This window comes from Kitasatospora sp. NPDC056076, from assembly GCF_042266305.1.
Taxonomy (GTDB): Bacteria; Actinomycetota; Actinomycetes; order Streptomycetales; family Streptomycetaceae; genus Kitasatospora.
In genome coordinates this window covers 223,178-264,766 of record NZ_JBHJWG010000002.1, presented here as the reverse complement: position 1 = coordinate 264,766, position 41,589 = coordinate 223,178, and the positions used below count along the sequence as shown (strand labels likewise).

Genomic DNA, 41,589 nt, shown 5'->3' with positions numbered 1-41,589 from the left:
ACCCGCGCGATCGCGCCCCGCCGCCCCTTTGTTTAAACCCCCCCCCGCGCTTTTCGGCGGGGCCCCGCGGGGGGGCGGCCCCCCCCGCCGGGCCCCCCCCCCCCGCCGTCCGGTCGGTGGACCGGGAGAGTGACCGGGAGGCCTAGAACAGGCCGTCCAGCTCGCGCAGCAGCGCGGCCTTCGGACGGGCACCGGTGATCTGCTTCACCGGCTGGCCGTCCTTGAAGAGGATCAGGGTCGGGATCGAGATCACGTTGTACTCGGCGGCGGTCACCTGGTTGGCGTCCACGTCGAGCTTGGCGATGGTCAGCTTGTCGCCGTTCTCGGCCGCGATGTCCTCCAGGACCGGGGCGACCTGGCGGCACGGGCCGCACCAGGTGGCCCAGAAGTCGACCAGTACGGGCTTGTCGCTCTCCAGGACGTCGGACTTGAAGGTCGCGTCGGTGACGGTGGTGGTGGCGCCGGCCACGGGGACTCCTCGGGTTAGGACGGAGGGGGCTGCTGCCAGGTGAACAACGGGCGGGCCCGTTCTGTTTCTGCCTGGCCGGGGCGGGGGTGTTTCACGTGGAACACCCCCGCGGGGTTCGGTCGGTGGCGGGGAGGTCAGACCGCGACGGCGGTCTTGTTCTCCGCGTCGTCCAGCGCGGCCAGGTAGCGCTCGGCGTCCAGCGCGGCGGAGCAGCCGGTGCCGGAGGCGGTGATGGCCTGGCGGTAGGTGTGGTCCACGACGTCGCCGGCGCCGAACACGCCCTCGACGTTGGTCCGGGTCGAGGGGGCGTCGACCTTGAGGTAGCCCTCGCCGTCGAGGTCCAGCTGGCCCTTGAAGAGGTCGGTGCGCGGGTCGTGGCCGATCGCGATGAACAGGCCGGTGACGGGCAGCTCGCGCAGCTCGCCCGTGGCGGTGTCGCGCAGGGTGACGCCGGTCAGCTTCGGGTCGCCGTGGATGGCCTCGACCGCGCTGTTCCACTCGAAGCGGATCTTCGGGTCGGCGAAGGCGCGCTCCTGCATCGCCTTGGAGGCGCGCAGGCTGTCACGGCGGTGGATGATCGTGACGCTCTTGGCGAAGCGGGAGAGGAAGGTCGCCTCCTCCAGGGCCGTGTCGCCGCCGCCGACCACCGCGATGTCCTGGTCGCGGAAGAAGAAGCCGTCGCAGGTCGCGCACCAGGAGACGCCGCGGCCGGAGAGCTTGTCCTCGTTGGGCAGGCCGAGCTTGCGGTGCTGGGAGCCGGTGGTGACGATCACGGCGCGGGCCCGGTGGACGTTGCCCTCGGAGTCGGTGACGGTCTTGATCTCACCGGTGAGGTCCACCGCGACGATGTCGTCCGGGATCAGCTCGGCGCCGAAGCGCTCCGCCTGCGCCCGCATGTTGTCCATCAGCTCGGGGCCCATGATGCCGTCCCGGAAGCCCGGGAAGTTCTCGACCTCGGTGGTGTTCATGAGCGCACCACCGGCGGTGACGGCTCCCTCGAAGACCAGCGGCTTGAGGGAGGCGCGGGCCGTGTAGAGCGCGGCCGTGTAGCCTGCCGGGCCGGAACCGATGATGATCACGTTACGGACGTCGCTCACTGCTTCTCCTGGTTCGCATCGCGACCCGCGTTTGCTGCGGGGAGGGCGGTCCTGCTCCGCCGCCCGGGACAACGACTGACCAGTCTCTCGCATTCCCAGGCGGATCAGTACCAGGCGCCCGAACTCCGGAAGCGGCGTGCCGCCCTGGTCGTCGATCGCATGGGAACGGCCGTCCGGTGGCTGCGAAGGGCCGTTCAGTGGCCGGGGACGGTCCGTTGCAGGACGACCGGGCCGCAGTCGGGGGAGCGCAGGAAGACGTCCACGAAACCGGGCCGACCGGCGGCGGGGTAGACCAGGACGTCCACCGGGGAGCCCTGGTAGCTGCCCCGGTCGGTGGCCAGCGGGGTGCCCGGGGCGGGGGCGCGGCAGGCCGCGGGGGAGACCGGTGCGGCGGGTGAGGCGGGGCCGGAGAGCTCCGGCCCGGAGCCGTCGGCGGGCGCGGCGCCGGACTTGGCGGGCCCGGTGGCGCGCAGCCCGGGCTGGGAGCCGGAACGGTCCAGCAGCTGCTGCACCTGGGCGGCGAGCTGGTCCTCCCGGTAGACGGTGCCGGGGCCCGCCAGGTGCGGGGTGCGGGCGCTCTGCTCGCCGGGGGAACCCGCGGTGCCCGCCGAGGCCGCGGAGACGGCGGAGGTGCGGGTGGCGGAGTCGTCCTGGTGCAGCAGCAGGGCCCCGCCCAGCCCGACGGCCGCCAGCGCGGCGGCCGCCCCGAGCAGCAGGGCGAACCGGCGGCGGCGCGGGCGGGGGCGGCCGGGGCCGGTGGCCGAGGCCGGGCGCGAGGGGGGCGCGGAGGGCGCCGCGGCGGCCCGTACGGGCGCGGCGGGGAGCTCCGTCCGGCGGGCGGTGGCGGGGGCGGGGGCCCGCTCGGGGCCTGCGGTGGGCCGGGCAGGGGAGGGGCGGTCGGCGCGGGCCGCCTCGGCGAGGGCGGCGTCCAGCCGGGCGGCGACGTCGGCGGGCATCGGTTCGGGCTCGACGGTGCCGAGCAGCGCCTGCACCTCGGCCAGCGCCTCGACGGTCCCGCGGCACTCGGCGCAGCCGTCCAGGTGCCGCTGCAGGGCCTCGGCGGCCCCGGCGGGCTCGACCAGGCCCTCGGCGAGGTCGGCCAGCTCGTCGACCGAGGGGTGGGCGGCGGGTCCGGGGGAGGAGAGGGGGGCGTTCATCGGGTGCTCGCGTCTCCTTCCAGCATCGTGCGGCCGGTGCTCGTGCCTGTCCCTGTGACGGTGCGGGGGCCCGTCGGGTTCCCCCTGGTCCGGTCCGGCGGGGGCGGGGCGGTGCCGGACGGGTCGGGGGCGGTGCGTCCCGGGGGCCGGCCGGCCGGTGTTTCACGTGAAACGTTCCGTCCGCCGCCGTTGCTGTCGCCGTTGCTGTCGCCGTCCTCGCGGTCCCCGCCGTCGCTCTCGCGCAGGTGCCGGACCAGCGGGAGCAGCCGGGCCCGGCCGCGGGCGCAACGGCTCTTCACGGTGCCGACCGGGACGCCCAGCAGCTCGGCGGCCTCGGCGACCGGGTAGCCCTGCATGTCGACCAGGACCAGCGCGGCCCGCTGCTCGGGGGGCAGCTCGGCGAGCGCGGCGGTCAGCTCGCGCTGCACCTCGGCCCGGACCACCGGGGAGTCGGCCGGCTCGGCGGAGCCGACCAGGCGGTCCAGCCGCTGCGGGTCCTCGTCCAGCGGGGTGGTGCGCCGGGTGGCGCTGCGCCGGGCGCGGTCCAGACAGGCGTTGACCACGATCCGGTGCAGCCAGGTGGTGACGGCCGAGCGGCCCTGGAAGCCGGCGGCGGCCCGGAAGGCGGAGACCAGGGCGTCCTGGAGGGCGTCCGCGGCCTCCTCGCGGTCGCCCAGGGTGCGCAGGGCGACCGCCCAGAGGCGGTCCCGGTGGCGGTTCACCAGCAGGCCGAAGGCCTCCTGGTCGCCGGCGACGTGCCGGGCGAGCAGCGTCGCGTCGTCGTCCGCCACTGTCACCCCTTGTCGCTGCGGGTCGTTCCGGGTCTGGACCGTGCGGTCAGCCGGAGACCTTTACCTCGGCGACGTGGCCGCGGTACCTGCCGTCGGAATCCTTGTTCAGAGAGGTCAGCCAGATCAAGAGGTAACGCGTGGTGACCGGCGATTCGAGGGCGTAGTCGACGTTGAGGCCGGCCTTCCTGGCCGCGACGACCGAGAAGCTCTCCGGCCTGGCCGCGGTCGGGTTGGCTGCGGCGGACGCGTTGGGCACGCGCACCTCCGCGGCCTGCTCGCCGTCCTTGAACTGGACGGTCACCGAGGACACCGACTGCGGTGAGCCGAGGTCGATCAGCAGTCCGGTGCCCACCTTGAGGGCGGGCGGCTTGGGGCCGAGCTGGTCGACGTACCAGCCGGTGGTCCAGGCGGTGTTCGGGTCGCCGTCGATGGCGTTCTTGACGCTGTCGGTGCCTTCGGGACCGTCGCCCAGCGGGTTGTACGACTCCGCGCCCTTGATCTGGATCGGCACCGGCGTGTGGGCCGTCGGGCGGGCGCTCGCGGCGGTGCTGCTGATCGAGGTCTGCGGGGTGGCGACGGCCTGGTTGCTGTTGCGCAGGCTGCCGACGAACTGCCAGGAGGCGACGCCGATCGCGCCCAGGGCGACCGTCCAGGCGGTGGCCTTGACCACCCGGCGCAGCCGGCGCCTGGTGCGCCGGGCGGCGGTGGGCCGGGAGGAGGCCGGCAGCGGGGCGACCGTCGTGTCGGCCACCCGGGTGGGGATGGGCGCGGTCGGGAGGGCGTGGCCGTGGTGCCGGGGCGGGGCCGGGAAGGCCGGCAGCTCGGGCTCGGGCTGCCGGATCCGGGGCAGCTTGGCGATCGCCCGGACCAGTTCCTCCGGGGTGGTGATCGGCTCGGCGTGGTGCGGCGGGTGGTCGAACAGGGCGCGCGCCGCGAGCTCGGACAGGCCCTTGTGGACGCCCGCGCGGACCTGGTCCGGCGCGGCGTTCTGCAGGTCCTTGGGCAGTCCCTTGAGGTCGTAGCGGTCCTCGGGGTACGGCCAGCGGTGGGTGAGCGCGGCGAAGAGCAGGGCGCCGATCGCCCGGGTGTCGGTGCGCTGGGCGTCCTCGGCGGCGTCCCCGGTGGAGTCCTCGGCGGGCAGCCCGCGCAGGGCGGCGTCCACCGCGATGCCGTTGATCCGGTACTGGCCGCTGTCGGTGCGCAGCACGCAGCGCGGGGTGAGCCGCAGGTGCGCCTTGCCGCGGCGGTGCGCGGCGGCGACGGCGTCGGCGACCTGGCGGACCATCTGGTACGCCTCGTGCGGCTCCATCGGGCCGTCGGCGAGCAGCTTGGCGAGGTCGGAGGCGTGCGGCAGCCACTCCCGCACGATGTAGACCAGCTCGTTCTCCTGCACGGCGTCCAGCACCTGGACGAAGCGCGGGTCGCCGAGCAGGGCCGCGGACTTGGCGGCGGCCAGCACCTTGCGGGCGCGCTGGTGGCCGGAGGCCATCAGGTGGACGCCGACGGCCCGGCGCAGCTTCTCGTCGACGGCGCGCCAGCTGCTGAAGGTCTCGGTCTGGGAGATGCACTCTTCCAGCAGGTACCGGTGGCCGATCTTGTCGCCGCTGTGCCGCATCGGCGCGGGCAGGGTCCGCGGGAGGGTGGCGGTGTCGCGCGGGTCGAGGGTGGGCTGGGGGTCGGTCGGACGGCGCTTGTCGGAGGCGGGCTGCGGTGCGGGAGCGGGCTTCTTCCGCGGGGGGCCGGCCGCCAGTTCGGCGGCGATCTCGTGGACGGAGAGCGGGGCGGTGATCTCCGAGGTCTCCTCGCTCACCGCGGCCGCCGGGGCCTCAGTGGCCTCAGGGGTCGGACCGTCCTCGTCGCCGTCCTTGCTGTCGTCCTCGCCGTCGTCCTTGCTCTCGGCGCCGGCCGTGTCAGGGGTCTCCACGGAGTCCGCGGAGGAGTTCCCGGGGGCGTCCGTGGAGGAGGCGTCGGCGGAGCCCGCCGGGGCGGAGTTCCCGCTCCCGAGCTCGTCGATCGCCGCAGCCAGCGCGGCCTCGTCCGCCGCCGCGTCAGCTGTTGACGTGTCGACGACCGCCTTGGTGCCATCAGCCACCGTGGTCCTGCCTCCCCTTGTGTCGCCCCGGCCTGAGAGAGTCGCTGGAGCCCGCGGATTGGCCGCCCTGTGCTCCAGGACAATTGTGCCCACTCTTCACCACCGGGTACGACCGCTGAAGGGTCCGCTCGGTTGCATACCGGTGGAGAGATGTGGTGCAGATCCGACACCGGGCCGCCACGTGGCGGCCCGGGCGTGTCCGGTCATGGAGGGCGGCCCGTGCTGCGGCCGGACGGGCGGGGGCGGTGTCAGCCCTGGTCGACGCCCGGTCAGGGCGCCCGCTCGTCCGGCCGGTTGTGCTCGGACTCAGCGGCCCAGTCGGCCGCGGACCATGCCCAGCATGGCGTTCATCTCCTCGATCCGCAGGCGCTTCGCGATGAACACGAACACCAGCAGCTGGAGGCCGCCGCCCAGCAGGACCGACAGCACGCTGCCCGGCCAGCCGCCGAGCACCTGCTGGACCGCCAGGCTGACGCCGAGGCCGACCACCGCGGCCGGGACGCAGGCGGTGGCCAGCCGGCTGTAGGTCTTGCCGATCCGCTTGGTGTCCAGCCCGCCGATCTTCTTCTTGAGCTTGGGCACCGCGACCATCACTCCGACGGCGTAGGCGAGGCCGTAGCCGAGGGCCATGCCGGTCACCGTCCACTGCGCGGGCAGCGCGACCCAGCAGACCAGCGAGAAGCCGGCCTGGCAGACCGCCACCCAGACGGTGTTGGAGAACGGCGTCCGGGTGTCCTCGTAGGCGTAGAAGCCGCGCAGCATCACGTACTGGGCGGAGTACGGGATCAGCCCGAGGGCGAAGGCCGAGAGCATCAGACCGACGTTGGTCGCGTTGTCCAGGGCCGTCCCGCCGCCGCCGACCGCGTAGATCGAGCGGCCGATCGCCGGGCCGAGCGCCAGGAACAGGAAGGCCGCCGGGACGACCGCCACCGCCGTGGTGCGCAGCCCGTACGACAGGTCGTCCCGGACGGCGCCGGCGTCCTCGTCGGCGGCCGCGCGGGAGAGCCGGGGGAGCACCGCGCTCATGATCGAGACGGTGATGACGGCCTGCGGGAGCTGCCAGATCAGCAGGGCGTTGGAGAAGGCCGAGAGGCCGACACCGCCGTGCCCGCCCTGTTCGGCGGCGCTGCCGGCGGCGGTCGCCAGCTGGGTGATGACCAGGTAGCCGGCCTGGTTGGCGAGCACGAAGAAGAAGGTCCACTTGGCCAGCCGGGCGGCCTTGCCCAGGCCGTGGCCGCGCCAGTCGAAGCGCGGCCGGAAGCGGAAGTCGGCCGCCCGCAGGTACGGGATCATCGCCAGCGACTGGACCACCAGGCCGAGCAGGGTGCCCAGGCCGAGCAGTCGGACGCCCTCCGGGGTGATGTTCTCCGGGGTGATCTGGGTGCCGTTGAAGCCGCCGTAGACCCAGATGTAGGCGCCGAAGGTGAAGATCACCACGATGTTGTTGAGGACCGGGGTCCACATCATCGCGCCGAACCGGCCCCGGGCGTTGAGGATCTGGCCCATCACCACGTGGACGCCCATGAAGAAGATGGTCGGCAGGCAGTAGCGGGCCAGGGCGACCGTGGTCTCGGCACGGGCCGGGTTGGTCATCATCGGATGGGCGATCAGCTGGACCAGCAGGGGCGCCCCGAGCACGGCCAGGAAGACCACGCCGCCGAGTCCGACCATCACCAGGGTGAGCAGCCGGTTGGCGTAGGCCGTCCCGCCGTCCTCGTCGTTCTTCATGCTGCGCACCAGCTGCGGCACGAAGACCGCGTTCAGCGCGCCGCCGCCGATCAGGATGTACAGCAGGGTCGGCAGGGTGTTCGCTGCGTTGTACGAGTCACCCATGACCGCGATGCCGATCGCGCCGGCGATCACCATCGTCCGCAGGAAGCCGGTGCCGCGGGAGACCAGGGTGCCGGCCGCCATGATCGCGCTGGAGCTCAGCAGGCCGGCGACCTTGCCGCCACCGCCGTCGGAGGCCGGGGCGGGCTCGGCCGCGGGCCGGGCGGCCTGCTCCTCGGCGAGGTCCGCCAGCGGCTCGACCGCCGGGGGCACCGCCACGGCGGCCACCTGCATGGTGGCCTCCTCCTCGGAGAGCGGCGGGTCGAACTCGATCGGCGGGACGAACGGCCGCTGCCCGTCGTGGCCGCCGTGCTGCGGCTGCCCCGGGTAGCCGCCCATCGGCGGGTACGGCGCGGGCGCGCCCGGCGGTACCGCCGAGGCCGGGGGCACGGGGGCGGCCTGCGGGGCCGGGGCGGGCTGGGGGACCGGCGGCTGGGCCGCGGCGTCGGCCCGGCCGCTGCCGAAGAGCGCGTCCACCCCGACGTACTCGGTGGTCTCGGTGTCCCAGGCGGAGTGCGCCGGGCCCGGCTCCCACTGCGGCTGCGGCTGGCTCCACGCTCCGGGGGCCGGGGTGGAGACCGGTGCCGCCGGGGCGGCCTGCTGCGGCCAGTCGGCCTGCATCGGGGTGTCCCAGCCGGGCTGCACGGGGGGGACCGGGGGCGAGAACGGTGTCGTCGGCACCGGCGTCGGGTAGCCGCCGCCCTGCGGCGGCAGTTGCGGCGGCACGTCGTACGCGGTGACCGGCGGCGGCGCCGCGGCGGGCCGTCCGGCCTGGAGGCCGTACGGGTCCTGACCGTCCTGCGCCGTCCCGTACGCCTGCGCGGCGTAGGGGTCCTGGGCGTAGGTGTCGGCCACGTACCAGTCGCCGGACGGCGACTCGGCGCCCGGCCGGCTCTCACCGCGGCCCGGCGGCCGCTCCTCGCTGCGCCCGGTCATGTCACCTCTTCGCTGTTGTGGGGGGAGACCGGCCCGGGGTTGCGGGGGGTCGGCGGTGTCAAGGACCAACCTTCTCATCACTGGCGGTCCGATCCCGGCCATCCGGGCTGCTGGCGCGCGGTGTCTGTGCGGGCCCCCCGTCCGCGGCGCCGTTCTCCGGCCGGTCCGCCGCGGCGCCGTCCGGGTCGGTCGGCTCGGCGGGCTCAGCTTCGGCGGTGCCCGCCGGGTCGCCGTCCGCCGGGTCGTCCCCGACCGGCTGGTCGCCGTCCTCGTGCGGCTGCCCGCCGCGCCGCTTGCGCTGGCGCATGAAGCGCAGCGCGGCGAGCACCAGCAGCACGGCGGCGCCGGCGAAGACGTACAGCACCCCGTTGGTCACCGAGGTGACCTCGACGGTGAAGGTCTGGGCCTGGCCGTAGGGCCGGGAGTCGGGACCGGTGGTCCACAGCTGGGCGACCATGGTGACCGGGCCGTTGCTGCGGGCCTCGGCGTTGAAGCGCAGGGTGACGCTCTGCGAGGCGGGGAGGACGAGCTGCTCCGGCAGGCCGACCCGCAGTCTGTTCGGCTGGATCGAGGTGAGCCGCAGCTGCAGGTTGGTGACCGTCTGGGTGAGGTCGTTGCGCACGCTGACCTGGAGCTGGCCGGTGTTCCCGGCCAGGGTGACGACGTTCTTCTTTGGGACCTGGACGGCGGTGGTGAGCTCGTTCAGGTAGTTGGTGACGCCGGTGCGGTAGGCGTCGCCGGCCGGCGCCTGGGCGCGCCACTCGGTGGACAGCGAGCGGACCATCGCGGCGCTGAACGGGCCGCGCACCCGCTGCGGCAGGGTGAGCACCCGCATCAGGGTGTCCAGCTTCTGCTGGATCTCGTCGGTGCCGCTCAGGGCGGAGGCCGGCAGCTCGGAGGCGCGGGCCTGGGTCGGGTAGTCGGCCGGCGAGGGGACGCCGGTGTTGGCCTTCGGGTCCGGCGCGGCCTGGGCCAGCACGTCCAGCTTCACCGGGGCCAGCCACTTGTCCCCGGCCGTCTGCAGGGCGGTGGCCAGCGCCTTGGCGGTGTTGACGGTCAGCTCGCGCGGCGGCATCACCAGCAGGCCGCGCTGGTTCTGCGGCTGCTCGTGGGTGATCGCGTAGGTCTCGGCGAGGAAGCGCTGGGTCGCGTCGGTCTGGTCCTTCGGGGTGCTCAGGTCCTTCTGGAAGGGCCCGGAGACCGTGTCGTCGGCGACCACCGCGTTCTGCCCGTTGCCGATCGGGCGCACCGCGGTCGGGGTGTAGTTGACCGAGTCCGGGTCGGGCATGCTCGCGCCGTTGACCAGCACCAGGTTGCTGCCCGCCTGCCGGGCGATGCCGGCGATCTGCTGGTCGAGGTAGCCCTGGTACGGCCAGGCCACGTCGGAGCGGGTGTCCACCGCGAGCCGGCCCTCGACGGTCAGCCGGCCGGCGGTGGCGGCCTTGCTCAGGGCAGTGCCCATGCCGCTGAGGTCGGCGCCGTTGTGCGCGATCGAGGCGAGGTCCGGGTCGGCGTACGGCAGCGAGACGACCTGGCTGCCCGACTTGGCGACGGCCGCCCGCAGCTTGTTCAGCCAGGCGTCGGCGGCGGCCGAGGCGGGGCGGCCGACGGTGTTCTCGTCCTTGGCGGACTTGCCCGAGCCCTCGGTGCCCGGCTTCTGCACCCGGTACGGCTTGGTCATCGCGAACGCGGCGTCCAGCAGGTCCGGGTCGACCACCCAGGTCAGCCCGTTCAGCTTGGCGCCGGTGTCGACCAGCTCGTACAGCCGGCCGCCCGGCGCGAAGTCGGCGGCCAGGCTGTCGTCGCGCAGCACGGAGAGGTTCTGGTCGCCCTCGGCGTAGGTCTGCGCGGCCAGCACCGGCGCGTGCACCAGCGGCCAGAGCGTGGCGACCTTGGTCGGCTGGGCCTCGCTGCTGCCCTGGGAGTAGGGCAGGAAGGTCCGGGCGATGCCCAGGGCCCGGTCGCGCGGGTTGTCGGCGGTCGAGCCCCAGGCGTCCACCGCGAGCTCGTAGACGCCGCTCTCGGAGAAGCCGAGGTCGCTCACCGCGACGCTCAGGGTGTACGGCAGGCTCTGGCCCGGGTTGAGCTCCGGCAGGGCGTACTGCGGGCTGTCCAGCTCCGTCCCGTCGTCGCCCCGCGGGCTGGTCCGCGCGGCCACGCCCTGGAGCTCGCTGCGCCGCTGCAGGGGCTTGCTGGAGACCGGCTTGCGGACCGCGGCGTGGGCGCCCTTGAGGGCGGACTTGCCGGAGTTGGTGACGTGACCGGTGATGGACACGGTGCCGTTCTGGACGGCCAGCTGCGGGGTGACCGTCTCGATGGTCAGCACCACCGGGTACTCCGCGGTGGCCGTCGAGTCGACGGTCGGACGGACGTTGCCGCCGGTCGGCAGGGCCGCGGCGGGGGCGGCCGCGACCAGTGCCAGGAGCGCACCGCAGGCGGCGGCGAAGCGGCGCGCGCGGCCGCCGGTGCGCCGTTCCCCGGTGGGGGGTTCGGTCGGGCTCGCGGCCCGCCCAGGTCGTCGGTGTGCCCCCAGGCCCGAGTGCCGTGCCGGCTCACTCACTCGTTTCGCCCTCGCCGTTCTGTTCGCTCGCTCGCTGCTGATGCTGTCCGTCCGGCGCGGTCGCCCGACGTTCCCCGCTCGACGTTCCTCGCTCGACGTTCTTCGCTCGACGACGTACGCCACCCTGCTGCCGCGGAGGGATCCGTCGGCACGGCGGCACGCGACACCGCATCCCCGGTTCCGGTGTCCGCGCTCCGTCCACCGGCATGGTAACGATCCAGCCTGGCGTGCAGTGTTGCGGGCTCTGGGGTGAGACGCCCAAAACGCGCGGGCGGTTGACCTTCCGGGGCACGTACCCTTGTGAGCCGTGTCCACTGCCAATGAGCCCACCGCGCGCACCGACCGTTCCAGCACCGCCGTCCAGGTCGTCCCAGGCCTGAGCGAGGCCCAGACGATGGGGCTGCAAGAGCTGCTGCGGGTGTCGCCGGTCGCCGACGAGATCGCCCGCCGCTTCCACGCGGCCGGGCACCGGCTGGCCCTGGTCGGCGGCTCGGTGCGGGACGCGCTGCTCGGCCGGCTCGGCAACGACCTGGACTTCACCACCGACGCCCGGCCGCAGCAGGTGCTCAAGCTGGTCAAGGGCTGGGCGGACGCGGTCTGGGACGTCGGGATCGCCTTCGGCACCGTCGGCGCCCGCAAGGACACCCCCGAGGGGTCCTTCCTGATCGAGATCACCACCTACCGTTCCGAGGCGTACGACCGCACCTCGCGCAAGCCCGAGGTGACCTACGGCGACACCATCGAGCAGGACCTGGTCCGCCGCGACTTCACGGTCAACGCGATGGCCGTCGACCTGCCCGGCCGCGGCTTCGTCGACCCGCACCACGGCCTGGAGGACCTGGAGGCCCGGGTGCTGCGCACCCCCGCCACCCCCGAGGAGTCCTTCTCCGACGACCCGCTGCGGATGATGCGGGCCGCCCGCTTCGCGGCCCAGCTGGACTTCGACCCGGCGCCCGAGGTGGTCGCCGCGATGACCGCGATGGCCGAGCGGATCACCATCGTCTCGGCGGAGCGGGTGCAGGCCGAGCTGAACAAGCTGCTGCTCGCCGCGCACCCGGTGAAGGGCCTGCGGCTGCTGGTCGACACCGGCCTGGCCGGGCACGTGCTGCCGGAGCTGCCCGCGCTGCAGCTGGAGAGCGACGAGCACCACCGGCACAAGGACGTCTACGAGCACTCGCTGACCGTCCTGGAGCAGGCCATCGACCTGGAGCAGGACGGCCCGGACCTCAGCCTGCGGCTGGCCGCGCTGCTGCACGACATCGGCAAGCCGCGCACCCGCCGCTTCGAGTCGGACGGCCGGGTCTCCTTCCACCACCACGAGGTGGTCGGCGCCAAGATGACCCGCAAGCGGATGCGGGAGCTCAAGTACTCCAAGGAGCTCACCGAGGACGTCTCGCGCCTGGTCGAGCTGCACCTGCGCTTCCACGGCTACGGCGGCGGCGAGTGGACCGACTCCGCGGTGCGCCGCTACGTCACCGACGCCGGGCCGCTGCTGGAGCGCCTGCACAAGCTGACCCGCTCCGACTGCACCACCCGCAACAAGAAGAAGGCGGCCGCGCTCTCGCGCACCTACGACGGCCTGGAGGAGCGGATCTCCGAACTGCAGGCCCGGGAGGAGCTGGACGCCGTCCGCCCCGCCCTGGACGGCAACCAGATCATGGAGCTGCTCGGGCTGCGGCCCGGCCCGCTGGTCGGCAAGGCGTACAAGCACATGCTCGAACTGCGGCTGGAGCACGGCCCGATGGAGCCCGACGAGGCGGTCGCGGCGCTGCGGGCCTGGTGGGCCGAGCAGCAGCAGGGCTGACCCGGGCGACGCCCCGGACGCACCGCGCGGCGGTCACCGTCCCGGAGGGGACGGTGACCGCCGCGTTCGCGTCCGGTCAGCCGTTGATGTGCTTGAGGCAGAGCACGTAGTTCAGCGCGGGGAGCTTGGTGTAGGTGCGGGTGTAGGTGCTGTCCGACTTCGGCTGCTTCTCGCAGGCCTTCTCGTCCGAGGTGGCGAAGTACTTGTAGACCACCTTGTACTGGGCCTTGGGGTCGGTGCAGGGCAGCACGGTGATCTTTGGGTGGTCGTCCGCGGTCGCGTTGCTGGAGTTCTCGTTGCGCAGGCAGTCGCCGATGCCCGCGCTGTCGACGTCGTCCTTGGCCGCCGGGGTCGCGGGCGGCGGCAGGGTGATGCTCGGCAGGGAGAAGCTGGGCACCGGGAGCGGCGGCGGCGGGGTGTAGCTGAAGGTGGGCCGCGGCGACGGCGAGAAGGTGACCGTGCTGGTCGTCGTCGGCCCCGCGACGGGGCCGGAGTCCTGCTTCGGCCCGATCACGCCGGTGGCCAGCAGGACCCCGGTGACCAGCAGGGAGACCGGCACCAGCAGCATGGCGACGTGCGGACGGCTGCCCAGCGGGGCGCCCGGGTCCAGCTGCGGGCCGTGGGTGCCCGGCATGGGCGGCGGCAGCCGCTTGATCCGGTTGTGGGCGCCGAGGTTCATCAGCAGGGTGATCACGGTCAGGATCGGCGAGATCCAGCTCCACCAGCCCTGGACCAGCGTCCTGGCGGACATGTCGCGCACGGTGGCCGTGCCGCAGGTGCGGCAGAACGGGCCGTGCATCCGCAGCATCCGGAACGCGATCAGCAGGCCCTGGTGGCCGCGGACGGTGGCGCGCACGGCCGGGAAGCCGCCGCAGAAGCGGCAGTGCTCCCCGTCCATCGGGGCCGGCGGCGGGTAGCCGTAGCCGTAGCCGGGCGGCTGGGCGCCGTACGGCTGCTCCGGCGGGGGCGGGGCGCTCGGGTAGCCGTACCCCGGCGGGGGCGGCGGTGGCGGGGCGCCGTACGGGCCGCTGGCGTACGGGTTGCCGTCACCGGGTGGCGGGCCGTAGGGCATCTGGGGCGGAGGCGGAGCGGACAAGGGATCCCCCCGGAACAAGGACGTGGTGGAAGGGTCAGGACTTCTTCACCGGCGGGTAGCCGGTGGTGGGGGTCAGGGGGCCGAGGCAGAGCACGTACCGCGTCTTGTTCCAGCGGCGGCCGCTCTTGCCCGAGACGGCGCTGGTGGTCTGCGGGGTCTGCCGGCAGCGGGTCACGTCGGTGGTGCCGGTGAACTTCGACAGCACCTTGTAATTCGCCCGGGAATCAGTGCACTTGACGATCTCGACGTCACGGGAGCCGCTCACCCGGACGCAGTCCCCGGGCTTGGCGCTGCTGACGTTCGGGCTGCTGAAGAAGTACGCGCCCGCGAGCACCACGCAGCCGCCGACCGCCCCGGCGATCCGCAGCTTGGCGCGGGCACCGCGCTTGGCGGGCGGCGCCGCGGCGGCCGCACCGGGCTGCGGGTAGCCGTACGGCCCGGCGGGCGGCTGCGGCCCGTACGGCGCCTGCCCGTGGGGCGGCTGGGGGTACGGCGGCTGGCCGTACGGGGGTTGGCCGTACGGGGGTTGGGGGCTCGGTGGCGGGCCGCCGTACGGGCCCGGGGCGTACGGCTGCTGGGCGGGTGGCCCGCCGTACGGCGCCTGGGCGTAGCCGGGTGGGGGCGGACCGAAGCCCGGTGCCGCGGGTGGCGGCGGCCCGTACGGTCCGGTCGGTGTGCTCATCAGTTCGTCCCCCGAGACAGAGTGCTGTCCTTCCGACAGGTTTACGTACCTTAGCGACCGGGTCGGACGCAATCGGTCCGGTGGCCGCAACCGGAGTCCGGGACGAACCGGTTGCGATTCCGGTACCGCGCGGTGTCAGTGGGCCTCGCCGGGCAGGGGGCCGGACCGCCGGGCGGCCCGCAGGTAGAACACCGCGGTCAGCCCGTACACCACCGCCACCCCGACCACCACCGTGACCGAGCGGCCGGACAGCGGCAGCACCAGGGCCGTCACCAGGGCGGCGGCCACGAAGGCGACGTTGAACAGCACGTCGTAGACGGCGAACACCCGGCCGCGGAACTCGTCCTCGACCGACTCCTGCACCACGGTGTCGGCGCAGATCTTGGTGCCCTGGGTGACCACCCCGAGCAGCAGCGCGGCGGCCAGGGTGGGCACCGGGGCGAAGAACAGGCCCAGCGCGGGGACGAAGACCACCGGGGCGAGCAGGCAGACCGTCATCCAGCCGGCCAGGCCGAGCCGGCGGGTGCACCAGGGGCTGACCACCGCGGCGACGAAGAACCCGGCGGCCGACAGCCCGACCGCCTGGCCGAGGGTGGCCAGCCCGGCCGCACTGTCGGTCGGGGCGTTGAAGGTGTAGCGGGCGAGCATCACCACGACCACGATCAGCACGCCGTAGCAGAACCGGGCCGCTGTGACGGCGGCCAGCGCGTGCACGGCCGGGCGGCAGTCCCGCACCAGGTGGCGGACGGCGGAGCCGAGCCCGACGGCGGCCCCCACGAGTGCCTGGCCGAGCGCGGGGCGCTCGCCGTGCTGGTCCGGGCCGAGCAGGTCGCGGTCCATCCGGCGGGCGGCCAGCGCGGCCGAGAGGTAGAGCAGCGAGGCGACGGTGACCAGTGCGGCGTCCGCCTTCGGCCCGGGGGCCATCAGCTGGTGCAGCAGGAAGCCGACGCCCCCGCCCAGGGCGGCGGCGACGGTCCCGAGGGTGGGGGAGAGGGCGTTGGCGGTGACCAGCCGGTCCTGCTCGACCACCCGGGGCAGCGCGGCCGAGAGTCCGGCCAGGATGAACCGGTTGAGCGCGGTGACCAGCAGGGCCGAGGCGAAGAACAGCCAGGTCGGTGCCTCGGCCAGGAGCAGCGCGCCGGTGCCCAGGCCCAGCCCGAAGCGGGCCAGGTTGCCGAAGTAGAGCACCTGGCGCCGGCGCCAGCGGTCCAGCAGCACCCCGGCGAACGGGCCGATCACCGAGAACGGCAGCAGCATCACGGCCAGCACCGAGGCGATGTCGGCGGGGGAGGACTGCTTCTCGGGGGAGAAGACCACGTAGGCGGCGAGCGAGACCTGGAAGACGCCGTCCGAGAGCTGGGAGAGCACCCGGGCGGTGAGCAGCCGGCGGAAGTCCCGGCCGCGGAGCAGACCGAGGAGCGTGGCGCGGTGCGCGGACTGGTGGGTGCTGCCGTTCTCGGTGATCGCCACCCGCCCAGGGTGCCACGGAACCGGGCACCGTTTCACGTGAAACATTCGCTGCGCGCACGTGAAGGGCTCACGACCGGATGATCGTGAGCCCTTCTGGCGCGTTACGAGCGGTCAGCTCGGCGCCCGGTGTCCTACGGTCGCGAACCGAGCTGTGCTCAGCGCTCGACCTCGCCGCGGATGAACTTCTCGACGTTCTCCTTGGCCTCGTCGTCGAAGTACTGGACCGGCGGGGACTTCATGAAGTACGAGGAGGCCGACAGGATCGGGCCGCCGATGCCGCGGTCCTTGGCGATCTTCGCGGCGCGGACGGCGTCGATGATGACACCGGCCGAGTTCGGGGAGTCCCAGACCTCGAGCTTGTACTCCAGGTTCAGCGGGACGTCGCCGAACGCGCGACCCTCCAGGCGGACGTAGGCCCACTTGCGGTCGTCCAGCCAGGCCACGTAGTCCGAGGGACCGATGTGGACGTTCTTGGCGCCCAGCTCGCGGTCGCGGATCTGCGAGGTGACGGCCTGGGTCTTGGAGATCTTCTTGGACTCCAGGCGCTCGCGCTCGAGCATGTTCTTGAAGTCCATGTTGCCGCCGACGTTCAGCTGCATGGTGCGCTCGAGGATGACACCGCGGTCCTCGAACAGCTTGGCCATCACGCGGTGCGTGATGGTCGCGCCGACCTGGGACTTGATGTCGTCACCGACGATCGGCACGCCGGCCTCGGTGAACTTGTCCGCCCACTCCTTGGTGCCCGCGATGAACACCGGCAGGGCGTTCACGAAGGCGACCTTGGCGTCGATGGCGCACTGGGCGTAGAACTTGGCGGCCTTCTCGGAACCGACGGGCAGGTAGCAGACCAGGACGTCGACCTGCTGGTCCTTGAGGATCTGGACGACGTCGACCGGGGCCTCGTCCGACTCCTCGATGGTCTCCAGGTAGTACTTGCCCAGACCGTCGAGGGTGTGGCCGCGCTGGACGGTCACGCCGGTCGGCGGGACGTCGCAGATCTTGATGGTGTTGTTCTCGCTGCTGCCGATGGCGTCGGCCAGGTCGAAGCCGACCTTCTTGGCGTCGACGTCGAAGGCGGCGACGAACTCCACGTCACGGACGTGGTAGTCACCGAACTGGACGTGCATCAGCCCGGGGACCCTGCCGGCCGGGTCGGCGTCCTTGTAGTACTCGACACCCTGCACCAGCGACGCGGCGCAGTTGCCCACGCCCACGATGGCTACGCGAACCGAACCCATTCCGGTTGCTCCCTCTGATCTCATGAGGGCCGTCGGAACAGACGGCACTCGTCCTGCTTCTTCGAATGACTGCTTGTACGGGCGCGAGGCGCCCACTCCTGCCGCGCGGCACAGGGCTGACGCGGCGTCAGCGCTCCTGGGCGGAGCGCCCCGGGCGGTCGTACGGTGGCCCGGACGGGTCGGAGGACCCGGTCTCCTGGCCACGGCCGTCCGAAGTCGTGTGGGGTACGGCGGTGGTTCCGGCGGTCCCGGTGGGGGTGCCGGTGGCGGGCCCGGTCCGGCCGGTGCGGTTGGCCCGCTCGGTCTCGATCAGCTCGTTGAGCCACCGGACCTCGCGCTCCACCGACTCCAGGCCGTGCCGCTGGAGTTCGACGGTGTAGTCGTCGAACCGTTCGCGGGCGCGGGCCAGCGAGTTGCGCATCCGCTCCAGGCGCTCCTCCAGCCGGCTGCGGCGGCCCTCCAGGACGCGCATCCGGACGGCCCGGTCGGTCTGACCGAAGAAGGCGAAGTGGACGCCGAAGCGCTCGTCCTCCCAGGCCTCCGGGCCGGAGTCGGCGAGCAGCTCCTCGAAGCGCTGCTTGCCCTCGGGGGAGAGCCGGTAGACGATCTTCGACCGCTTGCCGTTGAGCGCGGTGGCCGGGACGTACTCGACGTCCGGGTTGTCCTCGACCAGGAAGCCCTGGGCGACCAGGCTCTTCAAGCACGGGTAGAGCGTTCCGTAGGAGAGCGCCCGCAGTGCCCCGAGCAGGATGTTGAGCCGTTTGCGCAGTTCGTAGCCGTGCATCGGGGCGTCGTGGAGCAGCCCGAGAACGGCGAACTCCAGCACTCCTGAGCGCCTGCCCACTGCCGTCGTCCTCCTCCCTCTCGACCCTCGCTCCGGCCGTTCCCTCGGCGGTATACCGCTTCGATGTATCGGCTCGATATATCGAGAACAGTAAACCCGACCCCCGGAACGAGCAAGGGGGGCACGCGTGAATGTGATCACAAGCCGACGCGCGGGTGGGGTTGGCAACGGCCGTGTAATGATCTGCTGCCGTTTTGCGGGCATTGGCACCTGATGCCCGATTAGGAAGGTTTTCCCGCTGCGTACGCTGTCGCGTGTGCACGAGGACCAACCTCCGGGGTTAGGGCGGTCCGGGCATCGGACAGGAACCCTGCCTTCAGGCCGACCGGGCCTGGCGAGGAGCGGCTGGAAACATGAGCGAGCGACGGCGAAGGACGCCCAATTCGGGCGGTGACGGGCAGCAGCCGCCGGGAGGCGGCGGCCGTCGGGGCGGCCCCGGCCCCGACGAACTGGGCTCGGAAGGCGTCGGCCGTCGGCGTCCGCCCGGTGTCCGGGAGACTGCCCAGCAACCCCGGATGGGCCGCGCCGAGATGCGCAAGGCCTCCCAGAAGAAGGGGAAGGGCGGTGGCCGGCGCGGTGCCGCCGCCGCCTCCGCCGCCGCTGCGGCCGGCCCCGGCAAGAAGCGCTTCATCGACTACCCGCGGTTCGGCAAGACCGGCTTCCGGCGCTGGCTGCCGTCCTGGAAGCTGGTCTCCAGCGTCTTCCTGGTGTGCTTCGCCGCCTGCGTGGGCGTCGTGTTCTACCTGTACCAGACCACGACGGTGCCCCAGCTCAAGGACCTGGTGAAGGACCAGAACACCATCTACTACTGGGCCGACGGTTCGGAGATGACCCGCAAGGGCGAGACCAACCGTCAGATCGTCGAGCTCAACGACATCAACCCCACCCTGCAGAACGCCGTCATCTCGGCGGAGAACGAGACCTTCCGCACCGACAGCGGCATCGACCCCAAGGGCATGCTGCGCGCCGTCTACAACATGGCGAAGGGCGGTGAGACCCAGGGCGCCTCGACGATCACCCAGCAGTACGTCAAGAACGCCTACCTGAGCCAGGAACAGACCATCAGCCGCAAGCTGAGGGAGTTCTTCATCACGCTCAAGCTCAACCAGCAGACCAGCAAGGAGGAGATCCTCAAGGGGTACCTCAACACCAGCTGGTTCGGCCGCAACGCCAATGGCGCCCAGGCCGCGGCGCAGGCGTACTACGGGGTCAACGCCAAGGACCTGAACCTCTGTCAGAGTGCCATGCTGGCCGGTCTGTTGAAGGGCGCCAACTACTACGACCCCTCCAAGCCGGCCAACCACGACCGCGCGGTGGAGCGCTGGAAGTGGATCCTGGACCGGATGGTGACCACCCACAACGCCACTCCGGAGGAGCGGGCGAAGTGCACCACCTTCCCCGAGCCGATCGCGTTGAAGGCCAGCTCCAACATGAACGGTGAGATCAGCTACCTGGTCGACACCGCCAACCAGTACGTGACGACCACCGACAAGTCGATCACCCAGCAGATGCTCGACAAGGGTGGCCTGAAGATCTACACCACCTTCGAGAAGGACAAGGTCGACGCCCTCAAGAAGGCCGTCGACGACGTCAAGGGCGAGAACCTCGACCCGCAGAAGCGGCCCAACAACGACACCTTCGTCCAGTTCGGCGCCGCCAGCATCAAGCCCGGGGACGGCGCGATGGTCGCCATCTACGGCGGCGACGGCGTGGAGAACGGCCACTTCGACAACAACGCCAACGCCGGCGGTGTCCAGGTCGGCTCGACCTTCAAGCCCTTCGTCCTGGCCACCGCGATGCAGACCGGTGTGCAGACCGCGAAGGACACCGACGGCAAGCCGAAGCGGATCAACGCGGACAGCCGCTACCTGGCCGACGACATGTCCGAGATCCGCAAGCCCGACGGCTCGCTGGTGATCGGCGACGACGGCAAGCCCTACCGGCAGAAGAACGAGGACGCCGGCAAGCGCGGCTACGTCTCGCTGCGGCAGGCCATGCAGTTCTCGTACAACGTGCCCTTCGTCCAGCTCAACCAGGACGTCGGCGGCCCCGCCGTGGCCGACATGGCCGTGCAGATGGGCATCAAGCGGGAGAGCCTGGCCGACCCGAAGACCGCGACCTTCCCGCTCGGCACCTCGACCATCAGCCCGATCCGGATGGCCACCGGCTACGGCACCCTGGCCGCCAGCGGCAAGGAAGCCGAGCCCTACTCGGTCACCAAGGTCGAGGTGGACGGCAAGGAGCGCCCGGGCTTCGGCAAGAAGGACGCCAAGGTCGCGCTGGAGCCGGCCGTCGCGGACAACGTCACCGACGTGCTGGTGAACGTGGCCAAGAACGGTACCGGTACCAAGACCAACACCCTGGGCCGCCCGGTGGCCGGCAAGACCGGTACCACCGACCAGAACAAGTCGGCCTGGTGGGTCGGCTACACCCCGCAGCTGGTGACCAGCGTCGCGATGTGGCGCGAGGACCCGAACAAGCACGACCGGGAGTCCCTCAACGGCACCGGCGGCAAGGAGTCCATCCACGGTGGTGACATCCCCACCGACATCTTCACCCGGTACATGAAGGCCGCACTGGCCAACGAGAAGAAGGTGGACTTCCCGACCCCGCAGCCGGTCGGCACCGAGGTGGACTCCTCCGGCGCGCCGTCCACGGCCACCATGACGCCCTCCCAGACCCCGACCACCACCCCGCCGACCACGGTGGAGACCCAGCAGCCGACCCAGCAGCCCAACCAGCCGCAGCCCCCGCAGCCCACCCAGGGCAGCGGCTGCGTGCCGACCGTCGACTGCCCGCCGACCGCGCCGCCGACCCAGACCCACAAGCCGAAGCCGACGGACACCCCCTGCAACCTGATCCTCGGTTGCCCGTCGACGCCGCCGGCCGGTGGCAACGGTGGCGCCGGCAACGGTGGTGCCGGCAACGGCGGCACCGGCGGCAAGCCGACCCCGAGCAGCACCGGCGGCGCCGGTGGCGGCGGTGCCGGCGGTGGCGGCGGCCTGCAAGGCGGTGGCGCAGCGGCCGGGTAGTAGCCCGGTCCGACCGGTCCGACCGGTGAGAAGCCGACAACGGCGGTGGCGGTCCTCCTCGGAGGGCCGCCACCGCCGTTTCGTCACGATTCGCCGCCCGCGCCCCGTCCGTACCGCCGGACCACCGCAGGGTCCTCCTCGTCCCGGCGCATCCGGTGCGGCAGGATGTCCGGCATGACGTCGAGCGATCGTGACGAAACCGGCGGCCCGGACGGGCCCGGCGCCGCCGCAGGGCCCACCCCGGCGGCCGTCGCCACGGCCGTGCCGGCGGCCGACACCGTGGTCGTCCCGGCGGACGAGGACCGGGTGGCGGCGGCCGGCAGCGAGGTGTTCGGCGGCCCGCCCGGCCGGCGGGCGCTGCTCGGCGTCTCCTGGTGGATCCCGGTGCGGGTGCTGGCCCTGGTGGTGATCGTGGTCTCCGCGCTCGGCATGGTGCACAACCTGCCCTGCTACGACCAGGCCTGGTTCCAGCCGGGCTCGCCGCAGTACATCCACGCCTGCTACAGCGACGTCCCCCACCTGTTCTCCGGCCGCGGCTTCGCGGCCGGGCTGCACCCGTACGTGGACCGCATCCCCGGCACCACGGGGGACCTCCAGTACCTGGAGTACCCGGTGCTGACCGGCCTGTTCATGCAGGTCGCGGCCTGGCTGACGCCCGGCGGCGGCACCGAGCAGGCCCAGGAGCAGTGGTTCTGGGCGATCAACGCCGGGCTGCTGATGGCCTGTGCGGTGGTCGCCGCGGTCGCGCTCTCGCGCACCCACCGCCGCCGCCCCTGGGACGCGATGCTGTTCGCGCTCTCGCCGGTCCTGCTGCTCAACGGCACGATCAACTGGGACCTGCTCGCGGTCGCCCTGGCCGCCGTGGCGATGGCCTGGTGGTCCGGCTCCCGGCCGGGCTGGGCCGGGGTCTTCATCGGCCTGGCCACCGCGGCCAAGCTCTACCCGCTGCTGCTGATCGGCCCGCTGCTGGTGCTCTGCTGGCGGGCGGGCAAGTGGCGCGAGTTCCGGCTGCTGCTCGGCGGCGCGGTCGGGGCCTGGCTGGTGGTCAACCTGCCGATCATGCTGGCCAACTGGCAGGGCTGGTCGACCTTCTACGTGTTCAGCAAGCACCGCGGCGAGGACTACGGCTCGTTCTGGCTGATCCTGATGCAGCAGCGCGGCGTGGGGCTGGCCGACCTCGACCTCTACATCGGCGTGCTGATGGTGCTGGGCTGCGCGGCCATAGCGTGGCTCGCCCTCTCGGCGCCGCGCCGGCCGCGGTTCGCGCAGCTGGCCTTCCTGGTGGTCGCGCTGTTCGTGCTGGTCAACAAGGTGTACTCGCCGCAGTACGCGCTCTGGCTGCTGCCGCTCGCGGCGCTGGCCCGGCCGCGCTGGCGCGACCTTCTGGTCTGGCAGGCCTGCGAGGTGCTGTACACCCTGGGCATCTGGTCCCACCTGGGCTTCGTCACCGGGCCCAAGCAGCACGGCATCGGCGAGCCCTGGTACCACTTCGCGATCGCGCTGCACCTGCTCGGCACGCTCTACCTGGTCGTGCTGGTGGTCCGGGACGCCCTGTACCCGGACCGCGACCCGGTCCGCTGGGACGGCACCGACGACCCCTCCGGTGGGGTGCTGGACGGCGCGCCGGACGTGGTGACCCTGGGCGCCGCCCGGCGGCTGGAGGAGGAGCGGAGCTACGCCGGATACGCGCCGGCCGGCTCCTTCGAGCAGTGGCTGGAGGAGCCACCGGCGAAGGAACCGGCCGACGGGAAGGCGTAGCGGCCCCCAGCGGCCCGTAGCGGCCGCCGGCGGCTCCTAGCGGTCCACCACCCGGTCGAAGTGGGTGGTGGTGTGCCGGACCTGGAGGCCCAGCTCCTCGCCGATCGCGGGGGGCGCGGTCTCGCCGTCCAGGAACAGCAGCGAGACCTGCATGTGCGGCGGCTCGGCGAACCAGAGCTGCTTGCCCGCCCAGTGGAACGGCGACTTGGTCTTGTTGACCGTCGCCAGGCCGGCCCGGGCGATGCCCTTGGCGCGGGCGCCCATGCTGGCCACGTACTTGGGCGCCTCCAGGCCGATGCCGTGCGCGGTGCCGCCGGCGACCACCAGGATGTGGCCGTCGGTGGGCGCCGGGTGCTGGCGGTAGCCGTAGCGCTCGCCCTTCTTCAAGGGGGTGACGTCCAGGACCGTGGCCCGGACCTCCAGCGCGCCGTGGTCGCCCAGCCAGAGCCGGGTGCCGATCCGGGCCCGGAACACGGTGCCCGGGTAGCGCTGGGCCAGCTGTTCCATGCCGGCCGCGCCCAGGTGGCTGACGAAGACGGTGTGCACCGGGATGCCGGCCGCCAGCGCGGTGTCCACCCAGTACACGACCTCCTCGACCGGGCTGGAGCCGTCCGGCCGGTCCATCGGCAGGTGCAGGGCGAGGCCCTCGAAGGAGACGCCGTCCAGCTCGGCGGCGACGGTGCGCAGGTCGGCGGCGCTCACGCCGTGCCGGCGCATGGTGGTCATGCACTCCAGCACCACCCGGGCGCCGTGCAGCGAGCGCAGCGCGTCCACGCTGGCCACCGTGCGGATCACCCGGGAGTGCGGCAGCGGGAGCACCTCCTCGCCGACCCGGTAGGGCGTGAGCACCAGCAGCTCGCCGCCGTACCACTCGGCGGCGTCGGCCGCCTCGTACGCGGTGCCGACGGCCAGCACACCGGTGCCGAGCAGGGTCGCCTCCTCGGCCAGCCGGTGGTTGCCCAGGCCGTAGCCGTTCCCCTTGGCGACGGGCACCAGGCCGGGGAACTCGGCGAGGACGGAGCGCTGGTGGGCGCGCCAGCGTTCGGTCTCGAGGTAGAGCGACAGCGTCATCGGGGCAGCCTCCTCAGCGGCGGGACATGTAGAGGTCGAGGGCCTTGTGCAGCAGCTTGTTCAGCGGGAAGTCCCACTCGCCGAGGTACTCGGCCGCCTGGCCGCCGGTGCCGACCTTGAACTGGATCAGACCGAACAGGTGGTCGTTCTCGTCCAGGGTGTCGCTGATGCCGCGCAGGTCGTACACGCCGCCGCCGAGGGCGTAGGCGTCGCGCATCATCCGCCACTGGATCGCGTTGGACGGCTTGACCTCGCGCTTGTGGTTGGCCGAGGCGCCGTAGGAGTACCAGACGTGCTCGCCGACCACCAGCATCGTGGTCGCGGCCAGCGGCTCGCCCTCGTGGTAGGCGATGTAGAGCCGCATCCGGTTCTGGTCCTCGGCGGTGAGGGCCTGCCACATCCGCTGGAAGTAGGACAGCGGGCGCGGGGTGAACTTGTCGCGCTCGGCGGTGACCAGGTAGAGCTGGTGGAAGATCGGCAGCTCGTCGTAGCCGCCCTGGTACACCTCGACGCCGCTCTTCTCGGCCTTCTTGATGTTGCGGCGCCAGAGCTGGTTGAAGTTCTTGTGGATGTCGTCCAGCGAGCGGTTGGCCAGCGGCACCTGGAAGACGTAGCGCGGCTGGACGTCGCCGAAGCCGGCCCCACCGTCGTCGCCCTGCAGCCAGCCGGCCTTGCGCAGCCGGTCGGCCACCTCGAAGGCGCGGGCCTCGTACCAGTCGGCCTCGACGTCGCGCAGGCGCTTGGCCTGCTTGGCGGCGATGGCCTCCTTGATGGTGGGGGCGTTCCAGCGGCGGATGACGATCGGCGGGCCCATCTTCACCGAGAACGCGCCCTGCGACTTCAGGTGGGCGAGCATCGGGGAGAGCCAGCGGTCGAGGTCCCGGTCGAACCAGTCGATGACCGGGCCCTCGGGCAGGTAGGCGAGGTAGCGCTTGACCTTCGGCAGCTGGCGGTAGAGCACCAGGCCCGCGCCGACCAGCTGGTCGGCCTCGTCGAACCAGCCGATCGACTCCGAGCGCCACTCGGCCTTCACGTCGCCCCAGGACGGCACCTGCATGTGACTCGCCGAGGCGCGGCTCCTGATGAAGGCGAGGTGCTCCTCGCGGGTGATCGTCCTCAGGCGCAGGCTCATTGCTCGGTGCTCCTCGTCGGTCGGGCTGCGGTGGGCCCAGGTTCTCGGGCTCGACCCTATCGTCCGGGGCCCGGCGGCCCGGCGCTGCGGGCACGACGGCGCCCCCGGCGGGTACCTGTCTGATGCAGATACGCGACGGGGGCGCCGAGGGTTCCTGGAGCCGGGTGTTCAGCCCCAGAGGCCGCCGCGGGCGATGCCGAGGTAGAAGCCGATGGCGGAGGCGCCGAGCGCGATCATCAGGACGAAGCGTTCGGCGGTGGTGACCGAGACGAACATGCCCCACAGGCCGGTGACGATCCCGGCCAGGCCGGTCCACGAGGTCAGCAGGTGCAGGTTGTAGAAGAACGAGGTGGTGAAGGCGATCACACCCAGCACGGCCGTCAGGGCCACCAGGGTGTTCTCGCGGGGGTGCGGGTGGCCGTCGGTGTTCAGCGTGAGGGCGGGCATGCGGTGGACGGACTGGGCCATGAGTCCCACCTCCTGGCGTGGAGACGAACGGGCAGGAATCCCGTTCCGTCCAGATTGCGGCGGTTGGGTCCGTCTCACAACCCCTATGCGTTTTGTTCGGCCGTCCGGGTGCAGGTAGGCTGTGCCGTCTGCACTGGTGTAGTTGTGCCCCCTTGCGCCCTCTTCCGGGTGACACCCCTGGTGGGTGTACGGGGCCCGACTGTCCGACCCGGCCGCTACCGTGGGCCGGAGTCGTCACCGCACCGGTGCCGACGCTACGCACAACCCTCCTGCCACGGAGAGACCGTGGCCGCTGAGTCCAAAGGAGGTGGGTTACTCATGCGTCACTACGAGCTGATGGTCATCCTCGACCCGTCGGTCGAGGAGCGCGCTGTCTCCCCCCTGATCGAGTCCTTCCTGGCCGTCGTCCGCAACGCCGGCGGCAAGGTCGAGAAGGTCGACACCTGGGGTCGTCGCCGTCTGGCTTACGAGATCAACAAGCAGTCCGAGGGCATCTACTCGGTCATCGACCTCAAGGCCACGCCTGAGGTCGTCAAGGAGCTCGACCGCCAGATGGGCCTGAGCGAGTCGGTTCTGCGGACCAAGGTCCTGCGCCCGGACACCCACTGAGCCACTTCTGAGGCCTTCGGGTCTCGGGTAGCTCGCGTCCGCTGTTTCACGTGAAACAGCGGTGAACGGACATCTTCCCGAGAGGTCATCACCACCATGGCAGGCGAGACCGTCATCACCCTCGTCGGCAATCTCGTCGACGACCCCGAGCTGCGCTTCACCCCGTCGGGTGCGGCGGTCGCGAAGTTCCGCATCGCGTCCACCCCCCGCACCTTCGACCGTCAGACGAACGAGTGGAAGGACGGCGAGAGCCTCTTCCTCACGTGCAACGTCTGGCGGCAGCCGGCGGAGAACGTGGCCGAGTCGCTGCAGCGCGGCATGCGCGTCATCGTGCAGGGCCGACTGCGCCAGCGGTCTTACGAGACCAAGGAAGGCGAGAAGCGGACGGTCTTCGAGGTCGAGGTCGACGAGGTCGGTCCGAGCCTGCGCTCGGCGACCGCGAAGGTCACCCGGGCCAACCGGTCCGGCGCTCCCGGCGGCGGCTTCGGCGGCCAGCAGGGCGGCGGCCAGGGCGGTAACTGGGGCGGTGGCAACGGTGGCGGCCAGCAGGGCGGCGGCAGCTGGGGTGGAAACTCCGGCGGCGGCCAGTCCGGCCCCTCCGACGACCCGTGGGCGTCCAGCGCCCCGTCCGGTGGAAACCAGGGCGGCGGCGGCTGGGGAGGCGCCCCGTCCGGTGGCGGCTTCTCGGAAGAGCCCCCGTTCTAAGAGCTGACAGATTTCGTGCGGCCCGGCCGCAGGCGTCCCCGGACGCCGGTCGGGCCGTGAACCCCAAATGGAGCACACCATGGCGAAGCCGCCTGCTCGCAAGCCGAAGAAGAAGGTTTGCGTCTTCTGCAAGGACAAGGTCAACTACGTTGACTACAAGGACACGAACCTGCTGCGGAAGTACATCTCCGACCGCGGAAAGATCCGTGCCCGCCGTGTCACCGGCAACTGCACCCAGCACCAGCGTGACGTCGCCACGGCCGTGAAGAACAGCCGTGAGATGGCGCTGCTGCCCTACACCAGCACCGCGCGCTAAGAGAGGGTGACCGAGTAATGAAGATCATCCTCACGCACGAGGTTCCGGGTCTCGGCTCCGCCGGCGAGGTCGTCGAGGTCAAGGACGGCTACGCCCGCAACTTCCTGGTCCCGCGTGGCTTCGCCATCCGCTGGACCAAGGGCGGCCAGAAGGACGTCGACGCGATCCGTCGCGCCCGCAAGATCCACGCGATCCAGACCCTGGACGCGGCCAACGAGGTCAAGGGCAAGCTCGAGGGCGTCCAGGTCAAGCTGGCCGTTCGCTCGGGTGACGCCGGCCGTCTGTTCGGCTCGGTGACCCAGGCCGACGTCGTCGAGGCCATCAAGGCCGCCGGCGGCCCGGCCGTGGACAAGCGCGCCGTCGCGATCGCCTCGCCGATCAAGACCGTGGGCACCCACAAGGTCTCGGTCAAGCTGCACTCGGACGTCGTGGCCAACCTCGACGTCGCCGTCGTGGCTGCCTGAGTTCCGTAGCACCGGCCGAGGGCCGGACTCCCCCCGGGGAGTCCGGCCCTCGGGCGTTCCCGGGCCCGCTCAGTCGCGCACGGCCCCGGTGACCAGCCAGCGGCCGCCGCGGGCGCGGGCCACCAGGAAGACCGCGCGGACCAGCATGAACAGGTTCATCGCCCACCACAGTCCGGCCAGCCCGGTGTCGGTGGCCGGCACCAGGAACGCGGCCGGGGCGAACACCGCCAGGGTGGCGAGCGCCGCCCTGGCCAGGTAGGGGCCGTCCCCGGCGCCCATCAGCACGCCGTCCAGCACGAAGACCAGGCCCGCCACCGGCTGGCTCAGCGCGAGCAGCAGCAGGGCCGTGTGCAGCTGCCCCTGGACCACCGGGTCGGGGGTGAACAGCGGGACGTACAGCGGGCGGGCCAGCACCACCAGCAGGCCCAGCACCACCCCGGAGCCCAGGCCCCACTCGACCATCCGCCGGGTGGCCGCGCGGGCGCCCGGGACGTCCGAGGCGCCCAGGTAGCGGCCGATGACGGCCTGGCCGGCGATCGCGATGGCGTCCAGCGCGAAGGCCAGGAAGCTGAACAGCGTCATGGCGATCTGGTGTGCGGCGACCTGGTCGTCGCCGAGCCGGGCGGCCACCGCGGTGGCGATCATCAGCACCGCGCGCAGGCTGACCGTGCGGACCAGCAGCGGCCCGCCCGCCCTGGCCCCGGCCCGGATGCCCGCCGCGTCCGGCCGCAGCGAGGCCCGCTCCCGGCGGGCGCCGCGGACCACCACGACCAGGTAGACCGCGGCCATCCCGGTCTGGGCCAGCACGGTGCCCCAGGCCGAGCCGGCCACCCCGAGCCCGGCGCCGTACACCAGGCCGGCGTTCAGCCCGATGTTGGCGGTGAAGCCGCCGACGGCCACCAGCAGCGGCGTACGGGTGTCCTGGAGGCCGCGCAGCACGCCGGTGGCGGCCAGCACCAGCAGCATCGCCGGGATCCCCAGGGAGCTGATCCGCAGGTACGTCACGGTGTACGGCGCCGCGGTCGGCGAGGCGCCCAGCAGGTCGGCCGCCCAGGGGGCCAGCAGCAGGGTGAGCAGGACCACCGGGACGGCCAGGCCGACGGCGAGCCAGAGGCCGTCGACGCCCTGCTGGACGGCGCCCCGGCGGTCCCCGGCGCCGATCCGGCGGGCCACCGCGGCGGTGGTGGCGTAGGCGAGGAAGACGAACACCCCGGTGGCGGTGGTGAGGGCGGCGGAGGCGACGCCGACCCCGGCGAGCTGGGGGGTGCCGAGGTGGCCGACGATCGCGGAGTCGGCCATCAGGAACAGCGGTTCGGCGACCAGGGCGCCGAAGGCGGGCACCGCCAGGGCGAGGATCTCGCGGTCGTGGCCGCGTCGGTCGTGGCCGCGGCCGGTGGGGCTGCGTCTGGAGGGCTCGGCGGGGGCGGTGCTCATGCGCTCCAGGGTACTCATCCACAGGTAAGAGGCCAATGGCCGGTTCGGTCGTTACTCGAAACTGCGAGCGGTGTGCTCCGTCCGGTCCGCGCCCACAGCTGTTCGGCGGTGTGTGAAGAATTTCTCATGCACAGGCCCCGGAAGAGGTAATCGCAGGTCAACAGGTTGACGATGGATCGATCGTCCGGTTATCCACAGGAGCTTCCACAGGGGTGTCCACAGCTTTGCGGCAGTTCTCCACAGCCCGGGGCCGCTCGTCCACACCCCCTGTGGATAACCGCCTTGGCGCGAGGGCGCCCGGCGCCTTAGCGTGGGCCCTCCACCCGACACTCCCACCGGCCCCGGCGTCCGATTTGTCGGGGCCGTGGCGTACAAAGAGGAGCGGCTCCGCTCCACCCAGCCACCGGCAAGGCCCGCTCCAACTTCGCACCACTCGCTGATCGGGGAACACGCGTGACCGGCCCCCAGTACGATGACCACGACGCCCCGCCGCCGGAGGAGGACTGGCAGACCGCCGAGGACCCCTTCCCGGCCGGCGCCTTCGACGACGCCCCCTTCCCGGACGGTCCCGGCGACCGGCTGCCGGTCTCCCGCAACCGCGGCGGCCAGGGTGGCGGCGGCGGTCAGGGCGGCAACCGGGGCGAGGGCTTCCGCAAGGGCGGCGGCGACTTCAACGGCAGGGGCGGCAAGAACGGCAAGGGCGGCGGCCGGGACGACCGCCGGGACGACGAGGGCCACGGCGGCGTCGACGGCTTCGAACGCGTCCCCCCGCAGGACCTCGCGGCCGAGCAGTCCGTGCTGGGCGGCATGCTGCTCTCCAAGGACGCCATCGCCGACGTGGTCGAGGTGCTCAAGCCGGCCGACTACTACCGGCCCGCGCACGAGATGGTGCACGGCGCGATCCTCGACCTGTACGCCCGCGGCGAGCCGGCCGACCCGATCACCGTGGCCGGCGAGCTCACCAAGCGCGGCGAGCTCCAGCGCGTCGGCGGCGCCGCCTACCTGCACACCCTGGTCAACTCCGTCCCGACCGCGGCCAACGCCGAGTACTACGCCCAGATCGTCGCCGAGCGCGGGGTGCTGCGCCGCCTGGTCGAGGCCGGCACCCGGATCGCCGGCATGGGCTACGCCGCCGAGGGCGACGTGGACGAGATCGTCAACGCCGCCCAGGCGGAGATCTACGCCGTCACCGAGCAGCGCACCAACGAGGACTACGCGCCGCTCGCCGACATCATGGAGGGCGCCCTCGACGAGATCGAGGCGATCGGCTCCCGCAACGGCCAGATGTCCGGCGTGCCGACCGGCTTCGCCGACTTCGACGCGCTCACCAACGGGCTGCACCCCGGCCAGATGATCGTCATCGCGGCCCGCCCCGCGATGGGCAAGTCCACCCTGGCGCTGGACTTCGCCCGGGCCTGCTCGATCCACCACAAGCTGCCGAGCGTGATCTTCTCGCTCGAAATGGGCCGCAACGAGATCGCCATGCGCCTGCTCTCCGCCGAGGCCAGGGTCGCGCTGCACCACATGCGCTCCGGCAACATGACGGACGACGACTGGACGCGGGTCGCCCGCCGGATGCCGGACGTCAGCGAGGCGCCGCTGTTCATCGACGACTCGCCGAACCTGTCGATGATGGAGATCCGCGCCAAGTGCCGCCGGCTCAAGCAGCGCAACGACATCAAGCTGATCGTCATCGACTACCTCCAGCTGATGCAGTCCGGCGGCTCCCGCCGGGCCGAGAACCGCCAGCAGGAGGTCTCGGACATGTCCCGTAACCTCAAGCTGCTGGCCAAGGAGCTGGAAGTGCCGGTCATCGCGCTGTCCCAGCTGAACCGTGGTCCCGAGCAGCGCACCGACAAGCGGCCGATGGTCTCCGACCTGCGCGAGTCCGGCTCGATCGAGCAGGACGCCGACATGGTCATCCTGCTGCACCGCGAGGACGCCTACGAGAAGGAGTCCCCGCGCGCGGGCGAGGCCGACCTGATCGTCGCCAAGCACCGTAACGGTCCGACCGCGACCATCACCGTCGCCTTCCAGGGCCACTACTCGCGCTTCGTCGACATGACCCGGGACTGACCCCCGGCCCCGGGCCGGCTCCCGGTGCGGAACCGGGGGCGGCCCCGGTGGCCGGTCAGAACCAGGACAGGCAGTGCGGCGGGCGCTCGGTGCGGAACAGGGCGTCGGCGAGGGCGACCGCCTCCGGGCGGTGGGCCCGGACGTGCCCGGCCCGCACCAGTGTGCCCACGGGGGTGCCGCCGAGGTAGACCGCGCCCAGGTCCCGCACGTCCAGCGAGAGGTCGGGCTCCCGGTCGGTCGGGACGCACACAGCCTCGCCGCCCCGGACGGTCAGCAGGTGGCGGGCGCGCTCGCCGAGGAACGGGTCGTCCACGTCGAGGACGAGCTCGCCGTCGGCGGACCAGCCGCGCGCGGTCAGCGCCCGGGGGACGTCCAGCAGCCGGACCCAGAGCCACTCGCTGCTGTTGCCCACCTGGGCGGCGCCGAAGTCCGCGAGCTGCCAGCGCAGCGGGTGCTCGGCCGGGGAGTGCTTGAAGACGACCTGGTCGACCAGGTCGTGCCCGAGCAGGAACCGGGCCAGGGCCGAGGTGACGGCGTCGTCGACGGCGATGGTCTCGTCCACCGTCAGGGTGTCCCCGTCCAGGGAGTAGCTGGCGTAGCCGTCCGGGGTGCCGGCGGCGTCGCGGTGGACGGCGATGTAGCGCGGCGCCGCGGCGACCGGGGGCTGCCCGGCGCCCAGGGCCCACCAGCGGTGCGGGCGGGACAGCGCGCCGGGCCGGGCGCGGCGGTAGCGGTCGTAGACCTCCTCCAGGAGGTCCCGGCAGTCGGCGCGCCGCAGCAGCTCGACCGAGCCGGTGTCCGTGCCCCCGCCGGCCCGCGGGGCGGTGAAGGCGGCCCGGTGGCGCGGCACCGTCAGCCGCCCGGTGTACGTCGCCGGGCCGTAGCCGAACCGGCCGTAGATCGCGGGCTCGGAGGCCAGCAGCACGGACAGGAACTCCCCGCGGGCCCGCAGGTCGGCGAGCTGGCGCCGCATCATCGCGGTCAGTACGCCCCGGCGGCGGTGGGTGGGCAGGACGCCGACGAAGCTCACTCCGGAGACCGGGGTGAGCGCCCCGCCGGGCAGGGTGAGCTCGAAGGAGTACGCGGCGGCGGTGCCGACCGGACGCCCGTCGTCCGTCACCGCGAGCAGGCCGCGCTCCGGTTCGATCGCCGACCACCAGACCCCGCTGCCGTCCTCGGCCCGGGCCTCCGGGAAGCGGCCGAACGCGGCGTGGACGGTGTCGACGAAGACGTCGAGGTCCTTCTCGGTCGTGGAACGGATCTCCATCGCTGCTGCGCCCTCCCCTGGGTACGGCCCACGGTGCGGGGGCCGCCGACAGTCCAGCCGTGACCGGTGGGCGGAGCAAACGAATTTCGCCCGGCCGTGGCCGGAGCGGGTCCGGGGGCGGGGCGGGTCCGGGGGCGGATCAGACGGTGACGGTGGCCCGGAAGAGGGTGCCGGGGGTGCCGGAGAGGCGGGTCGGGGTGCCGGTGGCGGGGAGGAAGGCGGACTGGCCGCGGGCGAGGTCCAGTACGGCGCCGTCGGCGGCGGTGAGCCGGACGGCGCCCTCGGTGCAGAGCAGGATCTGCGGGGTGCGGCCGTCGATCTCCCGCTGCACGCCGTCCAGTTGGAAGCGGGACAGCCGGAACTCGTCGATCGGGACGGGGTAGAGCCGCTCGCCGGGGGTGCCCTCGACCGGGACGGGGTGCACCACCTCGGGGGCGCCGGGCTCGAAGAGCACGACCTTCAACAGTTCCGGGACGTCGATGTGCTTGGGGGTGAGGCCGGCCCGCAGCACGTTGTCCGAGTTGGCCTGGAGCTCCACGCAGACGCCGGACAGGTAGGCGTGCGGCACCCCGGCGCCCAGGTAGAGCGCCTCGCCGGCCCGCAGCCGGACGTGGTTGAGCAGCAGCCCGGCGATCACGCCGCGGTCGTCCGGGAAGTCCTTCGCGATCCGGGCGTACGGGGCGTGCGGGCCGTCCGGGTCGGTGCCGGCCAGCGCGGCGACGGTTTCCCGGACGGTCCGTGCGGCGGTCTCGTCGTCCAGGGTGAGCAGGGTGGCCAGGGTGCGGCGCAGCGCCTCGGCCTCGGCCTCGGCGCCGCCGTCCTCGCCGACCGCCAGCAGCGCGATCAGCGGGTCCAGCCCGGGCACCCCGAGGGCGGCCATCAGCTCCGCCGCCCCGGCGGGCCGGCGGAAGCCGCACAGGCCCTCGAAGTCGCCGAGCGCGCACACCATTTCGGGCTTGTGGTTGTCGTCGCGGTAGCTCCGCTCCGGGGCGTCCGGCGCGATGCCGAGGGCGTTCTCGGCGGCGAAGCCGGCCCGGGCCTGGTCCGGTGTGGGGTGGGCCTGGATGGACAGCGGGATGCCGGCGGCGAGCACCTTGAACAGGAACGGCAGGCTCGGCCCGAACCGGGCCACGCTCGCCGCGCCGAGCTCGCCCTCGGGGTCGGCCGCGATCAGCTCGTCCAGTCGGCGCGGGCCTTCGCCGCGGTCGGCCCGGGACGGGTCGCCGGGGTGGGCGCCCATCCACAGCTCGGCCTGCGGTTCGCCGGTCGGCTCCTGGCCGAGCAACTCGGGCAGGGCCGTGAGCGACCCCCAGGCGTACGGGCGGACGGTGTTGACGAGCCTGTCCATGCGCGCGGTCCTACTCCTTCGCTGACGGGGCTGCCCCGGACGTCCCGGGTCCGGGCCGGCGGTGCGGGCCCGGCGGTGCGGGCGGTCCGGGCCCGGGCAAGGGCATCGACCCTAGCTGACCTGGGTCGCCCGCGGGGAAACGGTGGGCATCAGGGGGGAGTGCCGTGGTCCGACCAGCGGTTCCCGGGCGCGGTAGTAGAATGCCAGGACGCAGTAGTATCCGCCCCCCGCAGCATTCTCCACCGTGGTCATCCCGTCGGCGGGCTGTCGGCGGGGCCGCGTTCCAGAGTGCGGGCGACGGTGTTCTGACACTCCCCGCCATCGGCCGAGAGGTTTGTACGTGACCGTGAACCAGCAGAGTTTTGCTGATCTCGGCAGGGTCCTGGTGATCATCCCGACCTACAACGAGGCGGAGAACGTCGAGCGGATCGTCGGCCGGGTCCGTGCCGCGGTGCCCGAGGCGCACGTGCTGGTCGCCGACGACAACAGCCCCGACGGCACCGGCGAGCTGGCGGACAAGCTGGCCGCCGAGGACGGCAACGTCCACGTCCTGCACCGCAAGGGCAAGGAGGGCCTGGGCGCCGCCTACCTCGCGGGCTTCCGTTGGGGCATCGACAACGGCTACGACGTCCTGGTCGAGATGGACGCGGACGGCTCGCACCAGCCCGAGGAGCTGGACCGGCTGCTGGGCGCGCTGCGCGGCGCCGACCTGGTGCTCGGCTCGCGCTGGGTGCCGGGCGGCCGGGTGGTGAACTGGCCGAAGTCGCGCCTGCTGCTCTCCCGCGGCGGCTCGACCTACTCGCGGCTGATGCTGGGCGTGCCGATCCGGGATGTCACCGGCGGCTACCGGGCCTTCCGCAAGGAGACCCTGCTGGGCCTGGGCATGGACGAGGTGGCCTCGGCCGGCTACTGCTTCCAGGTCGACCTGGCCTGGCGCACGGTGAGGGCCGGCTTCAAGGTCGCCGAGGTGCCGATCACCTTCGTCGAGCGCGAGCTCGGGGCCTCCAAGATGAGCCGCGGCATCGTGGTCGAGGCGCTCTGGCGGGTGACCTCCTGGGGTGTCGCCGACCGGGTGTCCCGGGCGCGCGGCGGTGCCGCGAAGGGCTGAGCCGCCCCCGATCGTGCGAAGGGCCCGTCCGCCGGGATACGGCGGACGGGCCCTTCGTCGTACCCGGGGGCGACCGGCTGTCGAGGCCGGCCGGTCAGCAGCCGCCCCGGAGGGCGCTCTCCGGCAGGTAGCGGTCGGCCCAGACGGCCAGCTCGTTGAGGGCCGGTTTCAGGGCGACGCCGCCCTCGGTGAGCCGGTAGCTGACCCGCAGCGGCGGGCCGGGGTCGACCTCGCGGACGACCAGCCCGGCCTCGGTCAGTTCGGTCAGCCGGTCGGAGAGCATCCGCTCGCTGATGCCCGGTACGGCGCGGCGCAGCTCGGAGAAGTAGGCCGGTCCGCCGTTGTTGAGCACGCCCAGCAGCATGCCGGTCCAGCGCTTGCCGAGCAGGGTGAACACCCGGTTGAGGGCCAGGTCGACGTTGGCGCAGCCGCCGCGGACGGCAGGGGCGGCGCACGCGTCGACCGCGGTCGGTACTGCGTCGGTCACTACCTCGGGCTCGGCCATGGATCCAGCGTACTCGACCGGGCACTAGTGACTGCGGAAAAGTAAGCTGCTACCTTAGTTGCAGCTGCGAGGGAAAAGGCAGCTACTAATTCTCTGGAGGACCGCCATGCCCACGCTCCTGCACATCGACTCCTCGGCGCTCACCGACGGCTCCGTCTCCCGCGAGGTCACGGCCGCCTTCCGGGCCGCCTGGGAGGCCGAGCACCCCGGCGGCACGGTGGTCCACCACGACCTCGCCGCCGACCCGATGCCGCACCTGGACGCCGCCGGCATCACCGCCGGATACCTCCCGGCCGAGGCGCGCACCGCCGAGCAGGCCGCCGCCTTCGCGCTGCGCGAGCGGCTGATCGTCGAGCTGGAGACCGCCGACGCCGTGCTGATCGGCGCCCCGATGTACAACTTCACGATCCCGTCGACCCTCAAGGCCTGGCTGGACCAGGTGGTCCTGATGGGCCGCACCGCCGGCGAGCAGCCCTCCGCCAAGGGCACCCCGGTCACCGTGGTCGCCTCCCGCGGCGGCTCGTACGGCCCCGGCGCCCCGCGCGAGCCGTTCGAGTTCGTCATCACCTACCTGGAGAAGGTGCTGGCCGGCGGGCTCGGGCTGGAGGTCGACTTCATCGTCCCGGAGTTCACCATGGCGGCGAGCGTCCCGGCGCTGGCCGAGTTCGTCCCGGTCGCCGCCGAGTCCAAGGCCAAGGCCCTGGAACTGGCCGCCGCCCGGGGCAAGGAGCTCGCCGCCCGGGCCGCGGTGTGACGTGCGCCCGAAGGCGCGTCCCACCGGGCGCGCCTTCCGCGCAATCGGCGGCCGGTACTCCCATGCTGTAGGGCGCAGGAAGTCCGACCGCCGACCAGAGGGAGCAGCCCGTGACGTCGTCCCCGCCCGAGGAGAGCGCCGGCGCGGAACGGGTGGACGCCGAGCCCGTCGCGGCCGGACTCCCCGACGACGCCGGGCGGACCGCCCGACCGCTGGAGGTCTCCGTCTTCACCGGGCCCGAGTCGTCCTTCTTCGCCACCTCCACGCTGATCCTCGGCGAGCAGACCGCGATCCTCGTCGACGCCCAGCTCACCCGCAGCGCCGGGCGCGAACTGGCCGAATGGGTCGCGGGCAAGGGCCGCCGGCTGCTCGCCGTCGTGGTCACCCACCAGCACCCGGACCACTACTTCGGGGCCGAGGAGGTGCTGAGGCTCTTCCCGGACGCCCAGCTGCTGGCCGCCCCGGCGGTGGTCGAGGGCATCCGGCGCACCGTCGCGGCCAAGGTCGCCCAGTGGAAGCCGGTCTACGGCGACGACATCCCGGACCACCCGCTGGTGCCCGCCCCGCTGCTGCCGCAGCCGCTGATGCTCGACCGCCAGGTCATCCCGGTGCTGCTGCTCGGCCAGGCCGACTGCGGGGAGTCCACGGTCGTCCACGTGCCGAGCATCCGGACCGTGATCGCCGGGGACTTCGTCTGCAACGGCACCCACGTGTGGACCGCCGACACCACCCCGGCCCAGCGCACCACCTGGGGCCACAACCTCGGCCGGATCGCCGACCTCGGCGTGGACCGGGTGATCGCCGGGCACCGCGCCCCCGACCAGGGCGACGACGCGGCCCGGGTGCTCGCCTTCACCGGGGAGTACCTGCGGGACTTCGACCGGCTGCTCGCCGAGCACCCGGACGACCCGGAGGCACTGGTCACGGCGATGAACGAGCGGTACGGGGAGCTGACCCTGCCGTCCTTCCTGGACCTGGGGGCGGCCGCCAACACCGCCCGGTCCGCCGCCGCTCCGGCGGTCGGGGCCGAGGTCGGGGCCGAGGTCGGGGCCGAGGTCGGGGCCGAGGGTGAGGACGAAGAGGAGGCGGCCGGGGACGGCCCGGACGGGGCCGACCGGTAGGGCGGGATACTGGCGGCATGACGACGCCGTACGACGTGATCGTTCCGGCGGGCGGCGCGGCCCGGAGGCTGGGCGGCGTCGACAAACCCGGCCTGACCGTCGGCGAGTCCACCCTGCTGGACCGGGTGCTCGCCGCCTGCACCGGTGCCCGGACCACCGTGGTGGTCGGCCCCGCCCGGCCCACCGCGCGCCCGGGCGTCCGCTGGACCAGGGAGCAGCCGCCCGGCGGCGGGCCGGTCGCCGCCGTCGCGGCCGGGCTCGACCTGGTCACCGCGGACACCGTGCTGCTGCTCGCCGCCGACCTGCCCTTCCTGGACCGCCGTACGGTGGACCGGCTGGTCGCCGCCCTCGACCGGGCCGGACCGCACGCCGACGCCGCCGTACTGGTCGACGCGGGCGGCCGCGACCAGCCGCTCGCCGCCGCCTACCGCACCGCCCCGCTGCGCGCCGCGCTCGCCGGGCTCGGCGACCCGGCCGGGCAGCCGCTGCGCCGCCTGGTCGGCGGGCTGCCCGGGCTGCGGGTCGCCGACACCGACAACGTCGCGTACGACTGCGACACCTGGGAGGACCTGGAACGGGCCCGGGAGCGGGAGAAGTCCTGACCGGGGGCCGGGCGCTGAGCGGGCCTCACCGGGCCGGACCGTCGGTCGTGAGGGGAACGACGCGCCCCGCACACGGGGTGAACACCTCGGGGAAACCGCCGATCGGGCAGCATGGGCGCATGGAGCGCACGCTGGAAGACTGGATCGCCGAGGTCAAGGCCGACCTGGGCATCGACCTGGACGTGGACGTCCGGGGACTGCTCGACCTGGCCCGGGTGGTCGCGCACGGGGTGGCCCGGCCCGCGGCGCCGCTGACCGCCTTCCTGATCGGCTACGCGGCCGCGCAGCAGGGCGGCGGGGCGGAGGCCGTGGCCGAGGCCTCCCGGCGGACCGCGGCGCTCGCCGAGCGGTGGAGTCCGGCCGACGGCCCGGGGGAGCCGTGAGCGAGGTCGGACGGACCACCGTGACCGTTCCCGCCACCGGCCCCGGCGTGCTGAGCTGGTCGCGCGCCCGGGAGGCCGCGCGCCGGGCCGGGCTGCGGCCGCTGCCGGTGATCGGGCTGCCGCTGGCCGAGGCGCTCGGGCACGTCCTCGCCGAACCGCTCGGCGCGCTCACCGACCTGCCCGCCTTCGACACCTCCGCGATGGACGGCTGGGCGGTCGCCGGGCCGGGGCCCTGGAAGGTCACCGGCCGGGTGCTGGCCGGCCGCACCGAGGTGGCGCCGCTGGCCGACGGCGGCGCCGTCGAGATCGCCACCGGTGCCCAACTGCCGCCCGGCGCCACCGCCGTACTGCGCCGCGAACACGGCCGGGCGGACGGCGCGCTGCTGCGCGACACCGGCCCCCAGCAGCTGACCACCGGCCAGGACGTCCGCCCGCGCGGCCAGGAGTGCCGCCGGGGCGAGGAGTTGCTGCCCGCGGGGACGGTGGTCGGGCCGGCCGTGCTCGGCCTGGCCGCCGCCTGCGGCCACGACCGGCTCGCCGTGCGCCGTCGGCCGGCGGTCCAACTGCTGGTGCTCGGAGACGAGTTGCTCGACACCGGAATCCCCGGACCGGGACTGGTCCGGGACGCGCTCGGCCCGCTGCTGCCGCCCTGGCTGCGGGCGGCCGGCGCCGACGTGACCGAAGTCCGCTGCATCCAGGACGACTTCGGGCTGCTGCGGGACGCCCTGCGGCACTCCACCGCCGACGTCGTGGTCACCACCGGCGGGACGGCCGCCGGTCCGGTGGACTTCCTGCACCGGGCGCTCGCCGAGGCCGGCGCCCGACTGCTGGTGGACGGCGTGGCCGTCCGCCCCGGACACCCCATGCTGCTGGCCGAACTCACCGGCGGGCGCCACCTGGTGGGCCTGCCGGGCAACCCGCTCGCCGCCGTCGCCGGCATGGTCACCCTGGCCCTGCCGCTGCTGCACGCCCGCGGTGGCCGGGCACCCGGCGCGCCCGCGCTCGCCCCGGCGGCCGTCCTGCTGCCCGGGCACCCGGTGGACACCCGGCTGCAACCGGTGCGGCGCACCGCCGAGGGCGTGGTGCCGCTCGCCTTCGACGGGCCCGCGATGCTGCGCGGCCTCGCCCGGGCCGAGGCCCTGGCCGTCGTCCCGCCCGGTGGGGCGGCCGCGGGGGAGACCGTCGAACTGGTGGAGGCACCATGAGCAGGTTGCGACGCATCTCGGCGCCGGGGACGGAGCCGTGGGCGGACGCCGGGATCGTGCTGCCCGCGCGCCGCACCGCGCCCGCCGTCCGGCAGGTCGGCTCACGGCTGCTGGTCGCGCTGGCCGTGCTGGTCGCCACCTCGGTGATCGTCTACCTCGACCGGACCGGCTACCACGACAACGCGGGCGGCGAACTCAGCTTCCTGGACGCGGCGTACTACGCCACCGTGACGCTCTCCACGACCGGCTACGGCGACATCACCCCGTACAGCGACGGCGCGCGGCTCACCAACATCTTCGTGATCACCCCGCTGCGCGTGGTGTTCCTGATCATCCTGGTCGGCACCACGCTGGAGGTGCTCACCGAACGGACCCGCCTGCAATGGCGGTTGAACCGCTGGAGGTCCACCGTGCGCGAGCACACCGTCGTCATCGGCTTCGGGACGAAGGGGCGCAGCGCCGTCGACACCCTGCTCGGGCAGGGGGTGAAGGCGGAGGAGATCGTCGTCGTCGACCCGCAGCGCAAGGTGATCGAGCACGCCTCGCAGCACGGCCTGGTCGGGGTGGTCGGCGACGCGACCCGGACCGACACCCTGGTGCGGGCCGCCGTCCCCGCGGCGGCCCGGATCGTGGTCGCCCCGGAACGGGACGACACCGCGGTGCTGATCACCCTGACGGCACGACAGCTGAACAAGGGCGCCACCGTGGTCGCGGCCGTCCGGGAGGACGAGAACGCACCCCTGCTGCGGCAGAGCGGCGCCGACGTCGTGGTCACCAGCTCCAGTTCGGCCGGGCGGCTGCTCGGGCTGTCGATGCTCAGCCCGCACGCCGGGGCGGTGATGGAGGACCTGCTGACGTACGGGAACGGGCTGGACGTGGTCGAGCGTCCGGTCACCCGGGCCGAGGCGGGCCACAGTCCGCGCGCGTGCGAGGAACTGGTGGTCGCGGTGGTCCGGGGCCGACGGGTGCTCAACTACACCGAGCCGGAGGCCGCCGTGCTGCAGCTCACCGACCGGGTGATCGTCATCAAGTCGGCCGCGCAGGGCGGGGCCTGAGCCCCGGAGCGCCGTGCGCCGCAGTAGGTTCGGGGCATGCATGCGATGACGATTCCCGTACCCGGCGGCCCCGAGGCACTGGTGTGGGCCGAGGTCCCCGACCCGGTGCCCGGCGAGGGCGAGGTCCTGGTCGAGGTGGCGGCCACCGCCGTCAACCGCGCCGACCTGCTCCAGCGGCAGGGCTTCTACAACCCGCCGCCCGGCGCCTCCCCCTACCCCGGACTGGAGTGCGCCGGGCGGATCGTCGCGCTCGGCCCGGGCGTGGCCGGCTGGGCCGTCGGCGACGAGGTGTGCGCGCTGCTGGCCGGCGGCGGCTACGCCCAGCGGGTCGCGGTGCCGAGCGGGCAGCTGCTGCCGCTGCCGAAGGGGCTGAGCCCGGAGCAGGCCGCCGCCCTGCCGGAGGTGGCCTGCACCGTGTGGTCCAACGTCTTCCTCACCGCGCACCTGCGGCCGGGCGAGACGGTGCTGCTGCACGGCGGCGCGAGCGGGATCGGGACGATGGCGATCCAGCTGGCCAAGGCGGTCGGCGCCCGGGTCGCGGTGACGGCCGGCAGCGCGGCGAAGCTGGCCCGGTGCACCGAGCTGGGCGCGGACATCGCGATCGACTACCGGGAGCAGGACTTCGTCGAGGTGCTCCGGGAGGCCACCGACGGGGTCGGGGCGGACGTGGTCCTGGACATCATGGGGGCCAAGTACCTGCAGCGGAACGTGGAGGCGCTGGCCGTCAACGGGCGGCTGGTGATCATCGGGCTGCAGGGCGGGGTGAAGGGCGAACTCGACCTCAACGCGCTGCTGCGCAAGCGGGCGGCGGTGATCGCCACCAACCTGCGCGGGCGGCCGCTGGCCGAGAAGGCGGCGATCGTGGCGGCGGTGCGGGAGCACGTGTGGCCGCTGGTGGAGTCCGGGGTGGTGAAGCCGGTGGTGGACCGGGTGCTGCCGCTGACGGAGGTCGGCGAGGCGCACCGGGTGCTGGAGGCGGGGGAGCAGGTCGGGAAGGTCGTGCTGACGGTCTGAGCGCTGGGCCCGGTCCGGGGCGGGGGTACCGCCGCGTGTCCGAAATGCCGCGATTGTCGGACTGTGTGAGGCTGGTGCGGAGCTGTCCCGCCGCCG

General features: G+C 73.1%; 33 protein-coding genes and 2 pseudogenes. 16 read left to right on the top strand and 19 right to left on the bottom strand.

The annotated features are described in order from the left end of the window. Positions 1 to 142 precede the first annotated feature (142 nt). From trxA to ACFC1T_RS03315, 7 genes are all read right to left on the bottom strand, one after another. Positions 143 to 469 carry a thioredoxin gene (trxA, locus tag ACFC1T_RS03345; protein WP_375882914.1) on the bottom strand — a complete coding sequence of 109 codons (327 nt, stop codon included), beginning with the start codon at positions 467 to 469 and terminating at the stop codon, positions 143 to 145. Positions 470 to 603: 134 nt separating this feature from the next. After that, positions 604 to 1,566: a thioredoxin-disulfide reductase gene (gene trxB / locus ACFC1T_RS03340; protein ID WP_375882911.1), complete on the bottom strand. Its 963-nt coding sequence runs from the start codon at positions 1,564 to 1,566 to the stop codon at positions 604 to 606. Between the two features lie 194 nt (positions 1,567 to 1,760). Beyond that, positions 1,761 to 2,723 (bottom strand): hypothetical protein, encoded by a 963-nt coding sequence (locus tag ACFC1T_RS03335; RefSeq protein WP_375882909.1) that lies wholly within the window; start codon positions 2,721 to 2,723, stop codon positions 1,761 to 1,763. Next, the gene (sigM, locus tag ACFC1T_RS03330; protein ID WP_375882907.1) at positions 2,720 to 3,514 is read right to left on the bottom strand and encodes an RNA polymerase sigma factor SigM; all 795 of its coding nucleotides are present in this window, start codon (positions 3,512 to 3,514) and stop codon (positions 2,720 to 2,722) included. Before sigM ends, ACFC1T_RS03335 begins: the two co-directional genes overlap by 4 nt. A gap of 46 nt (positions 3,515 to 3,560) precedes the next feature. Continuing rightward, the gene (locus tag ACFC1T_RS03325) at positions 3,561 to 5,606 is read right to left on the bottom strand and encodes a protein kinase family protein (protein WP_375882905.1); all 2,046 of its coding nucleotides are present in this window, start codon (positions 5,604 to 5,606) and stop codon (positions 3,561 to 3,563) included. 306 nt (positions 5,607 to 5,912) lie between these two features. After that, positions 5,913 to 8,372, bottom strand: coding sequence for a murein biosynthesis integral membrane protein MurJ (gene murJ / locus ACFC1T_RS03320; protein ID WP_375882904.1), 2,460 nt, complete (start codon positions 8,370 to 8,372; stop codon positions 5,913 to 5,915). Positions 8,373 to 8,430: 58 nt separating this feature from the next. Then, on the bottom strand, positions 8,431 to 10,932 hold the full coding sequence (locus tag ACFC1T_RS03315) for a DUF6049 family protein (protein WP_375882902.1): 2,502 nt from the start codon (positions 10,930 to 10,932) through the stop codon (positions 8,431 to 8,433). 394 nt (positions 10,933 to 11,326) lie between these two features. Between ACFC1T_RS03315 and ACFC1T_RS03310 the strand changes: the two genes are divergently transcribed. Then, positions 11,327 to 12,736 carry a CCA tRNA nucleotidyltransferase gene (locus tag ACFC1T_RS03310; protein WP_375882935.1) on the top strand — a complete coding sequence of 470 codons (1,410 nt, stop codon included), beginning with the start codon at positions 11,327 to 11,329 and terminating at the stop codon, positions 12,734 to 12,736. A gap of 76 nt (positions 12,737 to 12,812) precedes the next feature. Here the strand turns inward: ACFC1T_RS03310 and ACFC1T_RS03305 are convergent, their stop codons facing one another. From ACFC1T_RS03305 to ACFC1T_RS03285, 5 genes are all read right to left on the bottom strand, one after another. After that, on the bottom strand, positions 12,813 to 13,832 hold the full coding sequence (locus ACFC1T_RS03305; protein WP_375882900.1) for a hypothetical protein: 1,020 nt from the start codon (positions 13,830 to 13,832) through the stop codon (positions 12,813 to 12,815). 34 nt (positions 13,833 to 13,866) lie between these two features. Then, complete coding sequence (locus tag ACFC1T_RS03300) at positions 13,867 to 14,514, bottom strand: hypothetical protein (protein WP_375882897.1); 648 nt, start codon at positions 14,512 to 14,514, stop codon at positions 13,867 to 13,869. Between the two features lie 135 nt (positions 14,515 to 14,649). Continuing rightward, positions 14,650 to 15,984, bottom strand: a complete 1,335-nt coding sequence (locus ACFC1T_RS03295; protein ID WP_375882894.1) for an MFS transporter — start codon at positions 15,982 to 15,984, stop codon at positions 14,650 to 14,652. Between the two features lie 155 nt (positions 15,985 to 16,139). Beyond that, positions 16,140 to 17,222: an inositol-3-phosphate synthase gene (locus ACFC1T_RS03290; protein WP_375882892.1), complete on the bottom strand. Its 1,083-nt coding sequence runs from the start codon at positions 17,220 to 17,222 to the stop codon at positions 16,140 to 16,142. Positions 17,223 to 17,349: 127 nt separating this feature from the next. Continuing rightward, positions 17,350 to 18,066 (bottom strand): PadR family transcriptional regulator, encoded by a 717-nt coding sequence (locus ACFC1T_RS03285; protein WP_375882891.1) that lies wholly within the window; start codon positions 18,064 to 18,066, stop codon positions 17,350 to 17,352. Positions 18,067 to 18,581: 515 nt separating this feature from the next. Between ACFC1T_RS03285 and ACFC1T_RS03280 the strand changes: the two genes are divergently transcribed. Continuing rightward, positions 18,582 to 21,098 carry a transglycosylase domain-containing protein gene (locus ACFC1T_RS03280; RefSeq protein ID WP_375882888.1) on the top strand — a complete coding sequence of 839 codons (2,517 nt, stop codon included), beginning with the start codon at positions 18,582 to 18,584 and terminating at the stop codon, positions 21,096 to 21,098. A 174-nt stretch (positions 21,099 to 21,272) separates the two neighbouring features. Continuing rightward, positions 21,273 to 22,856, top strand: coding sequence for a glycosyltransferase family 87 protein (locus ACFC1T_RS03275; protein WP_375882885.1), 1,584 nt, complete (start codon positions 21,273 to 21,275; stop codon positions 22,854 to 22,856). A gap of 36 nt (positions 22,857 to 22,892) precedes the next feature. Here ACFC1T_RS03275 and ACFC1T_RS03270 read toward each other — a convergent pair whose 3' ends face one another. The 3 genes from ACFC1T_RS03270 to ACFC1T_RS03260 form a co-directional block, all read right to left on the bottom strand. Continuing rightward, entirely contained in the window at positions 22,893 to 23,927 is a 1,035-nt protein-coding gene (locus ACFC1T_RS03270; RefSeq protein ID WP_375882884.1) for an alanine racemase, read from the bottom strand. A gap of 13 nt (positions 23,928 to 23,940) precedes the next feature. Further along, positions 23,941 to 25,059 carry a lipid II:glycine glycyltransferase FemX gene (locus ACFC1T_RS03265; protein ID WP_375882883.1) on the bottom strand — a complete coding sequence of 373 codons (1,119 nt, stop codon included), beginning with the start codon at positions 25,057 to 25,059 and terminating at the stop codon, positions 23,941 to 23,943. Between the two features lie 168 nt (positions 25,060 to 25,227). Further along, positions 25,228 to 25,527 carry a hypothetical protein gene (locus tag ACFC1T_RS03260; RefSeq protein ID WP_375882880.1) on the bottom strand — a complete coding sequence of 100 codons (300 nt, stop codon included), beginning with the start codon at positions 25,525 to 25,527 and terminating at the stop codon, positions 25,228 to 25,230. Between the two features lie 318 nt (positions 25,528 to 25,845). On the opposite strand from ACFC1T_RS03260, the gene rpsF reads away from it, so the two are divergent. The 4 genes from rpsF (at position 25,846) to rplI (ending at position 27,621) form a co-directional block, all read left to right on the top strand. Further along, the gene (gene rpsF / locus ACFC1T_RS03255) at positions 25,846 to 26,136 is read left to right on the top strand and encodes a 30S ribosomal protein S6 (RefSeq protein ID WP_375882877.1); all 291 of its coding nucleotides are present in this window, start codon (positions 25,846 to 25,848) and stop codon (positions 26,134 to 26,136) included. A gap of 96 nt (positions 26,137 to 26,232) precedes the next feature. After that, a complete protein-coding gene (locus tag ACFC1T_RS03250; RefSeq protein ID WP_375882874.1) occupies positions 26,233 to 26,841 on the top strand; it encodes a single-stranded DNA-binding protein in 609 nt (202 codons plus the stop codon). A gap of 79 nt (positions 26,842 to 26,920) precedes the next feature. Further along, positions 26,921 to 27,157, top strand: a complete 237-nt coding sequence (rpsR, locus tag ACFC1T_RS03245) for a 30S ribosomal protein S18 (protein ID WP_030059640.1) — start codon at positions 26,921 to 26,923, stop codon at positions 27,155 to 27,157. Between the two features lie 17 nt (positions 27,158 to 27,174). Next, entirely contained in the window at positions 27,175 to 27,621 is a 447-nt protein-coding gene (rplI, locus tag ACFC1T_RS03240; protein WP_360227569.1) for a 50S ribosomal protein L9, read from the top strand. Between the two features lie 69 nt (positions 27,622 to 27,690). Here the strand turns inward: rplI and ACFC1T_RS03235 are convergent, their stop codons facing one another. After that, positions 27,691 to 29,055: an MATE family efflux transporter gene (locus tag ACFC1T_RS03235; RefSeq protein ID WP_375882873.1), complete on the bottom strand. Its 1,365-nt coding sequence runs from the start codon at positions 29,053 to 29,055 to the stop codon at positions 27,691 to 27,693. A 579-nt stretch (positions 29,056 to 29,634) separates the two neighbouring features. Here ACFC1T_RS03235 and dnaB point away from each other — a divergent pair. Next, a complete protein-coding gene (dnaB, locus tag ACFC1T_RS03230) occupies positions 29,635 to 31,131 on the top strand; it encodes a replicative DNA helicase (protein ID WP_375882933.1) in 1,497 nt (498 codons plus the stop codon). A gap of 55 nt (positions 31,132 to 31,186) precedes the next feature. Here the strand turns inward: dnaB and ACFC1T_RS03225 are convergent, their stop codons facing one another. Further along, positions 31,187 to 32,398: a GNAT family N-acetyltransferase gene (locus ACFC1T_RS03225; RefSeq protein ID WP_375882870.1), complete on the bottom strand. Its 1,212-nt coding sequence runs from the start codon at positions 32,396 to 32,398 to the stop codon at positions 31,187 to 31,189. A 139-nt stretch (positions 32,399 to 32,537) separates the two neighbouring features. Beyond that, positions 32,538 to 33,746, bottom strand: a complete 1,209-nt coding sequence (gene manA / locus ACFC1T_RS03220) for a mannose-6-phosphate isomerase, class I (protein WP_375882868.1) — start codon at positions 33,744 to 33,746, stop codon at positions 32,538 to 32,540. Between the two features lie 340 nt (positions 33,747 to 34,086). On the opposite strand from manA, the gene ACFC1T_RS03215 reads away from it, so the two are divergent. Continuing rightward, a complete protein-coding gene (locus tag ACFC1T_RS03215; protein ID WP_375882865.1) occupies positions 34,087 to 34,854 on the top strand; it encodes a polyprenol monophosphomannose synthase in 768 nt (255 codons plus the stop codon). Positions 34,855 to 34,948: 94 nt separating this feature from the next. Here the strand turns inward: ACFC1T_RS03215 and ACFC1T_RS03210 are convergent, their stop codons facing one another. Then, the gene (locus ACFC1T_RS03210) at positions 34,949 to 35,359 is read right to left on the bottom strand and encodes a winged helix-turn-helix transcriptional regulator (RefSeq protein ID WP_375882862.1); all 411 of its coding nucleotides are present in this window, start codon (positions 35,357 to 35,359) and stop codon (positions 34,949 to 34,951) included. A gap of 106 nt (positions 35,360 to 35,465) precedes the next feature. Here ACFC1T_RS03210 and ACFC1T_RS03205 point away from each other — a divergent pair, with 106 nt between their 5' ends. The 7 genes and pseudogenes from ACFC1T_RS03205 (at position 35,466) to ACFC1T_RS03175 (ending at position 41,493) form a co-directional block, all read left to right on the top strand. Beyond that, positions 35,466 to 36,113, top strand: a complete 648-nt coding sequence (locus ACFC1T_RS03205; RefSeq protein WP_375882860.1) for an FMN-dependent NADH-azoreductase — start codon at positions 35,466 to 35,468, stop codon at positions 36,111 to 36,113. A 110-nt stretch (positions 36,114 to 36,223) separates the two neighbouring features. After that, complete coding sequence (locus tag ACFC1T_RS03200; RefSeq protein WP_375882857.1) at positions 36,224 to 37,234, top strand: MBL fold metallo-hydrolase; 1,011 nt, start codon at positions 36,224 to 36,226, stop codon at positions 37,232 to 37,234. Positions 37,235 to 37,251: 17 nt separating this feature from the next. Further along, a pseudogene (locus ACFC1T_RS03195) lies at positions 37,252 to 37,824 on the top strand (molybdenum cofactor guanylyltransferase); the annotation flags it as partial. A 113-nt stretch (positions 37,825 to 37,937) separates the two neighbouring features. Beyond that, a pseudogene (locus tag ACFC1T_RS03190) lies at positions 37,938 to 38,219 on the top strand (DUF6457 domain-containing protein); the annotation flags it as partial. Further along, entirely contained in the window at positions 38,216 to 39,424 is a 1,209-nt protein-coding gene (locus ACFC1T_RS03185) for a molybdopterin molybdotransferase MoeA (RefSeq protein ID WP_375882854.1), read from the top strand. The pseudogene ACFC1T_RS03190 and the gene ACFC1T_RS03185, both read left to right, overlap by 4 nt. Then, a complete protein-coding gene (locus ACFC1T_RS03180; protein ID WP_375882852.1) occupies positions 39,421 to 40,479 on the top strand; it encodes a potassium channel family protein in 1,059 nt (352 codons plus the stop codon). The genes ACFC1T_RS03185 and ACFC1T_RS03180 overlap by 4 nt, the downstream gene beginning before the upstream one ends. Positions 40,480 to 40,515: 36 nt before the next feature. Further along, on the top strand, positions 40,516 to 41,493 hold the full coding sequence (locus ACFC1T_RS03175) for an NAD(P)H-quinone oxidoreductase (protein ID WP_375882850.1): 978 nt from the start codon (positions 40,516 to 40,518) through the stop codon (positions 41,491 to 41,493). Positions 41,494 to 41,589 lie beyond the last annotated feature (96 nt).

Coding starts and splice junctions, on each gene's coding strand:
- ACFC1T_RS03335 (WP_375882909.1), bottom strand. CDS start 2,723: ATGAACGCCCCCCTCTCCTCCCCCGGACCCGCCGCCCACCCCTCGGTC.
- murJ (WP_375882904.1), bottom strand. CDS start 8,372: ATGACCGGGCGCAGCGAGGAGCGGCCGCCGGGCCGCGGTGAGAGCCGG.
- ACFC1T_RS03310 (WP_375882935.1), top strand. CDS start 11,327: ATGGGGCTGCAAGAGCTGCTGCGGGTGTCGCCGGTCGCCGACGAGATC.
- ACFC1T_RS03300 (WP_375882897.1), bottom strand. CDS start 14,514: ATGAGCACACCGACCGGACCGTACGGGCCGCCGCCACCCGCGGCACCG.
- ACFC1T_RS03290 (WP_375882892.1), bottom strand. CDS start 17,222: ATGGGTTCGGTTCGCGTAGCCATCGTGGGCGTGGGCAACTGCGCCGCG.
- ACFC1T_RS03280 (WP_375882888.1), top strand. CDS start 18,582: ATGGGCCGCGCCGAGATGCGCAAGGCCTCCCAGAAGAAGGGGAAGGGC.
- ACFC1T_RS03275 (WP_375882885.1), top strand. CDS start 21,273: ATGACGTCGAGCGATCGTGACGAAACCGGCGGCCCGGACGGGCCCGGC.
- ACFC1T_RS03270 (WP_375882884.1), bottom strand. CDS start 23,927: ATGACGCTGTCGCTCTACCTCGAGACCGAACGCTGGCGCGCCCACCAG.
- ACFC1T_RS03265 (WP_375882883.1), bottom strand. CDS start 25,059: ATGAGCCTGCGCCTGAGGACGATCACCCGCGAGGAGCACCTCGCCTTC.
- ACFC1T_RS03260 (WP_375882880.1), bottom strand. CDS start 25,527: ATGGCCCAGTCCGTCCACCGCATGCCCGCCCTCACGCTGAACACCGAC.
- rpsF (WP_375882877.1), top strand. CDS start 25,846: ATGCGTCACTACGAGCTGATGGTCATCCTCGACCCGTCGGTCGAGGAG.
- ACFC1T_RS03250 (WP_375882874.1), top strand. CDS start 26,233: ATGGCAGGCGAGACCGTCATCACCCTCGTCGGCAATCTCGTCGACGAC.
- rpsR (WP_030059640.1), top strand. CDS start 26,921: ATGGCGAAGCCGCCTGCTCGCAAGCCGAAGAAGAAGGTTTGCGTCTTC.
- rplI (WP_360227569.1), top strand. CDS start 27,175: ATGAAGATCATCCTCACGCACGAGGTTCCGGGTCTCGGCTCCGCCGGC.
- ACFC1T_RS03235 (WP_375882873.1), bottom strand. CDS start 29,055: ATGAGCACCGCCCCCGCCGAGCCCTCCAGACGCAGCCCCACCGGCCGC.
- ACFC1T_RS03225 (WP_375882870.1), bottom strand. CDS start 32,398: ATGGAGATCCGTTCCACGACCGAGAAGGACCTCGACGTCTTCGTCGAC.
- manA (WP_375882868.1), bottom strand. CDS start 33,746: ATGGACAGGCTCGTCAACACCGTCCGCCCGTACGCCTGGGGGTCGCTC.
- ACFC1T_RS03210 (WP_375882862.1), bottom strand. CDS start 35,359: ATGGCCGAGCCCGAGGTAGTGACCGACGCAGTACCGACCGCGGTCGAC.
- ACFC1T_RS03205 (WP_375882860.1), top strand. CDS start 35,466: ATGCCCACGCTCCTGCACATCGACTCCTCGGCGCTCACCGACGGCTCC.
- ACFC1T_RS03180 (WP_375882852.1), top strand. CDS start 39,421: ATGAGCAGGTTGCGACGCATCTCGGCGCCGGGGACGGAGCCGTGGGCG.
- ACFC1T_RS03175 (WP_375882850.1), top strand. CDS start 40,516: ATGCATGCGATGACGATTCCCGTACCCGGCGGCCCCGAGGCACTGGTG.